Origin of the sequence: Mucilaginibacter panaciglaebae (genome assembly GCF_039539265.1) — a bacterium.
Taxonomy (GTDB): Bacteria; Bacteroidota; Bacteroidia; order Sphingobacteriales; family Sphingobacteriaceae; genus Mucilaginibacter; species Mucilaginibacter panaciglaebae.
Genome location: NZ_BAABCV010000001.1, coordinates 230687 through 288357, shown reverse-complemented (window position 1 = coordinate 288357; position 57671 = coordinate 230687). Strand labels below are relative to the sequence as shown.

The window sequence follows — 57671 nt, the reverse complement described above, 5'->3', positions numbered from 1 at the left end:
GTATGCCCTACAAGCTTTTTCTGAACAGGTGGGCGTGTTTTATCCGCTGCAGACCTTCAGCAAAACGCGGGAGATTAATTTCAGAAATGTGCCTTTGTGTATAGAAGGTGCTGATCAGGATATTGTTAAACAACTAACTGAACTTGCACAAACCATCAGTAATAATGTTTATCCTGTTGACAGCGACCAACGTAAAATATTACACCTGTCGGCCACGTTCGCCTGTAATTTTCCTAATTATCTTTATTACGTGGCGCAGCAGCTACTGGCGCAGCATGGGTTAGATTTTAACCTTATTCGCCCGCTTATTTTGGAGACGGCCGAGAAAGCGCAAACCTCATTGCCCGCCGCCGTACAAACCGGCCCGGTAGTGCGTGGAGATCAGCTAACTATGGACAATCACCGAAAGTTGTTGGAAAACCACCCTGATTTACAGCAGCTATATACTTTGTTAAGTCAGGGTATTATCAAAATGGACATTGACCTGCACGCAGACAAGTAATTTTGCTACTTTTGCCAAAATGAATATTTTTAAAGTAAAGATAAACTTTGAAGAGGCGGGCCACGAATCGGTCGAACTGCCGATTGCCGAAGGAGAGTCTGTGTTGGATGTTTGCCTTGACAATGGCATTGAACTGCAGCATAACTGCGGCGGTGTGTGCGGATGCAGTACCTGCCATATTTATGTAAACAAAGGTATGGACAACGTGCAGGAGATATCTGATAAAGAAGAAGACTTTATTGACCGCGCCGTTAATCCGCGCATCAATTCACGTCTGGGCTGCCAATGCGTAATGATCGACGGCGATATTGAAGTTACTCTTCCAGATCAATCACAGTTTTTAGGACATTAATATAACACAACGTACGACGTAAATTATAATGACAGACAATAAATTTGCCCTGCCTATCCACTGGAATGACTACGAGGACATTGCCATGTCGCTTTATGAGAAATTTGGCGACGACTTTAATGAGTCTAAAATATACCGCATCCGTTTTACTGATCTGTTAGAATGGGTATTAGCCTTGCCAAATTTTGCCGGCACCCGCGAAGAAGCAAACGAAGGCCATCTGGAGCAGATCCAGTCGGCCTGGGTTTATGAGTGGCGGGATAATCAATAATCCATCGGTGTAATCATCAACTAAACAGTGTAATCCCTCCAAATGGAATCATTTTTAACCAAGCTAAAAGATATCACCACCTTTATTTTTGATGTCGACGGCGTTTTGACCGACGGTTCAGTATTTGTTACCGAAACCGGTGAGCAAAGCAGAGCCTTTAATATCAAAGATGGTTATGCTTTGCAATTGGCTGTAAAATGCGGTTATAATGTTTGCGCTATATCCGGCAGTCGCTCAAAAACATCTATTCATCGCTTAAATAGTTTAGGCATTACAGATGTTTTTATCGGTGCGAGTGATAAGGTAAGCAAGTTTAAAAACTACCTCGAATCAAAACACATCTTACCTGCTAAAGTACTTTACATGGGCGATGATATCCCCGATCTCGGTGTAATGAAGCTGGCCGGTTTAGCCGTTTGTCCGGCAGATGCGGTAGAGGAGATAAAGGCTGTTAGCCAATACGTATCGCCATTAGGCGGCGGTAAAGGCTGCGCCCGCGACATCATTGAGAAAGTACTGAAAGTTCAGGACAAATGGATGAGCGAAGAGGCGTATAGCTGGTAACCTTTTTTCAATACTCAACATTCACTTTTATTGCCAGGTCAGTGCCAAACGGGGAGAACTCAGTGTAAGGTTTCCAGCGGTGCGCAAAATCAAGCGCCCAGATGTTTAGCATTTTGTCCGTATTGGGCGAAATACCTATTGAAGGTTTATAAAATCCGTGTTCTTTATACCGATGTGTTTTAAAATCGTAAATTGAAACACTCCCGCCGTTATAATAATCGCGTAGCCACTCAACTGCCACGAAGAATGTTTTATTAGGGATAATGATATTGTATTTGTTGAGACTTATATCTAACTCCTTTTGGTCGCTACTGCTTACTTCGATGATCTGATCGCAAAGGTCTTTGCCCGGTCCACCGGTTGTGGCATCGATATCGTAAATCCTTAATCTAAATTTGGTATGCTCTAACTCGATACGTGCCATTCGGTCCGGATCGGAGGAATAGTAATTAATGAAGAAGGCCAGCCGATGCATATTTACACGGGTCAATAAGCAGCCGGCTTTAGGCGCTTCGAATTTTTGAGCGAGCTGTAAAAAGTCATATGATGGGTCATCGGCATGTAATCCTACATAATAACTAACATCCAACCGGCTAAAATCATTCAGCAATGTGTCCTTCTTTAGTTTGATATTTGCCATCTTAGCTGCCGGTAAATCCCTTTTTAAACCAACCGAGCTCATAGTACTTAAATCCCGCAATCGAAGCCTGAGCGGTATATAATGCTGTGCAAAAAAGATAATAGTATCGCGCATTTTACTAAGATCGCCGGGGATTTTAAAAATACCGTCTTTTTCTGTCGTTATTGAAAGTTTCGCCCTGACAATGCTTACTGATACAGCAGGAATAGCTGATTTGGTCGAATCATCGACCAAATAAAAGGTGTTCATCTTTTGTTGAGCCCCGGCGCTCAGCGAAAGTAAACAGGTTATAGCTATAAGTAACTTTTTCATTGATATCAATAAACGATAGTTGCAGATAGTGCTACATCATGGTTAGGGTGTTTTCTACTAGGATGCGGACTCCTGAAATCGAACTTAAACCAGTGCCGGTTATCAACCGATTGCCAGCCAACTGCTCCGACAGCTGACTCGAACTTAACCAGGAAGGGTTGATAAAGAATACTGTATTTTGCTGTTTCTTCTATTTGGGAGCTGCCATCTTTTTTTATGCCGGCTGTTTTTCTGCCAACATTCAAATAAATCACCTCATTGATTCTTATGGGTAACCACTCAACAGCAATAAAAAATTTAGTAGTAGGGATAATAATTTGTTTATCTTTAAGATCGATTGTGATCTTTAGCGCACCGTTTGATATATAAACTTCTTTGGTAAATATAGTTTTACCTAATGCACCTGCCGAATCCGGCAATATTACGTGGATTAAAAAGCGCATATATTTACTGCTGGTGGCCAACGGATAGTCTTCGGGCGAAGTTGGGATATCCCGGTCGCGCCTGCCCAGATCAATAGTATTGAGCTTTACATTTACTTGCGGAGCCTCAAACTGTTTAGCGAATGTACCGTTTGTATATACGGGCGTGGTATAGTATCCGCCCCTTACCAGGCCGTCTTTTGTCATTAATTCGAAACGGATATCTTTTATATCTGAAACATTAAATTTGTATAAAGTCAGCGTTTTAATTTTATTACCGGCTATGTCAACCTGTTTAAGCCTATTATTTGCAGGAGTAAGCGGTATAAACATTTTAGGCTGATAATTTGCCGCCGGCAATAGGTAAGTATCGTAGCCAACAAAACTAAATTGCAAGGTGTCGTTAGTAACCGGCTTATTTACAACTAACTTATAATATCCCTGATCGTCGGTAGCTACGGCAAGCTTTGCCTTTAATAAAGCTACAGTAGCGTTTTTAAGCGGCGCTTCGGTAACTTTGTTTACTACCTGTCCCTCATATACACGTTGCGCAAATGATCTTATGGGCAGCCAGCACAATAAGCTAATTAATAAATATCTGTAGTTTGGGTTCATTATTTAATAAGCAATTATGGCACTCATAGCCAGGTCTGTACCAAAAGGCATAAAATAAGTAAACGGTTTCCACTCGCGGTTGAAATTCAGCGCCCAGATGTTTAATGCTTTACCTGTAATGGCAGATATACCCAGGGCCGGGCGGTAATTAATATCCCTGGTTATTTCTCCGTCCTGGTCGTAAGCTACACTGTAGCCGGCATTATAAAAATCACGTATCCACTCAATGGCTACAAAAAATGAGGTGTTAGGTATGATAATGTTGTATTTTTTTAAGTTAATTGATACCTGGCTGCCGACGCTTTTGCTTTCCTCAATCACCTTATTGCAAAGGTCGCGACCCGGGCCATGGGTTATGGGGTCAATATCATATATCCGTATTCTGAATTTGGTAACATCCAGATGAACCAGGTGTGTCCATGTGTATTCTGATACATCGAGTCCAAAAGCAAGGCGGTTTAGTTTGATGCTTTTTAAAATAGTTCCGGGTTTTGAGGTGTAAAATTGTTGAGCCAGTTGCAAATACTCAAATTTTGCGGTTCCGGTATTGACGCCGGCATAATGCACGATGTCCTGCTTGCGGTAGCTGTTAAGTAGTGTATCGTTATTATATTTGGCAGGCTTACTCTTAAAATCGATAGCAAATTTGGTTAAACGCAAAGTATCTCTGCCATTCAATTGACGTGTCAGCAGTTGGTTGGGCTTATAATTTTGGGCATATAAAATTATAGTATCACGCAAAGAAGCCAAATTTCCGGGGATCATAAAAATGCCGTCTTTTTCGGTATTGATAGATAACCTGGCCCTGACCAAAGTGACAGAAACTGAAGGAACAGCTTTACCGCTTAAACTGTCAACTACATGAAACTTGTTTAGCTTTCCCTGGGCGTCGGCCAGAAACGGAAATAAACAGAATAGTACTACAATTTTTTTCATGGCCGGCCGCTAATAATGTATGGTTGCAGATAACGCAAGTTCACTTTTTTGATGTCGAAATATTTGCCATTTGTCGTTATTCCTGGTATACAAAAGTGCCCGCTTTCTTGTATCATCCTCTGGGCTATATCCTACTAAAAAGGGTTGGTAATACACGTAATATTCAGATGCGTCTTTGATTACCTGGTAACCGCGTTTGGTTGTTTTTGCAACTTTTGGCGCATTGTTTACACCAATAATTTCATTATATGGGGTGATGATCCATTCTACCGCTACAAAAAAGTTTTTGGTGGGAATGATGCGTTTATCATTGGTCAGATCAATATCTACCCATAATGAGTTGTCATTAAGTGATACAGTTTTTGTAAATATTACTTTCCCCGGTGCGCCGGTGAGGGTGTCCGGCGTCATAATATGGATCAGGAAAGTGGTTAATTTATTGCGAACCGAATAGGTGGGACTTGTTAGTAGATCTTGACGACCTAATGATATCTTGGTTACAACGGCGTTGGCGTTGGGCGCTGTGAAAAATTTAGCCAGGGCAGTACGGGCCTTAATGATTTCGGTGCTATGCCCATAAGATACGCCATCTACGCTTTTCAGATCGTAATACGCAAATTTATCTAATACGATATTCTTCAGTTTCTTTTTATTGGCTATACGCACCTCGTTAAGCCGAGTATTGCTGGCTTCCAGTACAACGAACATTTGCGACTGATATGCCGATACCGGCAGTTTAAAGGTTTTATATCCTACCGAACTAAATTGTAAGGTGTCATTTGGTACAGGGTGCTCTGATGATAGCTCAAAATATCCCCGCTCATTGGTTTGTATGCCAATCTTTTCTTTGATAAGGGTAATGTTGACGTTGGAAATTGGGTCTTCTGTAGCTTTATCTATCACCTGGCCTTCGTATACTTTCTGTGCGAAACATAATGAAGGCAACAGGCAAAACATACTTATAAAGAAATAGCGACGACTTAGGCTTGGCATACACTAAGCTATTATTTAAATCTCGTTATTTTAATAACTTATAAGTCAGAATTTTGAATGCAATTATACTTTTCTGATTTATTTCAGGCTCTCCTAAAAAGACCTTATTTTTACCGGCACATGCCTTTAATATCTAAATGAAAAAATTCCCACCCATCATATTAGCCTCTAAATCGCCGCGCAGGCAGGAGTTATTAAAGTTAATGGATCTTGACTTTAAGATAGTGCTCAAGGAAGTTGATGAGTCATATCCTGACAGTTTAACGCCCGAAGAAATTGCGGTTTACATAGCCAAAAAAAAAGCGACAGCGTTTGATGAATCGGTAAGCGATAATGAACTGGTACTTACTGCCGATACAATTGTGAGCATTGATGGTCATATTTTGGGTAAACCTGAATCTGAGCAGCATGCAATTGAAATGCTGCAAATATTATCAGGCAAGGTGCACCAGGTGATAACGGGTGTGTGCTTGTTTTACAAACAGCAATACCATAGTTTTTATGATGTGTCGGATGTTACCTTCCGCGTACTGACTGATGAGGAGATCCGCAACTATGTCGGCAAATACAAACCCATGGACAAAGCAGGTTCATATGGTATACAGGAATGGGTGGGGGTGACGTCGATTGTGAAGATCAACGGTTCATACACCAACGTGGTTGGTTTGCCTACCGAGAAGTTGTATCAGGCGCTTTTGTCGTTGTGAGCGCAGCGCGGCAATTGCAAAGACAATTATTTAAGATCAGTGATCCAAATCCTTACTTATAAGTCATTTTTAGTGATCCAAAGTGATCCACCGATTCGGGCTGAAAATCGTAACTGTCTTATTATTAGTAGGTTGTAATTTTAAATTGATCCAACTGATCCAAAGTGATACACATTCGCAGGTGGATCACTGCTACCGTACATTACCTTAATCTACCTTCAAAGTATTATTCTTTCTGTTTAAATCAGGCAAAGCATTGTCCGGGTCTATAGTTACAGACTCGGCCGCACCGGTAGTGTTTATGGTAAAAGTAGTAACCTTATTTTGCAGCCAGGTTTCAACCGGCAGGTACATGCGTTGCCTGCCGCCATTCTTTAATTTTACTTCAACAGTAAACGGCATAGCCATTGGTTCTTTATTTACTACGGTTACTTCAATGCCATAAGCCGGGCTGTCTTTTACATACCTGGCTTTGGTCAAAGCCAGGTCTAAGCTATAGTTATTATAATACCAGCCGCGCCAAAACCATGACAGATCCTCACCGGCGCCATTTTCCATCGAGCGGAAAAAGTCGTCAGGGCGCGGGTGTTTATAGGCCCATTTACTAATGTAGTTTTTAAAAGCGTAATCAAATCTGTCTTTGCCCAAAATCTGCTCACGTAACAAGATCAAACCAAAAGCAGGCTTAAAATAAGTCATCGGGTGGCGATACTTTTCCGAAATTGCATCGGGGGCAGTCATAATAACAGGTGCCTCGGGATCGCTGATAATCGGCACAATCTCATCAGCCGGATTACCGCCGCCGGGTGCATATTCGCCGTCGCGCTTAGGAGCATACTCGCCCTTATTAAACACGTCCGACGCATAAACGTCTATAAACGTATTAAAACCCTCGTCCATCCAGGCAAAACGACGCTCGTTGCTGCCCACAATCATCGGAAACCAATTATGGCCTATCTCGTGGGCTGTCACCCAAAAAAGGTCTTTGGTTTTGTCGGTAATACCATCAAATAATATCCCCGGATATTCCATGCCTGCCGCTATACCAGCCTCATTTACTGCACAAGGGTAAGGGTACGTAAACCATTTAGCCGAAAAATGTTCGATGGCACCTTTCAAATATTCAGTCGATCTGCCCCAGGCATCGTTACCAGCGCTCTCCACCGGATAAACAGACATAGAGAGTGACTTTTTACCGCCCGGCAGATTAATTCTCGCGGCATCCCATATAAACGCTTTAGAAGCACCAAAAGCAACGTCTCGGGTGTTATACATCTTAAAATGCCAGGTCAGCGTGCCTTTATTTACGGGACGTGAAGATGCTTGCGTAACTTCCTCAGCCGAACGGATCATGATAGTTTTGTCGCTGTTTTTCGCCGCATTATAGCGTGCCACTTGTTTTGCGGTTAATACCTCGGTTGGATTAACCAGTTCGCCAGAGCCGGCAACGATCATATCCCAGGGTACAGTAACGCTATAATCGATATCGCCATATTCGCAATAAAACTCGCCACTACCCAGGAATGGCAAAGTATCCCAGCCCTGCGAGTCATCATAAACACACATTCTCGGAAACCACTGAGCTATTTCATAGATCTTGCCATTTTTGGTATCGGTGTAGTCGGTACGTGCACCAAAGGCGCCCGGAATGGTGTAATGGTATTTGATAAGCAGGCTGATCTTACCGCCCTTTGCGGTCAACGCCCGCGGCAACCGAATTTGCATACGGGTATCGGTGATCACATAGTTTGCAATTTCGGTTTTACCGCTTTGCATGATACTAACCGACTCTAACTGATAGCCCGTAGTATGATCTGCAGCCTTTGGCTCATTGCCGGTAACAAAGTTTGAGCGGGCATCTTTTTTATAAGTATTCTGATCAAGTTGCAGCCACAGGTACTGTAAATTATCAGGACTGTTGTTGGTATAAGTAATATTTTCGGTAGCCGACAATGTTTTAGTTGCGGTATCTATATTGGCCTTAAGCAAATAGTCGGCACGGTTTTGCCAGTACTTCGGGCCCGGCTCTCCGTTTACGGCATGAAACTCGTTGCCCTTTTCAGTATGAAAAGCGGGCGAAAATAAATTGGACGGAATATAGTTTGATACTTCTGCATCATTGGCTTTGCGGTCTTTTTTTTGTGCTTGCAATGTAAGGGCTAATAACAGGCTGGCGCCCGTTAAAAAGTATTTTGGTTTCATGCGTGTCAGTTAAGGACAGCAATATACAAAATTACGCTTGATGCGTATCCATCATCTCGGCCAGTACACCTTCTTTTAATGAGTAGGTTGACATACAAACTTGTGGAATTTTTAAACGCTCGATGATAAAGCGGGTGACTAACGATGCTACCACAATCATATCTACCCGGATAGGAATTATACCTTCTGTGTTTCTACGTTCTTCGTGCGATGAAGCGATCAGTTTTTCAGTTAGCGATAACAGATCGTCCAATTCAAAATCATAGTTTTTGATATTTAATTCAAACTGATTGTTTTTGCTGCGTTCGATCAATTCGGCAAAGGTTTCAAAAGCGCCGGAGGAGCCGATCAGAACATTTACCGGATATTTGGATGCTATAGAGATAAGGCTGGTCAAATTTTCTTCGAGATACAAATTGAGCGCGCAGATTGAATCCTGAGGTATTGGGTCGGTGCAATGGAATTTGTCCATCAATCGCGCAGCGCCAATTTCAAAGCTTTGTTTCCAGAGAATGCTGTTCTCATTACCTAAAATAAACTCAACGCTGCCGCCGCCAATATCCATGATTAGCGTTGTCTGATGCGTAATACCGCCCGCCAGTTTCACACCTTTGTAAATGTACTCGGCTTCCTGCTCGCCATTAATCAGTTCTATGTTAATGCCGGTTTTATCGGCTACCTCATTTATAAACTGCCCGCCATTTGATGCATTACGCAATGCCGAGGTAGCAATGGCCCGGACATTCTTGACATCATAATTGCGAATATCTTCACCAAACTTTTGCATAGATGCTATACCGCGTTCGTAAGAAGCTTGCTGGATAATCCCTTTATTGATGCCACCTTCGCCCAACTTTACTGAATCATGCTCGTGTACCAGTGCTTTATAATCAGATGCGTTGCCCTCGGCAATTAGCAAATGAAAGGTATTGGTGCCGAGGTCCATCACGGCTATGCGTTTGCTCATGCGTTTAAGATAAATAGTTGAATTGTGCTGCTAAAATACTATTCGAATAAACTGTATTGCTAACAAAATGTGTGAATTAAAGTAAATTATTAATTATTAAAAATTATATGTTTAGCAAACAATTATTCTGTTTATGAAAATCCGGCTAACTTTACTTTTAATTGTTATTTGCTTTGCAATGGATGCCTTTGCTCAAAAGCACTCTAAAGCTGTCAGCATTATCTTCGACAGTGATATAGGTCCTGATTATGATGATGTAGGTGCGATTACAGTGTTGCATGCCCTGGCAGATGCCCACGAAGCTAAAATATTGGCTACTATGGCCAGTAACCGTTATGAAGGTGTAGCCGCAGTGCTTAACGTATTCAATACTTATTTTAAACGTGCTGATCTGCCCATAGGTGTAGCCGGAGCAAACGCCGTGAATATCCGCGATAGCCAGCATTGGACCGATACGCTACTTGCCAATTATCCGCATAAAATAAAAACTAATGCCGATGCCTGGGATGCAGTTAAACTCTACCGTAAGATTTTGGCTACCCAACCCGATCATAGTGTTAGTATTGTAACCATAGGTTTTCTGACCAATATTTCTGATCTGCTTAATTCTTCAAGTGATGAATATTCCAAATTAAATGGTAAAGAGCTGGTAGCTAAAAAAGTTAAACAGCTGGTGAGTATGGCCGGAAAATTTCCGTCGGGCTATGAGTTTAATGTAATTAAAGATGCTGCGGCTGCAAACAACGTTTTTCAGAACATCGGCATACCAATTATTTATAGTGGTTTTGAAATAGGCGAGAAGATTAAGGTGGGTTTATCCTTGATAAATGATCCATCTATTCAAAACAGCCCGGTTAAAGATGCGTTCAGGATAGCGATGTCAAAATCAGCCGATGATGCAAATGGACGACTGAGCTGGGACGAAACCGCGGTTCTTGTAGCCATGAAAGGCTATACAACTTATTATGATTTGCATCCCGGCAAAATGAAACCATTAGCTGCCGACGGTAAAAATACCTGGGACGATAACAACGAAACGCAGGGGTATCTGGTTGAAAAAGTTAATCATCTACAGGTACAGGATTTGATCAATAAACTGATCATGCATCAACCAAAAAAATAAAAAGCTCAGCATCCTAAAATCCTGAGCTTTGTACTTTTCGCTTTCGATTTTTAGCACTTATTCAAAGTATTCCTTCATCCGTTCAAAGAAACTTTTCTCGTTTTTGCCCGGGTTGGGTTTGAAGTTAGGCGAATTTTGCAGTTTCTCTAGCAGTGCACGCTCTTCGTTGCTAAGCGCTTTTGGCGTCCAGATGTTCACGTGGATCAGTTGATCGCCGCGGTGGTACGAGTTAACTTCTGGTACGCCTTTGCCTTTTAGCCGCAATATTTTGCCTCCCTGTGTTCCCGGATCAATTTTGATCTTTGCTTTGCCGTCTATCGTTGGTACTTCAACACTGGTACCTAAGGCCGCATCAATAAAAGTGATATGCAGGTCGTAAATTATATTGTTGCCATCGCGTTTCAGAGTTTCATGCGGGATTTCCTCGATCAAAATAATCAGATCTCCGGGAACACCGCCACGGGGTGCAGCATTACCTTTGCCACTCATGCTTAGCTGCATGCCTTCGCTTACGCCGGCAGGTATATTTATGCTGATGGTCTCTTCGCCACGCACAACGCCGTCGCCATGGCAAACGCTACATTTTGAGGTAATTACAGAACCCTCGCCGTTACAGGTAGGGCAGGTGCTGGTTGTTTGCATCTGGCCCAAAATAGTATTGGTTACCCTCCTGACAGCACCCTGTCCCCCGCAGGTTTTACAGGTTTGGAAAGACGACTTATCCTTAGCACCGCTGCCATCGCAGGTTTTACAGATTACCTGTTTATTAACCTTGATTTTCTTTTCGGCACCGTTGGCTATTTCCTCTAATGTCAATCTTACTTTAATACGGAGGTTACTGCCACGGGCTACTCTGCGGCCACCACCTTGCCTGCCGCCACCGCCGCCGCCAAAGAAATCGCCGAACGGGCTACCGCCGCCAAAAATGTCGCCAAACTGACTGAATATATCTTCCATATTCATGCCACCGCTGCCATAGCCACCGCCATTAGCCGAGTGGGCGTTAGCCGCATGACCAAACTGGTTATAACGCTGGCGTTTTTCTGGATTACTTAAAACCTCGTAAGCCTCTGCAGCTTCCTTAAACTTCTCTTCGGCATCTTTATCACCCTGGTTTTTATCAGGATGGTACTTAATGGCCATTTTACGATAAGCTTTCTTAATCTCATCAGCGTCTGCACCTTTTGACACGCCCAGGACATCGTAATAATCTCGTTTAGACATTTTTAATTATTGATTTATTGAATTAAAGAATTATTGATTTTTTATTGAGCCGGATTGAAGTATTAATTCAATCCCTCAATAATTCAATAATTACAATTACGCTCCGACAATTACCTTGGCGAAGCGGATAACTTTATCATTAAGATAATAACCTTTTTCCATTTCATCAATAACCTTACCTTTCAGGTCATCAGAAGGGGCAGGTATATTGGTAATAGCTTCATGCAGATCGGCATCAAACGGCTGGCCAATCGCCTCCATAGGCTTCAGGCCTTTTTGGCTAAGTGTATTTTTTAACTTATTTTGAATCAGGATAACACCTTCTCTAACCGGTGCAACTTCAGTTGCATTTTCAGTAGCTTTCAGGGCGCGCTCAAAATCGTCAAGCACCGGTAACAGGTCGCTTATCACTTCGCGGCCTTCCATTTTGCGGGCGTCTTCGCGCTCTTTAATTGTACGTCGTCTGAAATTGTCAAACTCGGCATATAAGCGCAAGTATTTATCATTAGCTAATGACAATTCTTCTTTTAACAGATCCTCTGCCGATTTTTCGGCGGGAGTGGTGTTCTGGGTTGTTTCTGTAGATTCGTTGTCAATAGTGTCATTTATTTCCGTGGTGGTCTCCGGAGATTCAGTCTTTTTTTTCTTCAGCATATCGTTAAAATTCATAGCTTATAGTGCCAATCAAGTACCTTGCCATTACAGCAAAAGCGACAAGCTGACAGCGAAATAATTTTTTTCTTGAACTTATGGCATAAAACCCGCAGCTATGACACTGACAGTATTTATTACCATGTTGGGAGAGCGGCTTAGGCTATCTGTGCATCCTCCAAAACCTTCCCATTTTCGCATTTAATAATACGCGAAGGAAAGGTGCGGATGATATGATAATCATGCGTTGCAACTACTACTGCGGTACCTGATTGGCTGATCTGTTTCAGTAACATTACAATCTCTTCAGAAGTATCTGGGTCAAGGTTACCGGTAGGTTCGTCTGCCAGAATGATTTCAGGGTTGTTTAACAGCGCACGCGCAATAACTACTCGTTGCTGCTCGCCACCTGATATCTCATGCGGCATTTTTTTGAGTTTTGAACGTAAGCCGACCTTTTCAAGCACATCCAGGGTGCGCTCAGCAATTAGTTTGGGATCTTTCCAACCAGTGGCCCGCATTACAAACTGTAAGTTCTGTTCAATGCTGCGGTCGGTCAATAATTGAAAATCCTGGAAAACGATACCCAGCTTACGGCGCAGAAATGGAATATCTTTCTCAGCTAATCTATCAAGTTCGTAACCACAGGCATGGCCTGTTCCTGATTTAACAGCTAAATCGCCGTAAATAACTTTTAATAAACTGCTTTTGCCAGAGCCTGTCTGGCCAATAAGCCATACAAAATCACCCTTATCAATATGCAGGTTAACGCCCGACAATACCAGGTGTTTTTGTTGAAATATATCAACATTATTGAGTTTAATAATGGAGTTTCCTATCATGGTTTTATATATCTAATTTCAAGATCTGCCCAAAAGGCAGGTCTCTGATAACGTTCATTATATAATCGGCCTTATTGCTTAAACCAACCTTCTCCAGCGACTTTTCCGGACGGTCAACCCTAAAATAAGCCAGTAAGGTAAACTGATCGTCGCGAAGTTGTACATAATCAGGGATTTTGGCAACGCCTTTAACTTTTATAATATACATGTTTAAGCCGAAAGCAGGAAGCTTGAAACTTCGTGGGTCAAATTTATCTATTTTTGAATTTAAACGTTTACTATTTCCAAAATAAGCTTCCGACTTTAGCCTTTAAGCTTTCTGCCCTAACTCCACCAAGAATTCCATTGTATCTACACCGTCGGCATAATCCCACAGTTTGGGTTGCTGGCTTTGGCCAAATGAAACCACCTGATTTTGGACTTTTATAGACGCTTTAGTAACAACACATTGGATGTTTTCGTTTTGCGCAGCCAGTAACTGCTCAACATCTGTCAGGTTGTCGTAATAGTTATAAAATACAACCCCCAGTGGTGATGCCACAGCATCATTTTCCTTCAATAATAAAAAACCATTGTCCAGGTGCTGCTCACTGCCTACCAGGTAAATAGACTTGTTATAACCATAATTGTTGTGATATTTGTTGTGGTTTACAACCTCTTTGTGAGGTTCAATGGCCTCAAAAAAGGTGGCAATATTATAATCGCGCGGTATTAATAGTTTTGAAACATTCCGACATCCTAAACCAAAATAATCAAAAATATCATGACCCAATAGATATAGTTCATCCGCATTTTCGTCGCCGGTTAATACGGCGATACCATTACGATTCTTGCGAATGATATGTGGGACCTTACCAAAATAATAATCAAAATACCTTGAGGTATTATTACTGCCGGTGGCTATCACTGCATCAAAATCAGTCAGCCGTTCGACAAAGCTAAAGTAACCGGAAAAATTATGGTCTATAGCGATTAACTTATTTAATACTGTCTTGACTAATCGTGCGTCTTGCGACGATGCTTTGATTAGTGCAATATTACCGGTAACCAATACGCACAACACGTCATGAAACCCAACTAGTGGGATATTTCCGGCTAGTATTAGTCCGATTTTTTTAGGTAATGTGTTTTTAGTCAAGTCATATTGATTAAGCCAGGTGCTCAGATCCGCCTCATTAAGGCTTTGACCTATGGTTTTAATGGCCCGTTCTACATTTTCCGGAGTAAACCATGGGTTGTATCGGTGTTCGGTTTGAATAAGTTGATTAAGCTCTTCGTCAGGGTTTTGCAATTGCGAGCCTAACTTACTAAGCGTACTAATTAATTCTGTTATTTTGATTTTTGACATATATATGTTGAGTAGTCAAACTCTGAATTTCTTTTTTTGTTATATTTGCAACAATTTGTTGAGAAGGCAAAGGTAATTGAGAATATAAGAATTATTAAAAAAAAATATGGCGATTATAATCACCGACGAATGTATTAATTGTGGAGCCTGCGAACCAGAGTGCCCAAATAATGCTATTTACGATGCGGGTGCTGCCTGGCGTTTTTCTGACGGTACGGGCTTAAGAGGTGTGATAGATTTTGGCGATGGTGTTACTTTAAATGCTGACGAAACCCAGGCCGCTTTATCTGACGATATTTATTATATCGTACCTGATAAGTGTACCGAGTGTGTTGGTTTTCATGACGAACCGCAGTGTGCTGCTGTTTGCCCGGTTGACTGTTGCGTAGACGACGAAAATGTGCGCGAAACCCGCGAAGAGCTGTTAGCCAAAAAGGATTGGCTGCACATGAACGAATAAAATTTAATTAGCGATATTGGCTGATAAAAAGGGAATACATATATAATGTATTCCCTTTTTTATTTGTGAAACATTTAAATAATCTTTGCGTACAAGCAGGCTCATATAACCTTAACAATGGAATACGGAATTTGCAATTTAGCTGTTATACCCCTACGCGCCGAGCCTAATGAGCGCAGCGAACAAGTATCGCAAGTTTTATTTGGCGAAGCATTTGAGATTATAGAGTGGAAGGAAGGATGGGCCCAGATTATTACCGCAACTGATAAATATAAAGGTTGGATTAACCGTTTACAATTCATCATGCTGGGGCACTTAAATTATCAGCATTTACAAATAAATCCTCCGAAGTTAACTTATAAGGCCATTACACAGGCCTGGAAAATCAGAGATAACAGCGTTTTGTATTTGCCGGCTGGCAGTTCATTGTCGTTTTTAAACGGCACTACCTGTTATTTTGAGAAAGAAAAATTTGAAATTATAGGCCAGATAGGACAAAATGAGAGTATTGACCTGGTAGCCAAATCGTTTATTAATGTTCCGTACCTTTGGGGTGGGCGCACACATTTTGGTATTGACTGCTCGGGTTTTACACAAATGGTATTTAAACTAAAAGGCTATCATTTAAACCGCGACGCCAATATGCAGGCAGGGCAAGGCAGAGCAATAGAGGCATTATCATCAGCATTAATAGGCGACCTTGCCTTTTTTAAAAACGAAAACGACAAGATTACCCACGTAGGCATGCTGCTTAACCGCGAACATATCATCCACGCTTCAGGAAAAGTTAAGATTGATACTATTGACGAAAAAGGCATCTATTCAGAAGAACAAGGCCGTTACACCCACAAGCTGGCTTTTATAAAACGGATCTTTTAATACAGCAATACTGCTAAAAGGTAATATCCCAGATAATAATGCGCTTATCATCACTGGCAGAAATGAGTTGGCCATTGTGCCAGACAACTTTATTAACTGACAGGAAGTGAGTATCGTAGCCTTTTTCACGGCTGATAACTTTGTAAAGTTTAAAGTCGTCTGAGCCCCAGAGCTTGATGGATTTATCCATGCTGGCGGTGACAAAATATGGCTGATGGGGATGGAAAGCAATGTGATTTACCGCGAAAAGATGTGCAGGGATGTTTTGAATTAACTCAAGCGTGGCGGTATTCCAGATTTTTACCTGTGCATCGCGCGAGCCGGTAACCAGGTAATTACCGGCAGGCGAATATTGGGTAGAAAACACTGCCATAGTATGCCCGCTAAGCGTCCCTATATGTGCGTAATCTTCCAGGTCGTATAATTGGATATCATTATCGCGACAGCCAAAAGCAACCTGTCTTTCGTCTGGCGATATGCTGATGGTGCGGACTGTGTCGGTGGATACTTTTATAGTATGTACCAATTGCAGAGTGTCTATGCTCCAGATAGAAACCGTTCCGTCCTCCGATGCAACTAATAATTCCTTTTTACTGGCAACCGATTTGATTTCAAACACCGGTTTACGATGAACCCTTAGGCCCGGCAATAGCTGCTGTTTAATAAAGTCGAACACCAGCACCTCGCCGTTTCGTTGCCCGGTAAACATCAGCGGGTAACCTTCCGGGCAATGTATAGCATAGACTGATGATATCACCGGAAACATTACCTTGATGAATGAATTGGTCTTTAAACTCCATTCAACCAGCCCTTTATCATTACCGCCCGAAAACAAAATATCCGGTTTTTGCGATAACGCTAAAGCAAAGATTGGGTTGCTGTGTCCCGTAAGTTCGGTTACTTTTTGTACCGTGATCATTGAGGTAAATATAAAGGAAAAAGCCCTCCGGTTGTGCCGGAAGGCTTTTGTATAAGTTTGGTAATATTATTTTTTAAATTTAATATGTTGACCTAAAAAGCCGCCTTTGGCAGTGGTAAAGCCACTGTCAACATGAAAAACGTCTGATTTAGTCAGGATTCCGCCGTAAGCGTTTTTTGATTTGTAGGTGTGCGCCATCTCATATGCGCCCTGATACTGTTGTGGGTAAGATTGGCCATCAACTACAATAGTTGTATCTTTTAGTTTTTTAAGTTCGCTAAAGCTAACGCTTTCATAACTCTCCGGATCTTTCAGGCTGTCTTTTACGGCTTGGGTTATTAATTCATGTGCTTTTTCTTCATTGGTTGGGGGTGCAGACGAACAAGCAACTGCGAGCATGGCGATAATTGCAACTGGAAATAAGTATTTCATAAATGTTTATTTTTTGGTTAAGTGTAAATTACAAAAAAAATAGACACTAAAACTTATTTATGCCGCTGTTCCAGGTTTTTTGCAATTGTATCTAAGCTTAAACCTTTTTCGCGCAACAATACCAATAAATGAAAAACCAGGTCAGATGCCTCGTTGATCAGGTCCGTTTCTGTTTCGGCTAAGGCAGCTATAACAGTTTCGACGCCCTCTTCGCCAACCTTTTGAGCAATCTTATTCAGACCCTTACTACGTAGTTTATTTACATATGATCCTTCAACCGGGTTATTATACCGATCAGCTATGATGTTTTCCAGCTCCAGGACAAAGTTCTGATTGTAATTTGTATTGAAGCAGCTGCGCGAGCCGGTGTGGCAGGTAGGGCCGTCGGGCTTAACCTTAATCAACAAAGTGTCGTTGTCACAATCAATATCAATAGATTTAACATGCAGAAAGTTACTGCTGGTTTCACCTTTGGTCCATAAACGCTGTTTGGAGCGTGAATAAAATGTAACAATGTTTTCCTGAACGGTTTTATCGTAAGCTTCCTGATTCATGTAGCCGAGCATCAGCACCTCAAGAGTTTGTTCGTCCTGTATTACAACCGGTACCAGCCCATCTGTTTTGTTAAAGTCTATATTCATAGGTTTATGTGTTTTGTCATTGCGGGGAGGGACAACGAAGTAATCGCAAGGATGCAATGTTCGCGATTGCCACACTGCGCCCGCAATGACAGCTTCGTTTTAATTCAATCTAACCTCAATCCCTTTATTCTGCAATATACCTTTCAAATCGGGGATTAAAATTTCGCCATAGTGAAATACCGATGCTGCCAAGGCCGCATCAACATTGGTACGTTCAAACACATCAACGAAATGCTCAACCGCGCCTGCACCCCCCGAAGCTATTACCGGGATATTCACTGCATCATTAACAGTCTTTAACAAGCCATTATCAAATCCGGCTTTGGTTCCGTCATGATCCATTGAAGTAAGTAATATCTCGCCGGCTCCGCGGCTTTCGGCTTCTTTTATCCAGTTAAGTGTTTCTTTTTCTGTTGGGATACGCCCGCCATTTAAATGGACAATGTTTTTACCATCGTTAAAACGTGTATCAACAGCCACTATTACAAACTGTACACCAAAGGCTTTGGCCAATTCATCAATCAAGGCAGGATTGCGTACTGCGGCCGAATTGATAGATATTTTATCGGCACCCGCATTTAACAATGCATCTGCATCAGCTATTTCATTGATGCCACCGCCAATGGTAAAAGGAATGCTGATTTGCCTTGCCACCGATTTTACCAACTCAACCATCGTTTTACGACGCTCGTGCGTAGCCGTGATATCCAGGAAAACCAGTTCATCTGCGCCCTGGCGTGAGTAATTCCAGGCCAATTCGACCGGATCTCCGGCATCACGCAGGTCGACAAAGTTTACGCCTTTCACGGTACGTCCGTCTTTAACGTCTAAGCAGGGGATGATTCTTTTTGCTAACATAGTTGCTATTGTCATTGCAAGGAGGGACGACGACGCAATCGCAAGGATGCAATTTTCGCGATTGCCACGCTACGCTCGAAATGACAGTTGTTCATTGTTTTTTTATTAAAGTTCGCTTCGCCCGCGATTTAAATCGACATCAAACTTTCCAAATTCCAATTCTTAATTTCCTCGATAGTAACACGCCCTTCGTAGATAGCTTTACCTACTACCACTGATTCTACTTTCAGTTTAGCCAGTTGCTCAATATCAGCCATTGAACTAACACCGCCCGAAGCGATCAGCTTAATGAAAGGTGAATGGTCAAGCAGCTTAGCATATAGCTCCACGCCTGCGCCGCCCAATTTACCATCTTTATTGATGTCTGTACATAAAAAACGGAAAAAGCCCAGTGACAGACAGCGGTCTACATAATCCATCAGTTTAATTGGCGAGCTCTCCATCCAGCCCGAATACTTGATAACTTCGTCCAGCACGTCTATGGCAATTACAACGTTGTCAGAACATTTATCGCGGCCACAGATGGCTTTACTTAATTCATCTAAAAACATTGGGCTGGTGATGGCTTGAGTGCCCACAATCACCCTGGCTATACCAGCGCCAATCAGCTCTTTAACCTTTTCAATACTGCGGATGCCGCCACCATACTGCACTTGCATATCTGTTTTGCGAATGACGTCAAATAGATATTCCTGGTTCGAAAAGTCGTTTTTGGCACCGTTTAAATCAATGATATGAATAAGGTTTGTGCCATTTGACTGGTAACGCTCAATCATTTCTTCCAGCGTAACATCATAATTTGTTACTTGCTGATAATCTCCTTCACGAAGGCGGACAACTTTTTTGTCCAGGATATCAATAGCGGGGATTATATACATGTCTTTATATTTTTGAGAAATTCTTTAATAATATTTCGCCATAATTGCCAGACTTCTCGGGGTGAAATTGTACGCCGTAAAAATTGTCTTGCCAAATTGATGCCGAAAACTTAGTGCTGTAATCTGTCGCAGCTAAAGTATAAACATCGTCATACTCAATAAAGTATGAATGTACAAAGTAAAAATGTGAACCTTTCGGAATATCTTTAAAAAGCGGATTTTCTTTCTGTGGAAACACACGGTTCCAGCCGGTATGGGGTACTTTATGTTCCGGATCAGCAGTAAACTTTAAGGTTTTAATGGGGAAGATGCCCAGTAAATCTGAATTGCCCTCCTCTGAGTACGACGTGAGTAGCTGCATACCCACACAGATGCCCAAGGTGGGTTTGTTTTGCGTTTTAATAGCAGGCACCAATCCAGAAGCCATCAATTTGTCCATAGCCGTACCCGCATGGCCTACGCCGGGAATAATAAAGCGGTCATACTGGTCCATGTCAGCTTCTGCATATATCATCCCATAAGGTATGTCTAAGCGGTCTAAAGCCGCAGTAAGCGAGAATATATTGCCGGCGCCGTAGCGTATAATACCTATCATATTTTTGGATATTCTGTCATTGCGAGCGATAGCATGGCAATCGCAAGGAGAAAGTTCGAGATTGCTTCATCGTCCTCCTGGCAATGATAGTTTGTTTATAGTAAACCTTTAGTACTCGGTAATACCATTTTATTAACATCACGCTTAACGGCCATTTTTATTGCTTTTGCAAAAGCTTTAAATATAGCTTCAATTTTGTGATGTTCGTTTTGTCCTTCTGCTTTAACGTTCAGATTGGCTTTTGCAGCATCGCTAAATGATTTGAAAAAGTGATAAAACATTTCCGTAGGCACATCGCCCACTTTTTCGCGTTTAAAATCCGCGTCCCAAACCAGCCAGTTACGTCCGCCAAAATCGATAGCTACCTGTGCCAGGCAATCGTCCATTGGCAAGCAAAACCCATAACGCTCAATGCCTTTTTTATTACCTAAAGCAGCAGCAAATACCTCGCCCAAAGCAATGCCTGTATCCTCGATAGTGTGATGCTCGTCGATGTGCAGATCACCTTTAGTGGTTATTTCCAAATCAACACTGCCGTGACGCGCAATCTGGTCCAACATGTGGTCAAAGAAATGCAAACCGGTTGATATTTTGGCTTCGCCTGTGCCATCGAGGTTTATTTTTACGTAGATGTCAGTCTCTTTAGTGGTGCGCTTACCTTCAAAAACGCGCTCGCCCAGTTTTAGGAACTCGTAAATCTTTTTCCAGTCGGTTGTTTCTAAGGCGATGGTTTCGCTCAAATCTTCATTGCCGGTAAACTCAGCACCACCAAGGTTGCTGTGGTTATTTAACCAGATAGCTTTAGCCCCCAGATTTTTAGCGAGCACCACATCGTTGCGACGGTCGCCAATAACAAACGAGCCTTTGAGATCGTATTTTTCAGCATCGAAATATTCAGTCAGCAACGCCGTGCCGGGTTTGCGTGTAGGGGCATTGTCTTTAGCAAAGGTGCGGTCAATAACGATGTTGGAGAATTTTACGCCTTCGTTCTCAAAAGTCTTTAAGATGAAATTGTGTACGGGCCAAAAAGTATCTTCAGGATATGAAGCGGTACCCAGACCGTCCTGATTGGTCACCATAACCAGTTCATAAGCCAGTTCGGTAGCAATTTTTGACATGTATTCAATAGCACCGGGATAAAACTCCAGCTTTTCAAACGAGTCTATCTGCTCATCAAGGGGCTCCTTGATCAGGGTGCCGTCCCGGTCAACAAAAAGTATTTTCTGGCTATTGCTCATTTGAATTGCTTTAAGGTGTCAATCAATATTTCGTTTTCGGCTGGTGTGCCAACGGTAATGCGTAAACTACCCTCACAAAGATCAATTTTTGAACGGTCGCGTACAATGATTCCTTTTTTTACAAGGAAGTTATAAACGCCTTTTGGGTCGGTAGTTTTAACCAGGATAAAATTGGCATCGCTCGGATAAATATCCAGTACAAAATCCAGATCTTTCAGTTTCAAAACTAGCTTATCACGTTGGGCTAAGGTTTCTTTTATCCATTCATTCACCTGATCTACATTAGCCAAAGCTTTTATTGCTAATTGTTGCGATGCTTCGTTAATGTTGTAAGGTGGTTTTACCTTATTCATCACTTCGATAATCTCCTCGCTGGCAAAAGCCATACCGATACGTAAACCGGCCAGGCCCCAGGCTTTCGACAGGGTTTGCAACACTACCAGGTTTGAATACTCGGTCAACTCCTGTATAAATGTTTTTTGGCGACTAAAATTAATATAAGCTTCATCAACCACTACCAAACCGTCAAAATTGGCTAGCAGGGTTTCGATATCATCGCGGTTAATAGAATTGCCGGTTGGATTATTAGGCGAGCAGATAAAGATCATTTTGGTATGCTCGTCAATAGCTTCTGATATGCCTTCCAAATTCAGTTGATAGTCGGTTGTAAGCGATACCTTTTTGGCTTTCACGTCATTAATGTTGGCCGATACCTCATACATGCCATACGTTGGCGGCACCAGTATCACATTATCAACGCCCGGATTACAAAAGCTGCGGAACAGAATATCAATAGCTTCGTCGCTACCATTACCTAAAAAAATGTTGCGTGCCGGTACACCTTTGATCTCGCTTAAACGCATCTTGACGTTGTATTGTAAAGGATCAGGATAGCGGTTGTATTGATCTTCCAGCGGCGAGCCGAACGCATTTTCATTAGCGTCCAGGAACACGCTGGCCTCGCCCTGAAACTCATCGCGTGCCGAGGAGTAGGGGGTAAGGTTTTTTATATTTTCTCTGAGTATGTTATTGATGTTGAACATTTGTCTACTAATTAATTTCCACCCGTCTCGGCTTTGCCAATTCATAGTTTTAGAGATTGCTGCGCTATCGCTCGAAATGACGTGGTCAATACTTTTGTCATGCTGAGATACGAAGCATCTGTCAACTTCGCCAACCGGTATGCAGATCCTTCGCTATCTGCCCGGATGACAAAAAGGTTATCCCTTCAGCCTTAAACTAACCGCATTTTTATGCGCGTGCAAGCCTTCCAGGTCTGCCAGTATCTCTACATGCGGACCGATGTTTTTTATGCCCTCAGGAGTGATAAACTGAAACGTTACTTTCTTTACAAATGAATCTACCGATACCCCTGAATAAGCCCTTGCATATGAACTTGTTGGCAGCGTATGATTAGTTCCCGATGCGTAATCGCCGGCACTTTCAGGGGTTAAATTCCCCAAAAATACTGAGCCTGCGTTAATAATCTCAGGTGCTATATGCTCCCAATCTTTAACCGCTAATATCAAGTGTTCAGGCGCATAAGCGTTGCTAAACTCCATTGCTTCGTAAATTGATTTGGTAATAACTACATAAGAGTTAGCCAATGCCTGGCGTACAATCTCGGCGCGTGGTAATACTTCAGTTTGCTTTTCAACTTCGGCTAATGCAGCATCTGCAATATGTGCTGATGTTGTTACCAAAATTGCCTGGCTGTCAATACCATGCTCGGTCTGTGCTAATAAATCGGCAGCAATAAATTCAGGGCGCGAGGTTTCATCAGCAATAACCAATACTTCTGATGGGCCGGCAGGCATATCAATAGCTGTAGTTGTGGTCGACTGGATAATGGTTTTAGCCTTGGTTACAAACTGGTTGCCCGGGCCAAAGATCTTGTCAACCTTGCTAATAGTCGGTGTGCCATAAGCCATAGCTGCTATAGCTTGCGCACCGCCAACCATATAAATCTTATCAATCCCTAAAATCAAGGCTACATAAGCAATAAATGCATTTACCTTACCGTTTTTCTGCGGCGGCGAACATACCACAATTTCATGGCAGCCTGCAATTCGTGCGGGTATGCCCAACATTAGGAATGTGCTCGGTAAAACTGCCGTGCCACCCGGAATATATAAACCTACCTTTTCGATGGGTCGTAACTCGCGCCAGCAGGTTACGCCGGGCATGGTGTCTACCTTATCCTCGGCCTTTAATTGGGTTTGATGGAATTTATAGATGTTAGCGTAAGCCGTATCTAAAGCCTTTTTTTGCTCTGTTGTAATTACAGCGGCAATCTCTTCCAGCTCAGCTTTGCCCAGGTACAGCTTATCAAGCGTCACCTTGTCAAATTTATCGGCATAGTCAAACAAAGCGCGGTCGCCGTGCTGCTGTACATTGCTCAGCACTTCTTCAACTATGGTACGGATCTCATTAGCCGGGTCAACATTGCGTTGAACCAGTTTAGCTATTGAGTCTTTATTCAGATCGGAATAATTGTAAACTTTCATAAACCCCCCAACCCCCTGAAGGGGGAGTGTTTTAATGTTTTAAAATATAACCCGAACCTATTTATTCCCCCTTCAGGGGGTAGGGGGGTTAAAGTATTATTTTCTCAATTGGCATTACAACAATGCCTTGTGCGCCGGCTTGCTTAAGCTGGCTTATACGGTCCCAGAAATCGCGCTCCGGGATTACGGTATGTACCGCAACCCAACCTTCTTCGGCCAGTGGTAATACCGACGGACTTTTTACACCTGGTAATAGCGTCAATACATTTTGCAGGTTAGTTTTCTCGACATTTAGTACCACATATTTCGTTTCTTTAGCGCGCAGAACCGACTGTATACGCTGGATCAATTCCTGTACCAAATCGTTGTTCTCGCTGCCCTTTGAGCCAATTAAAATTGCTTCAGAAGCCATTACATCAGCAAAAGATTTTAAGCCGTTGCTTTTCAGTGTGCCGCCGGTTGATACCAGGTCGCATATTGCATCGCTCAGGCCCAGGCCAGGAGAGATCTCTACCGAACCTGAAATGGTGCGGATATCGGCGTGTATATTTTGTTTTTGCAGAAATTTACCAAGGATAACCGGATAGGTGGTAGCTATTGAACGACCTTCCAGATCGCCCAATTCTTTGATGTCGCTATTATTGGTAATGGCAATTTTTAACGAGCATTTACCAAAGCCTAAACGTTGCAGGTAGCTTACGGTAACTTCGGTTTCCTCGATCACGTTTTCGCCTACAATACCCAGATCGGCAATGCCGTCTTGAACGTATTCAGGAATATCATCATCGCGCAAAAAAAGTATTTCCAACGGAAAATTAGAAACAGGCGATATTAGTGAGCTTTTGTAATTTTCAAAATTAAGGCCGCAATTTTTTAATAATTCAACGGACTTTTCGTTGAGCCGACCCGATTTCTGGATCGCTATTTTAAGTGTTTTCACAAAAAGGTTTGTTTAAGAAACTATAATAAAAATTATAAACCGGGGTTGTTATTTCGCGTAGAAACATACATTATCTAATCATCACCAAGTGGTGATGGTGCAAATGAAGATGATGTAAGTTATTTAATCCCATTTTTATATAGTATAACTATAGATAAGCGATGCAAATATAGGCAGTTGTTTGGAAAATCAAAATAAATAGTCAAACGTTAAATAGTATACGCCTATTGATTTATTTTTTTGCCGGAATATTCATAAACAGCCCCATCCGGAAATTTACACAGCAAAGTAAGCTGCTCTTCTCTTTGAATATCATCAATATTCAGCAGTTCTTTACCATTATCAAAAACTTTGAACCATATATAATAATAGTGCTTCTCTTTAAAAAAATCCTCAATAGGTTTTTTAAAGAAATGATGCGGCACCAACTTTGCCGACATACCGGTAAAGAAATAAACTGCATCATTGGCATTACTATAAATAGGGACCCCCTCCTTAAATATATGTTTATGAACACGTAAATACTTTATAAAGTCAGATGTATTCCAACTGTCGTCAGAATAGCCTGGGATGCCGTAATCCAACTCAGAATCATAACGATCCAGATCTACCTGTAAGGTAAAGTATTCAAAAGCCAGCATTGCGACAATAGCTACCCCGGATAATACATATTTCGATTTTCCTTTCACCTTTTGCAAAACATCAGGTACCCAACTGGTACATGATATTAATAAAGGTATAAACATCGGCGACAGTAAACGGCTGTTCAATTGTTCAAAGCGCGAAAAAGTAGCTATCAAAATAATGAACAGCCCGTATACTATCGTATAAGCTATAATAATATTCTCGTAGCTGTTGATCTTGCCTTTAATAGCCTTGCATATCAGAATCCCAGTTAACGATAGCAGAACTATAGCTGTTATGGCTATAGCATAATGATAGGCAAAATTACCGAGCGCACCCCAGTCGCTCAATACGGTGCCGGCATAGTACATATTCTCGCCTAATGGCGTAATAGATGGTTCGCGGGTGCCGGTGCTTAAGCCGGCGTCTAATCTGTTAAATACCAGGTTAACCAACAGAAGCGATATTGACAGAAGACCAAACAAACAGATATGCCTGATCTTTTTGGGTGTAGTTAGTTTATTATCCAGCAATAACATTAAGCCGCCGGTGCCTATAAGGGTAATACCGGCGTAGCGGGTAACGCAGGCTAAAGCTGCAACCAAAGCAATAATGAGTAACCTGCCGGTGGTTTGTTTTTGCAGATAGTGATGATAGTTAAGAATAAACAGCATCACCAGCAAAATAAACAACGTCTCTGACCATAAAAAGCTGTAGATCTGCAATAGAGCAGGGCTTAATATGATGGCAACCAGAATCAACCATTTATATATTCTTGACCGGGTGATGAACTTGGCGAGCATCCAACCGGTGATCAATATTACTAAGGCAAACAGACACGCGTTAATTATACCACCGGCTGTAAACGGATCAACCCGGCAAATAAATTGTATGAGCGCCAGGAATGCCGGATAAAACACCGGAAAGAAAACCAGCGGTGTCCCATTAAACGTCATAAGCGACCAGTGGGCTTGTATATTGGTGGCCGTACTGGCATACATGATCGAGTCGGGAGAGATGCCTACCCCACTATAGCTGGTAAACAGCCGAATAGCGTAAAAGCCAATGGCGGCGGCAATTACTGTATCCAGATGTTTCAGGTAGCGGCTTGCTTGCATGTTTTATATTTTTTGTCATTGCGAGGAACGAAGCAATCGCGAACTGTGCATCGGTTGCTTTTCTCTTTGCAATGACAATTGTGGTTGTACTACTCAATCAAATCCAGCACGCTACTAATCGGCTGGTCACTATCAATCAAAATCCCCTTAACGCCTGCGGCAGTACCAGCCTCCACATCCCGCTCGCGGTCGCCGATGAAGTATGATTTCGCCGGGTCAAGATTGTATTTTTCAATACCTTGTAACAATAGACCCGGTTTTGGTTTACGGCAATCACAGTCGCCGGTAAAATTGGGATGATGCGGGCAATAAAAAAAGTCTGTTATCTCTACACCATGTTCGTGGTAAGTATCCTTAAGCATTTTGTGCATTTTGCTCAATTCATCTTCAGTATACCAACCCTTAGCCAGGCCGCCCTGATTGGTTGCCACCAACAGTAAGTAACCCTTGTCCTGTAAAGTTTTTAAGGCCTCAAAATTATCAAGGATAAAAAAGTCTTCCACACGGCACACATAGTCGCCCATTTCACGATTTAAAACGCCATCGCGATCTAAAAAAACAGCTTTATTTTTTGCAGACATCAATTGTAAATTTGCGGCTAAATTACAAAATGAAATTTTAACGGTTTCGCGCGCGTTTCCCGGGGGATGCAAAGCAAACGGTTAGAGATTATATTTTAGTAACCATCTGTTAATATTAAGGATGATAAGGCAACAAACTTTGCTTCGTTAGGACAGTAATCTACAGATGTTATGATTGATTAATTTGACTATAGTTGAAATTAAATTGCGTTAAAAACATCGTGTGCCTAATTACATTTTGTTATAAAACATCAACTAAAATGGTATTTCATATGTCGTAACATCGAACTTATAATCATAAATGTATATGATATAGGTCATTCATTTTATGATATTTTAACATAAAATGCTATATTTTTATTAAATATAAAATAATTGCGCCTATTATCTATCACTTTTTACTATAATCCCAAAAATTAATAATTATATCGCAAAAAAAGTTTAGATTTTGTAATTTCGTGGTTACAACATTTTTATAACGCGTTTGTATAGCGATGGATCAGAACGAAAGCACACGACAGGGTCTTTACAGGCCGGAATTTGAACACGACTCTTGCGGAACAGGTTTTATAACCAATATTGATGGTCATAAAACCTACCAGATAATTGATGATGCCTTGACCATGTTAGAGAACATGGAGCACCGCGGCGCCTGTGGGTGCGACCCGGATTCGGGTGATGGTGCGGGTATATTGATTCAGATACCACATGAGTTTTTTATGGAGGAATGCTCTAACCTGGAGATCAGCCTGCCTGAACCCGGAGAGTATGGTGTGGGTATGATTTTCCTACCCAAAGAGTCTCCGCTTAAAAAAGCTTGCCGTATGGCAATTGATAATGCCATCGAAAAATTGGGGCTGCAGAAGCTGGGTTATCGTAAACTGGTGGTTAATAACACTGTCATTGGTGAAACTGCACGCAGCGCTGAACCAGATGTTGAGCAATTATTTATCGCCCGTCCGTATAATATCACTAACGACGAAGATTTTGAACGTAAGTTATACGTATTAAGGCGGTATATTAATAAAACTGTTACCGAAACCATTCCTGGTGCACGCAAGGACTTTTATTTCCCGTCATTATCTTGCAAAACCATTATTTATAAAGGCCAGTTAACTACTTACCAATTACGCCAATACTATACCGATCTGAATGACCCACGTATGGCTTCTGGATTGGCGGTGGTTCACTCACGTTTCTCTACCAATACTTTCCCTTCCTGGAAACTGGCCCAGCCGTTCCGCATGATTGCGCATAACGGTGAGATCAACACACTTACCGGTAATTTGAACTGGTTTTACTCAGGCTTGAAATCGTACGCATCGGCTTACTTCACTGCCGAGGAGATGGAGATGTTACTGCCGGTTGTTGATAACAACCAGTCAGACTCTGCATGTTTGGACAATATTATTGAAGTATTACAACATACCGGCCGTTCATTACCGCACGTAATGATGATGCTGATTCCTGAAGCATGGGACGGCAACGAGCAAATGGACCCAATTAAAAAAGCGTTCTATGAGTTCCACGCTACTTTAATGGAGCCGTGGGATGGTCCGGCTGCTATCAGCTTTACCGATGGTAAATTGGTAGGGGCGGTATTAGACAGAAATGGTTTGCGACCACTGCGTTACACTGTTACTAATGATGGCCGCGTTATAGCAGCTTCTGAAACCGGTGTACTGAAAATAGACGAAAAAACCGTTGTTAGTAAAGGCCGTTTACAGCCGGGTAAAATGTTGTTGATCGATACCGAGCATGGTGTGATCATAACCGACGAAGAAATTAAACAACAAATAGCTTCGCGCCAGCCTTACGACCGCTGGTTAGAGAACTACAAAATAAAACTGGAAGACCTGGCGGAGCCTCGTCTGGCTTTTGCTAACCTGAGTGCCGATTCAGTTTTTCGTTATCAGCAGGTATTTGGCTATAGCCGGGAGGATATCGATACCATTATAAAGCCAATGGCTTTAGATGGTAAAGAGCCTATCGGTTCAATGGGTACTGACGTGCCTTTGGCTATCCTGTCAGATAAACCGCAACATTTATCAAGTTACTTTAAGCAATTCTTTGCTCAGGTTACCAACCCGCCAATCGACCCAATTCGTGAGCGTTTGGTGATGAGCCTTGCCACCTTTATTGGTAACAACGGGAATTTGCTGGACGAAGATAAAATGCATTGCCATTGCGTGACGCTTAAACATCCTATCCTTAAAAATCATCAGTTAGAAAAACTGCGCAGTATTGATACAGGCATGTTCCATGCTAAAACGCTGCAAACTTATTTTAATGCAGACGGTAACCCTGGCTCATTACAAAAAGGTATCGAGCGTGTTTGCCGCTATGCGGAAGATGCTGTTGCAGATGGATTTGAGGTATTGATCCTGTCTGACCGTGCGGTTGACTCGGAGCATGCGCCTATCCCATCGCTGTTGGCGGTGTCTGCCGTACATCATCACCTGATAAAAAAAGGATTACGTGGCGCAGTGGGTATCGTAGTTGAAACCGGCGATGTTTGGGAAGTACACCATTTTGCTTGTTTATTGGCATTTGGTGCGACTGCTGTTAACCCATACCTGGCTCAGGCTACTATAGAGAACCTAAAAGACAGTGGCGCATTAGACACAACGCTGGATAAAAAGCAACTGTTAAAGAACTATGTAAAATCTGTTAATGATGGTTTGTTGAAGATATTCTCAAAAATGGGTATCTCAACCTTGCAGTCATACCACGGGTCGCAGGTGTTTGAGATCCTTGGCTTGAACAAGGACGTAGTAAACAAATATTTCTGCGGTGCGGTAACCCGCATAGGCGGTTTAGGTTTGGATGAAATTGCACGCGAATCGCTTTGTAAACACAGAATAGGTTTTGGTGTAAAGAACGAAAGTCGCCTATTACCTGAGGGCGGTATCTACCAATGGAAACGCCGTGGCGAAGAGCATTTATTTAACCCAACCACCGTACACCTATTACAACACGCTACCCGTAGCAACGATTATAACGTTTATAAGAACTACGCTAAAGCTATCAACGAGCAAAGCGAGAAACATTTTACCATTCGTGGCTTGTTAGATTTTGCCCATCACCGCGAGTCGATATCTATCGATGAGGTTGAACCCGCAGAAAGCATTATGAAACGTTTTGCTACCGGTGCAATGTCATTCGGCTCTATCTCGCACGAGGCTCACAGCACTTTGGCTATTGCCATGAACCGCATTGGCGGCCGCAGCAATACCGGCGAGGGTGGTGAGGACGAAATGCGCTACGAACCGCTGCCAAATGGCGACTCAATGCGTTCGTCAATCAAGCAAGTGGCATCAGGCCGTTTCGGGGTGACTTCAAACTACCTGACCAATGCCGACGAGCTGCAAATTAAGATGGCGCAAGGTGCAAAACCGGGTGAGGGTGGACAGCTTCCGGGCCATAAAGTTGACGACTGGATTGCTAAAACCCGCCACTCAACTCCGGGTGTAGGTTTGATTTCTCCGCCGCCGCACCACGATATTTATTCAATCGAAGATTTGGCTCAGCTGATATTCGACCTTAAAAACGCTAACCGCCAGGCGCGTATAAACGTTAAGCTGGTATCAAAAGCCGGTGTAGGTACAATTGCTGCAGGTGTAGCTAAAGCCCACGCCGATGTGATACTGATTGCCGGATATGATGGTGGTACAGGTGCATCGCCGATAAGCTCAATTAAACATGCAGGCTTACCGTGGGAACTTGGCTTAGCCGAAGCACACCAGACATTGGTACGCAACAAACTGCGCAGCCGTGTGGTACTGCAAACAGATGGTCAGCTAAAAACCGGCCGCGATCTGGCTATTGCTGCCCTAATGGGTGCCGAGGAATGGGGTGTAGCTACTGCAGCCCTGGTTGCAGGTGGTTGTATCATGATGCGTAAATGTCATTTAAATACCTGCCCGGTAGGGGTGGCTACGCAAGATCCTGAATTAAGAAAACTGTTCTCAGGTAAACCAGAGCACATTGTTAATCTATTCAAATTCCTGGCCGAAGAGCTTCGTGAGATCATGGCCGAATTAGGTTTCCGTACTGTTAATGAGATGGTGGGCCGCGTCCAATTCCTGAAAGTAAAAGACGGTTTGAAAAGCTGGAAGGCTAAAAAAGTTGATCTTTCAGGTATCCTTCACCCGGTAAACAACCCAAAAGACATGACGCTGTACAATAGCGAGCAGCAAGATCATGGCATGGCTGATATCATCGACTGGAAGTTATGGGAAGACGCAAAACCTGCATTGGCTGATAAAACCCCGGTATTTGGTACTTACGATGTGAAAAACACCGACCGTACTATTGGTGCGCTGTTGTCAAACGAAATATCAAAAATTTATGGCTCTGCCGGATTGCCGGACAATACCATCAACTACAAATTCAAAGGCTCTGCCGGACAAAGTTTTGGTGCATTTGCAACCAAAGGTGTTTCTTTCGAATTGGAGGGTGAGGCTAATGACTACGTAGGTAAAGGCTTATCGGGCGCGCAGCTGGCTATCTATCCGTCAGCCGACGCTACCTTTGTGCCTGAAGATAATATCATCATCGGTAACGTTGCGCTGTATGGCGCTACAGCCGGCGAGTTATTCATCAACGGTATGGCCGGCGAGCGCTTCGCGGTACGTAACTCGGGTGCTACTACGGTTGTTGAAGGTATTGGCGACCACGGTTGCGAGTACATGACCGGAGGCTGCGCACTGATCCTGGGAAAAACCGGACGTAACTTTGCGGCAGGTATGAGTGGCGGCATTGCCTGGATATATGATGTGGATGGTACTTTTGCCGAAAACTGCAACAAAGAGATGGTTGACCTTGATCCGCTTACAGATAAGGACGAAGAGCACATTCTTACCTTGTTACGTAAACATGTAAGCTTAACCGGCAGTAAACTGGCTCAAAACATCGTTAAGGAATGGAGTGTGGCATCAGCCAAATTCATCAAGGTATTCCCGAGAGAGTATAAAAAAGTATTAGAAAAATTAGAATATCAAACTATCAGCAAATAATATCGATGGGAAAAGTAACAGGATTTCAGGAGTATGACAGGAAAATGCCTGAAAAATTATCGCCTGCAGAACGTGTAAAAAACTATAACGAATTTGAGAGTTTATATTCAGACGAAGAGTTAAATAAACAATCGGCACGCTGCATGAATTGCGGCATACCATTCTGTCACTCGGGCTGCCCGCTGGGTAACGTAATCCCGGAGTTTAATGACGCGGTATACAATAAGAAGTGGGAAGATGCTTACCAGATATTGGCATCAACTAATAATTTCCCTGAATTTACCGGTCGTATCTGCCCGGCACCGTGCGAATCGGCCTGCGTATTAGGTATCAACAAGCCTGCGGTAGCCATTGAGGAAATTGAAAAACACATCATTGAGATAGCTTATCAGAAAAACCTGGTTAAACCAACAGCACCACTAGTAAAAACCGGTAAGCAGGTTGCTGTAGTTGGTTCAGGTCCTGCAGGTTTGGCTGCAGCTGCACAACTGGCTAAAGCCGGCCATGATGTAACTGTTTTTGAACGCGATGATAAAATTGGCGGCCTGCTTCGCTACGGCATTCCTGACTTTAAGTTAGAGAAATGGGTGATCGACCGCCGTTTAGAAGTTATGGCGAAAGATGGCGTGGTATTTAAAACCAACACCGAGGTAGGTAAAGATATTGCTGCTGATGAATTGGTACGTAACCACGATGCGGTAGTATTGACCGGAGGCTCTACCATTCCGCGCGATTTGCAGATACCGGGCCGTGAGCTAAAAGGTATCTATTTTGCCATGGACTTCCTAAAACAACAAAACAAACGGGTAGGTAATTCGCCTGTTGCTGCTGAAGATATTTTAGCTACGGGTAAGGATGTAGTGGTTATTGGGGGTGGCGACACCGGCTCTGACTGCGTAGGTACATCAAACCGTCAGGGTGCTAAATCCATCAAACAGTTTGAGGTAATGTTTCAACCACCCGAACAGCGTACACAGCACATGCCCTGGCCAACTTACCCGATGCTGTTAAAAACTACCACCTCGCATGAGGAAGGTGTTGAGCGTTTCTGGGGTATTAATACCAAAGAATTTATTGGTGATGAGAATGGCGAATTAAAAGCGCTGCGTATTTCTGAGGTTAGCTGGGAAACCGATTTCTTAGGCCGCCCGGTTAAGTTTGCTGAGGTTGAAGGGTCTGAACGCGAAATCCCTTGTCAAAGAGTATTCCTGGCAATGGGCTTCCTTTACCCCCAATATGCCGGCATGCTTGAAAGCCTTGGCGTTGAGCTTGACGGACGCAAAAATGTTAACGCCAAAGAAGGTGTTTTCCGCACCAATGTAAGCAAAGTATTTACAGCCGGCGATATGCGTCGCGGACAGTCACTGGTGGTTTGGGCCATTTCTGAAGGCCGCGAATGTGCCCGCAAAGTTGATGAATTCCTAATGGGTCACTCAGATTTGGAAAGTAAAGATTCCATCAATCAATTTGATCAGGTATTTACTGCGTAAGCCCCTAAAGAGGGAATAAGAATAAAAAATCCCTTCTTGTGATAAACATGAAGGGATTTTTTTATTACGGAATTTATTAAAGCCATCAATTGCTTTGTTCCTCACAATGCCGTAATTTTTATAGTCTTCACTTCTCTGTTGGGTTTTTCTTGCCCGCATTCAACTTCTCCACCATCTTCACCAATCTTTCCCGCTGTGTCTTTTCTTGTTTGGCAGATAATATCCAAAGTACATATTCCTTTTTGTTGCTGTAGGATAGGCTTTGATAAAAGTCCATGGCAGCAGTTTCTTTTTCGAGTGTGTCAGATACAACAGGAGGAAGTTTTACCTGTTTTTTGTCGACGTCTATAAATTCGCTGTATTCATTGTTACGGATGCTGTCATTACGTCCCTCAGAATGCTTAACTAGTGTTTCAGGGCGAAAGCGCAGGCCGGTCCACAAGTTATTAATAGCTGCCGAGGCCACGGGCCTTAGGCCGTAAGGTTTAACAACATCCCAACTGCTCATCATTTCCAGATCGGTAAAAACTCCTTTATTCTTTTTGGGGTAGATAACCCACAGTATAGCATCGTGCTTAATAGAAGGCATTACAACTTTCAGGCATTCAGTTAGCTCAGCGCTATCTTTTACAAATAACTGCGCACCGTCAAAAATGCCTTCGGGTTTAAATACTAGTTCTATGCCACCAGGTAGTGGCTCCAATTGGCTCAAATAAGTATCAGGACTATTAAATAGCAGCCAGCGGGTGCCGGGTTTCATCTGTAGCTTTTTTGCGAGTGGGCTCATTGTAGTTCATGTTTAATGGTTCATAGATCATAGTATGATCGGTTATGGCTATGTACCATGAACTATTACCTATGAACTAATAGCCAATTTAGCAAAGAAATCCCACAACACAATACCTGCCGATACCACAATATTAAATGAGTGCTTGGTGCCAAACTGCGGTATCTCAATACAGGTATCAATGATCTGCATTGCTTCGTCGCTCACGCCGTTAACTTCGTTGCCGAAGATCAGCGCGTATTTAGCGTTTTTTTCAGGCGTAAATTCGTTGAGCATCACGCTGTTTTCAGCCTGCTCAATGGCGATGATCTGATAACCGTCGGCCCGTAGTTTTTTGATTGCCTCAACCACATCTTCGTGATAACTCCAATTAATAGATGCCGTAGCGCCCAACGCAGTCTTCTCAATCTCGCGGTGTGGGGGCTGTGCGGTTATCCCACACAAAATTAGCTGTTCAACCGCAAAACCGTCCGACGTACGAAATATTGAACCAATGTTGTGCATGCTGCGTACACTGTCCAATACCACAGCAACAGGCAGTTTATCCTGTGCCTTAAATTCTGATACCGTGGCGCGGTTAAGCTCGTTTAATTTTAATTTACGCAATGGTGGTGATTAGTTGACAGGTGAGTGATTGATTGGGTTATAGATTTACGAAGTTTCAAAGCTTGTAAGTCTGATACGCTATTGATTATGCTTCACTGCTCACCAATAAAGTGCCCACGCCGTCGCCAATCAATGATTGGTAAACAGACGGAGCATAGCCAATTTTATCGGTATAATAAGCCTCTAATTCTTTGCTGAAAGTACCAAATGCATCCTGATGTACCAGCGCGATAGCACAGCCACCGAACCCTGCGCCGGTCATGCGGGCTCCCGCTACCTGCGGATTCGTTTTAGCATATTCAACTACAGCGTCCAATTCTTTGCCGCTTACCTCATACAGTGCGCGTAGCGAGTCGTGCGAGGCGTACATCAGCTTGCCGAATTCGGAAAGGTTGTTAGCTGCTAAAGCATCGGCAGCAAGCCTAACACGATCGTTTTCTTCAACCACGTGTTGTGCGCGTTTGCGTACAACTTCGTCGGTTATCAGGTTTTTATGTTTGTCGAAAGTAGCGGCATTTATAGCACATAAATACTCCAGGCCTAACTCTTTATTTAAATCTTTAAGTGCAGTCTGGCATTCTTCAACACGTTCGTTATATTTTGATTCAACCAGTTTGCGCGATTTGTTGGTGTTGATAATGGCTAATACATATTTACCCAGGTTACTCGGTACGATATCATATTCTAAAGTATCGCAGTTTAATACAATAGCTTTGTCTTTCTCGCCAAAGGCTACGGCAAACTGGTCCATAATACCACAGTTTAAGCCCATAAAGTTATTTTCTACCGATTTAGCAATCTTTACCAATTCCAATTTATCATAACCCGCGTTGAATAATTCATTAAGGGCATAGGCAGTCACCACTTCTATTGAAGCAGACGAGGATAAACCTGCACCGATTGGAATATCGCCAAAGAACAGCATATCAAGACCAGTGATTTTATGGCCGTCTTTCGTGAAATGTTCAATTACACCCAGCGGGAAGTTAAACCAGCCATCGTTGTCTTTCTTATAGCTGTCCTGCACGTTTACTTCCGGATTTTCATCAAAATTTAAGCTCTTGAAACGAAACACGTTATCCTGGTTAGGGCTGATGAGCAGATAAGTGCCGAATGTGATAGCGCAAGGCATTACCAGGCCGCCATTGTAGTCGATATGTTCACCAATAAGATTTACCCTGCCCGGAGAAAAGTAGGCGTGTTGGGCTTCTTTATGATATATTTCGTTAAATTTTTGTTGAAGTTGATGTTTCATTGCAGGCTTTTTATTGATTGGCAAATATTGTAAATATTACACTATTAGTCTTAATATTGGTGGCAATAATTGTCAAAATATTAAACACATTTAACATCAGCTTGTTCAATTTAAATTACCCACAACTTAAATTCAAAAAACTAATGAACCAATATTTAATTACCGCATACGATCATACCGACGAAGGTACGTTTGATCGCCGCATGGGTGTACGGCCTCATCACCTTGACGGTGTCCGCGAACTGAAGGCAAAAGGCAACTACGTTGTCGGCGGCGCTATGCTGAATGAAGAAGGAAAAATGATTGGCTCGACCATGATACTACAGTTTGAAAACGAAGAGGAATTGGAAGCCTGGAAACAAGGCGAACCTTATATCACGCAGAAAATTTGGGAGTCGGTAGATATTAAGCCGTTTAAAGTTGCCCAGGTTTAACGTCAAAAGCCCCGTATTACAGGGCTTTTAGTTTTGTGTCCCGGTGGCTAGAATTGTAACTAAGATCGCCCGCAGTGCGAAACAGTATTTATACCTACGCCCCTATAGTCGTTGCGTCTCTTTAAATTTATCTATTAAATATCATAACCACCGCAAAAGGCAAATAATATTTGTTGACATTTGTTTAATAAAAAGGGATAACATTTGCTATCCCTTTTTATTAATCGTACCTATTTAAGCCGGCGAGATACCATCCAGTTCCTTAATGTCATCTTCACTTAGCTGAATATCTGTAGTTTTCATATTTTCTTCCAGGTGTTCAACGCTTGAGGTGCCGGGTATCAGCAAGATGTTGTCTGCATGGTTTAGTAACCAGTTTAAGGCTACCTGGTGTATTGTTGCCCCATGTTTTGCGGCTATTGTTCTTAATTTTTCCTGTGCCGAAATATTGCCTGCATTCAGCGGGAACCATGGAATAAAGGCTATGTCCTGCTCTTTGCAGTATTCCAACACCGGCTCCCATTTACGGTTGTCAACACTGTACATGTTTTGTACCGATACCACCTCAAAATATTGCTGCGCATCCTTAATATCATCGACACTTACTTCAGATAAGCCAATGTGTTTTACCTTGCCGGTTTGCTGCGCTTCCTGCAAAAATTCGAAGGTTAGTTCGGCCGGCACCTTCGGGTCAATACGGTGTAATTGATAAAGGTCAATCTGCTCCAGTTTTAATCTTTTTAAACTGCCATCCAGCACTTTTCTTAGATGGTCTGGATGACCGTTTACCGGCCATTGGTCGGGGCCGGTGCGTTCCAGTCCGCCTTTTGTGGCAATAACCAATCCGGTGGGGTAGGGATGCAACGCTTCGGCAATCAATTCTTCAGACACATGCGGACCGTAACTGTCGGCAGTATCAATAAAGTTCACACCCAATTCAACGGCGCGCTTTAATACGCGTATAGATTCGTCGTGATCTTTAGGAGGCCCCCAAATGCCCTGACCCGTGATACGCATAGCGCCATAACCCAGTCTGCTAACGGGTAAATCACCGCCTATCGTGAATGTTCTGCTGTAAGAATTTAGTGTAGTAGCCATAGTTTTTCTTTGAGTAATTAAAGTAAAAACTACGATATGACACTAAAGGTTTTGGGCGATAGTGGATTGAAAGTCATTTTATATTGGCAAAACAGAAATGATAAAAAGAGGTGTGGAAGTTATCACTTCACCGTATACTTATAAACTGTACGCCCTATATTTCCTTTGTCATCAATGCCTTCAATAATTGCCCGGTAAGTTCCGGTACCATCAGCGTTAAAAAAGTCAAATTTGGCTGTACCCGTTGCTTTGTCAGTAGTTACTTTAGGATTCCAGTAAATGGTTGTGCGTAGGTCGCCACCCAGTGCGCCTGTTTTGGTTGCATCATACTTAGGCGAATAAAACTCGCGCGTCATGTAATAACCTTTGGGCTTAAATTTTACAGCGCTATATTGCGGTGTCAGCAGCTCATTAAGCAATTCTTTATCCAGCGGTTTTCTTTTTTCTTTTTTACTACTGATGACAACTACCCCCTCGGTATTGTCCATTCTGTTAAGCCCGCTTAAGCCGTCGTTAAAGTAAACTTCAACCTGGTCGATAGAAGTTGGATCGACGCTCTGGAGGTTTATAAAATCGGTAGGCATGCCGTCAAAGTAAATACTGGCAGGCACACGTTTGCCCGCGTTATAATTACGGCTGATGTATAATTTATCATTATCATAAGTCATACCCGGAATGGTATTTTTTAAGCAATCATACAAGGTAGGGCAGCCGGTAAATCGCGATGGATCCATCACATGGTCGGGAAGATTACCCAAGCCGGATAGCATTGTATAATCGGCATGACTTTGTTTTTTAGGTGCACGGGTATCTTTAATAACAACTTCTTTAAGGTTACGCGAATTGGCTTGTATCTTTTTATCGTTTTGAAGATAAGCATTTAGTGCGGTGTCGATATTAGCAACCTCATCCGGGGCAGTTATACTTGGCACAGGTGGCTGGGGCGTAACATTGTTAACAATAATCAGCATATTGTTGCCATTGGTATTACCACGTGCATTAACTACCGCATTAACCGAGTCTGGGAAATATAATTTGGGAATAAAAAACTCGCCATCCTTATTGGTATTAACTGTTGATGATACACGCATGTTTTTAACATAAAAGTTTACCACACCGTTTGGTACCGGCATGCCCGAAGCCGTGCGTAACGTACCCGAAACCATTATTCCATCCTCAGGGAAATATTTAATGGTAGGCACTTTATTGGTGAATATGTCTTTATAAGAAACCCGGCGATATCCCTGTGTGAGCATTAATACGTCAAGGTCTGAACTGGTTTTATCGTTGATGTTGGTAAAATAATAGTTCGGTTTTTCTATATATCCCTTCAACTCTGAGGTTAATAGCAGGTTGGTTAATATAGTGGTCTCTGCTACTTCATTGTAAGGCACTTTGCTATTGTCAATCACCGTTACCGATAGGTTGGCTAAAGCAGGCTGGCCAGCAGCGGTTTTAGCAGTAACGGTAAAAGGTACATTGTCTCTCGTTCCATAAGTGTTTTTAGGCGTGCTCAAGCCAATCTTCAGCTGATCATCACGTCGTATAAAAGCTATACGTTCTGATAACTCATCTCCGCCTAAAAAAACAGTGAATTTAGCTATGCCCGATGGGAATTTTGTTTTAGGTATATTAATGTCGTAAGTTTTACTGGCTAACGCAGTCTGCCCGGCGTAACATATTACCTGGCCTGATTGACCAAGCAAGGTCAACCGCTTGTTTTTATTTAAAGCAAAAAAGGCATCGCTTGATTTTATGCTAACCGTAATTTGTTGCGGGTCGGTATTATTGACTGCGATGGCCATGCCGTCGTCTTTAGCAACAGGCAGATCGTACGTGGTTTGCTGCCCCCCGGGGAAGACGATATTGGCCTGGTAAGTTTTGCCCGCGGTTGGTGTTAATTCAAATATACCCATACCCAGGTGCTGGGTGCTTGGAGTGGCTACGGTCGCGCCGCTATTATCGGTTATGGTGGCTGTAACATTTAATCCCAGACCGTCAGGCTTAACTACCTTAAATGCTACTTTTGATTTAATGCCGTTAATGAGGTTGCCACCCTCCGGAAAGAACTGCACATCAATTGGCGACGCGGTGTTTTTAAGCGTAAAAGAGCGGTTAATGTTGTTGTTGCCCAGATCAAGATCTGTGATGAGCGTAGCGGTTTTAAGGTCGGCTATTTTGTCGGTCGAGAAGCTGATATTCATGTTGCCCTTAGCATCTGTGGTGCCGCGGCCTTTGGCGATATTTTCAAAGGCCATGCTTTGTGCATGCCAGCTAAATTTCCGGCCTGCATAATCGCGATTGTCCACTGTGGTATAATGGATTACGGCATCAATCTTTGCAGTACCGTTTTTTTGTTGACTCGAAAGCTGTATTGTACTGAATACGTTCTTATCCGCAAGGCTACCTACGGGTATGGTTTTATTAAAGAAATAGGCCGCATCAAAATTGCGCATCCAATTGGTATATGCCTGAACATGATAATTACCTTCTCGAAAATGTTCGGGTAATAGTTTGATATCGCCGTAAGCAAAACCGTCTGTCGCAGGCAACTTCAGGCGCTGCACTACCGAGTCGCGCGCATTTAAAATATCTACATAAACAACTTTACTTAGCGCAGTTGGCAGGTGCTTGTTTTTGGTCATATCATCATTAATGGTGACGTCCATGGTAATGTAAGCCTTAAACCAGATAGTGTCGCCAACGGCATAGTAAGGTTTATCAAAATGCAGATAAACTTTCTCGAAAGGGTATTCGGCGTTATACTTTATGCTTTTGTTGACAATGGTTTGCGCGGTTATAGTATCCGATTGTGAAAAAGCTGAAAAGCTTATTACGATTAATGAAAATAGTAGCGCAGTAAATTTTCCAAAATTCATTAGTAGTCTCAAGGTATTTAAAAGATGGATAAATATATCTATTTATGCATTAGGTATGGCAAAGCATGTTATACTTTAACACATTTTTACATTTGGTAGTATAGTACCTCCCCATTTATCTGCTAACAAACGTATTAAATGGCTGTTATGGCTACATAATAATACAACATATGGCAATTGAAATTGAACGTAAATTTTTAGTTGATTATAATAAATGGCAAGCTGCGGATAAGCCAGTCGGCAGCAAGCTGAAGCAAGGCTATATTGTTGACGATGAAAACCGTACTGTTCGTCTGCGCATAGCCGGCACCGCAGCACACCTGACCTTTAAAACTGGCACGACCGGCATTACCCGTAACGAATATGAATATGAGATACCGGCAGATGATGCCGCCGAACTGTTTACGCAATTTGTTAAAACCAGCCTTGAAAAAACACGCTACTGCCTAACTCATGACAATAAGTTATGGGAGGTGGATGTTTTTGAGGGCGACAATGAAGGACTTATAGTTGCGGAAATTGAACTGGACAGTGAAGATGAGCCTTTTATGCTGCCACCCTGGGTAGGGCAGGAGGTGAGCGGCGACACAAGATATTATAATTCGAGCCTGTCAGTAAAACCTTTTAAAAGCTGGTAAAATAAATAAGGCAGAGCCGGTGATCCGGGCCTGCCTTATTTATTTACTATGGCCGTAGCCATTTGTTTGCTTACCAGCCACTGCCTTTTTTAGCAGCGCCGCTTGCGATATGACCTTCAGCCGTAGCTTTGTTCAAGATTGCAGCCATTTTGTTGCCTGCAGCATCGGTACCGGTAGCAATGTATCTACCTGATTTTACATCGATAACAGGGTTTACCATCGGTACGTTTTTAGTTTTAGTTTTTACTGAATAAGCGGTAATGCCGCCACTTGTAGGTGTTGCCATGATAAGTTTTTAATTGTTTAAAAAAAAGTTAACCTTATTAGGTGTGAATTGTTTTCACAAACATAGTCTACTTTTATTAAGTAGTATATAAATGTTAAAATTTTTTATTGCCTGAAATGTGGATAACTGGCCATTTTTAGGCTTTTTTGTCTTTTTGTGGAAAACTTATTTGCCCTGCTGGTCTTGACAGAGCGCTCTGTGGCGTTAAACGTGACTAAAAGTTAATACCTAATTAATTACCTTAGTATCTACACAAAAGAACAACTACAACTTACAGCTATATGGGTAAAAGAGATTCAGGCATAGTATACCTTCTGTTAGGCATATATGCATTAATGATTAACTGGTACTATAACCACTCTATCATATTACTGATATTATGCTATATATTCTGGCCTATATATTTAATATATGAGCTGTTAACCGGTGGCCTGTCGCATGGGATGTGGAAGCACATACCATGGAGTTACTTCAATTAATTTTTCTCGACGGTAACTGCGGTGCCGTAGGCCAGTACTTCGGTAATGCCTTGCATAATTTCATTGGCATCATAGCGCATGCTGATAATAGCATTGGCGCCTATTGCCTGTGCGTGTTGAATTAGTAACTGATAAGCCTCCTCCCGCGCGCTTTCGCAAAGCTCGACATAAACAGATAGCCGCCCGCCAAAAAGCGATTGAAGGCCCCCTGCAATATTGCCGCCCAGACTACGGCTACGCACAGTAATGCCCCGTACCATGCCTAAGTGTTTAACAATGCGATAACCCTCAAGGTTGTTGGCTGTTGTAACTAATGAATGATCCATACTTCGATATTTAAGTTTATACCAAAATACGGAATGCCAAACGAATATTACTGATATTTACAAAGATATGAGCTCTGGCCTGTCGTCTTTACTTTAAAAGAAGCATCGGCCGCAACTTTAAACGATTGCCCGTTGGTATAGCTTTTCCATTCGGTCTCTCCCGGTAAAAGTGCAATCAGCTCGCCCTCAATAACAGTCATGGTTTCGGGTGTTGAAGTGCCGAATTCGTATTCGCCGGTTTCAATTACACCAATAGTCGATTTGCCGTCGGCCGCTGTATAGGCAAGCGATTTAACTGCCCCGCCAAAATATTCATTTACATTTATCATCGTCTCTTACTTTTTGTGGCCGAAGATGCTGAAAATAAAAATATCGGCCAGCCGAAATCTGAAAAAACACGGTGCCGATATTATGATGCGCGGGCATTTAACTATTTTATGGCACCAAACGCCGCAAAATATGAGTTCTTGTGTAGTATTTCCACACTTTTAAAGCCTGCCCTTTTTAACAGGTCCATTTGAAAATTTAGGGAGCGTGGGGTATCTTCGCGAGCCACATAGTTCAATACTTTCCGGCGATATTCCGGTCCGCCCAACATATCCAGATAATCGCTGTAACGTTTTGCAAAAAGCTGTTCCAGCGGTGCCGTATCGTGGGTAATCAAGTCTGATATCCAGATGCTGCCACCCGGGCGCAATGCCTTATACAATTTGCTGAACACATGCTCCCAGTCGGCATCATCGCGCAGATGATGAAATGTTGCAGCAGCCAGAACTATATCGAAGCTGTTATCTGCTAAATCTAAATTACGCATGTCGTCCTGGATGATACTTACTTTACCGGTAGTTTGCGGGGCCACACGTTGCCGCGCGCGTTCCAGCATTGGTAAACTCAAATCATTAAGGGTGCAGTTCAAATTGCTGATTTTGCTTAGCATTTTCAAGGTATAGTTGCCCGCACCGCAGCCTATATCTAAAAGATCTGCGGCATTAGGGGTTACATATCTGGCGGCATCGGTGCATAGCTCCATAGTAAGCGGGGCGTCAATAGTCGTGGCCTGGCCGGTTTCTAAATTTGAGAATCGCTCTACATCATTATCAAAACGTGCTCTGATCTCGTCATTGGTTGATTTTGTTGAATAATCAATTTTCATAAGTTGTTGTTATTATTGATTTGTCAAAACTATCCGTTTTTATAATATTTGAAAAATATCAATTTTATCAATTATTGATATCTGTAAAGTATCGTAGTTATGGAAATTAGACACTTGCAATACTTCAAGGCGGTAGCCGAGCACCTGCATTTCAGAAACGCTGCTGCCAGCCTGTTTATTTCGCAGCCGCCCTTAAGCCGGCAGATAAAGGAACTGGAAGATGAACTTGGCGTACAGCTGTTTGTGCGTAACAATAAGCGCGTAGCGCTTACTGAGGCAGGTAAGTATTTCTTAACTTCAGTTGACGCGATCTTTGCGCAACTGGAAGAGAGCAAAAATATCGCCCGGCAAATACATCGTGCGGCCGATAGCGGGGAGTTGAAGATTGGTTATATCAGCTCGGTTTACCAACCATACCTGGCCGAGGTATTGAAATCATTAAGGGCCGAATTCCCTTACATTAAAACCAATTTGTATGAACGGCCTACTATTAAACAAATCGAAGCATTGGAGCAGGGGCAGCTGGATGTAGGAATTTTGAGGGCGCCTGTACAGTCAGAACAATTAACAGTGCATACCCTGTTTTTCGATCCCTTTATGGTAGTGGTGCCGGCTACTATAAAAAAAATATACGACAGGCAAGAGTTAGCCGACTTTATAAAAGATAAACCTTTTATTTTTTTCAATAAAGAATATGCGCCACAATACCATAGTAAATTGATTGAGATATGCTATCGGATGGGTTTCAAGCCCGATATCACCCATGAAGTCAATAATGTCCATTCTATAGTACAATTGGTCGAAGCTGGTCTGGGGGTATCCATATTACCGCTATCTTTAAAACAGCAATATGCTAATTTGCAACTTACGTTTGTTGATTTAAAAGATATACCCGTTACTACCGAAGTGGTTCTGGCTTATAAAAAATCAAATATAAGTGTCGCGCTCAGTTGGTTTATCCAGAATTATAGCCCGAAATGATTTTCAGGTATTTGCTTTGTTAAATTATGGAGAAAAATCAGCAATATATTGCTAAACAACAATGGGGATTTAAGTTAACGTCTTATGGTGCGTAAAAACATCATAACGGCAATAAATATAATGGCAAGATAAAATATCTTCATAAAGTACGCTATGCCGTGTGTTGGGGCTAAAGTAAAAACGCCCGGCAGCTACCAGGCGTTTTTATTTATTTTTTTAATCATTTCTGCAATAATACGGTAGCCTTCAAATCGGCTTTTAAAGTGCCTGACAGGTATACGGTATAAACATGGCCAGCTTCTACGCTAGTTGGGATATCCAGCATAGAAGTATTAGTTCCTGCAATATAAACCGAGAACGAAGATCCGGGAGCAACACTGTAGTATTTCGAATCTAAAGCAGGGCTTAATCCGGTGGTCAATGGAGCTCCTGCTCCGGTTATCCCAAAATCCAGGTTATCCACCAGGTCAAGGTTCAAATTGATAAAGCGCACACGTGCTTTACCTGCTGCAATAGAAACATCGTCAATATAAGAAACCGTATTGCTGCCAAAGCGAAAAATGCTGTAATATACATTGGGCAGCGGAGTAATTTGAAACCCTGCAAGGGTATTGCCGGTTGAAGATGTCTTAAATGCAGCAGATTGCTGTTTTCCGGCATCAACAGAGAAATAATTGGTGCTTTGGGTATAAGGCAGCGGAAGCGTGTTCTTTTTGGTGCTGCCCACATAAAAATCCATTGGCGAATCGGCCTGCGAAGCATTGGTTACTTGTATGTAAGCTGTGCCGCTAAGTTGACTATTGTTTTTTTTATTACAGGCTGTTATAGCTAACAGCGTTAGTGCTAAAATGGGGAATATTTTTTTAGTTGTCTTTAAAGTAAAAGTATTCATGTTTTTATAATAATAAGTAATGATACAAAGATATAGATGTTTTAAACTTATATTTTTATAAATAACGAGTTTGTTTTAACTAAATAAAAATGCCCGTTATAATTTGCTTATAACGGGCATTTGTCAGCAATATTGCTTTTTAGTTTTGTACCAAAACATGGTAATGGATAGAAGCTTGTGTAGCACCCGAAATATAAATGGTGTAAATATGACCGGCCTCAATCGTTACCGGAATATCTAAAGCTACAGTGCTTGAACCTGCCAGATAAAGCGAAAATTTAGTAGCGGCGTCTACTTCATTGTAAGCCGAAGCGGTTTTGTAAGCCAAACTGGTGACTACCTTGTTGCCGCCGGTTACGCCAAAATCAATCGCCGAATTTAAAGCGGAACTCAGGTTGATAAACCTCACTCTTGCTTTGCCTGATTTGGGGGCAGTACGATCATCAGTAGTAGTAACGGTCGATTTGTCGTCGGTGTAAAATACACTGTAATATTTACCGGCCTGGGTGTTTAAGGTTGTTGAGCTGTTGACGGTTGCCGATGCATTGCTTTTAAATTGCATGGTATGATTACCGGCTTTTACGTCGACATAGGCGGTTGATTGCGTATAGGCTAAAGCCGAAGAGTTGACCTTTTTGTTGTCAGAATAAAAATCCTGAGCATCAGAAGCTTCAGCAGTATTAGTAGCCATAACATAAGCTGATGCATTTGCACCTATGCTGTCATTATTTTTACTGCAGGCACTTAAACACGCGACAATTGACAAAGCCGCAACGGCAATTAAAGTTTTAGGAGTCGGGAAAATACTTTTTGTTTTCATTGTTGTTTTGTATTAGATAGATTTTACTGTTTTTAGTATTAAATATTTGTTTTGTTTAAATAATAGATATTGAATACTGTAATTTGAGATAATCCAAACATAAATAATGCCAAAAGTATTATTGAGGTATAATGGCCACTGTTAAAAAAACCATATATATAGCGCTCTTGGCTAATCTTTTAATAGCCGTAACCAAGTTTATTGCCGGTAACATTAGTAACAGTGCTGCTATGATTGCAGAAGGAGTACACTCGGTGGTTGACACTATTAACCAACTGTTATTATTACTCGGTATTAGCCTGAGCAAGAAAAAGCCCGATAAATATCATCCGCTTGGTTATGGTAAAGAGCTTTATTTCTGGTCGTTTGTAGTATCTATACTGATATTTGGCTTAGGTGGCGGCTTGTCGGTCTATCAGGGCATTACCCATATTTTGCATCCGGCTGTATTGGGCGATGCCAAGTGGAGTTACATTGTACTGGCAGCATCAGTGGTATTTGAGGGTACATCGTTGGTGGTAGCCGCAATTGAGTTTAATAAACTGCGCGAAGGCCAAAGCTGGTGGGACGCTATTGTTAACAGTAAAGACCCTTCAACCTTCCTGGTTTTGTTTGAGGATAGTGCGGCTGTCGCGGGGCTATCTATTGCGGCCTTGTTTTTATACCTGAGCCATCGCCTCAATAAGCCTTACCTGGATGGCATCGCCTCATTGCTGATTGGTATAATATTGATACTCGTATCGCTCATATTAGCGCGCGAGAGCCGAAGTTTACTTATGGGCGAGGGTGTTAAAACCAACACTAAACACCGTATCCGCCAAATTATTGAAAGCGATAAGGCCGTGCTCAATTTAATGCACCTGATGTCAACCTATCAATCGCCCAAAGAAATTCTGGTCATGCTGATCATCGCCTTTAAACCCAACCTTACTACAGAGGGTATAAACGACGCCATTGATCGTATCCGTACAGAAATAAAAAAAGAATTCCCGAACATTCGCTTCGTCATTATTCAGCCTGATGTTTTTGAAGACAATGTTGACCCTAATGTGCAAACGTATATATAAATTTAAGCACAAAAACACCTTAAACATGATTTTGGAAGTAGCCGTCCTGAACGTCATCTCCGGATGGGAAACACAATTTGAAAAAGACTTTGCTATTGCCGGACAGTATATCTGTGCGATAAAAGGATACATCCGGCATTCGTTGAGCAAATGCATTGAGCAGCCTAATAAATATATCTTGCTGGTAGAATGGCAAACGCTCGAAGACCATACCGTCGGCTTCCGCCAATCTGCAGATTACCTGGAGTGGAAGAGGCTACTGCACCATTATTATGATCCGTTTCCGGTGGTAGAGCATTTTGAGCGGGTGGTATAATAACTTGTCAAGCAATCTCTCCGCGATAGTTGCATCTTACCCGATTGATAAACATGTGTAGAGATTGCTTGTTCCTCACGATGACGTAATGGGAGGTAACTATATACCTATTAGACCAACAGCTATCAATCCATCAACTCAATCCAAACCGGCGCATGATCGCTCGATTTTTCCCAACCACGCACATGCTTATCAACCCCTGCCGACTTCAACCTAACATCAACCTCCGGGCTTAGCAAAAAATGATCTATTCTTAAACCGGCATTGCGGCCGTAAGCGTTCCTGAAATAATCCCAGAAAGTATAAATAGTTTCATCAGGATATAGCTTGCGCAAAGCATCCGTCCACCCTTGCGCTATCAGTCGGTGAAAGGCTTCACGTGTTTCAGGGCGGAAAAGTGCATCATCCAGCCAGCGCTCGGGTTTATAAACGTCTTTTTCGGTTGGCATAACATTATAGTCGCCGGTTAATACTACGGGTATACCGCGCGCTAAAAGCCCTTCGGCATGTGTAATAAACCGCTCGAACCATTGCAGTTTGTAGTCGAATTTCGGTCCGGGCGCCGGGTTGCCGTTAGGCAGGTACAGACAGCCTATCACAATATTGTTTACCAGGGCCTCAATATAGCGGCTATGCAGATCTTCCGGGTCGCCCGGCAGGCCGCGTTTCAGCTCCTTAATTTCGCCTTTGGCTAATATAGCCACGCCATTCCAGCTTTTCTGCCCGTGCCAGATGGCATTGTAGCCGGCATCGCGTATTGCCTGTTCAGGAAATTTTTCTTGCGGAGCTTTCAGTTCCTGCAAACAAGCCACATCAGGCTGAGTTTCCTGTAGCCAGCGCATTAGCACAGGCAGCCGGCCATTTACGCCGTTAACATTGTAGGTAGCTATTTTCATGATTTAAACTTATAAAAAAAAATCAAATTTGCTGTTTCACATAGGGTGTTTCACTACTATATCGCCAATGAGTGTAAAAATAACTTAACTGTGTTAATTCCAGCTGTTTAAGTGGCTTTAGCTAAAGTATTGGTACTGTTTCAAAGTGTTTCACTCCGTTTTGTTAACTATCTTTATTTCAGTGATTTATCTTAAATAAGTGTTTCAAGTGTTTCATTTTTATAAGTGAAACACTTATGTGTCATCAGCAAAAAACCGGTATCCACATCCTGATGAATTTTCAACAATCCCGCCAGTGTCCGGGCAATAGCTTAACTTTACGAGTCAATTAAAAAGGAAAGAACCGCTTGTCAAAGAACGCTACGAAAGAAACCCCCTTAATGCAGCAGTATAACACTATTAAGGCCAAATATCCAGGCGCCTTACTGCTGTTTCGCGTTGGCGATTTTTACGAAACCTTTGGCGAGGATGCCGTTAAAGCTGCGGGCATTTTAGGTATAGTGCTCACTAAAAGAGCCAACGGGTCGGCGTCGCATATTGAGCTGGCAGGCTTTCCGCACCATTCGCTGGACACATACTTACCCAAGCTGGTGCGGGCGGGCCAGCGGGTGGCTATCTGCGACCAATTGGAAGACCCGAAAGCTACCAAGACCATTGTGCGCCGTGGCGTTACCGAGCTGGTTACCCCTGGTGTCGCCACCAATGATAACATCCTTAACCAAAAGAGCAATAATTACCTGGCGTCGTTATATTATGAAAAAAGCAGCATAGGTATAGCACTGATAGATATTTCGACAGGGGAGTTTCTAACGGCCCAGGGTAACAGCGATTATATAGACAAACTGCTTCAGGGTTTCAGTCCCAGCGAAGTAATCTTTCCTAAAAGCCGCCAATCTGAATTTAAAGATTACTACGGCGACCGCTACTACACCTACATGCTCGACGAGTGGCCTTACAGCGGCGATTACGCCTATGAAACCTTGCTTAAGCATTTTGGGGTGAAGTCGCTAAAGGGATTTGGCATTGATAAACTGAATCTGGGTATTGTGGCTGCCGGGGTGGCGCTGCATTACCTTAATGAAACCGAGCACCGCAACCTGCAGCATATCTCGGCCATCAGTCGGATAGAGGAAGACCGCTATTTGTGGCTGGATCGCTTCAGTGTACGCAACCTGGAGCTGATCGGCTCGGCCAACGAAAATGCACATACATTGGTTGACGTGCTTGACCAGACCTGCTCTCCAATGGGTGCGCGTCTGCTACGCCGCTGGATAGTGATGCCCCTCAAAGAACTTAAGCCTATCAATGACCGGCTGGGAGTAGTTGAATATCTGATAAGCGAAGCTGAACTGCGCGAAGAACTACAACAACACATCCGCCAGATCGGGGACCTGGAGCGCCTGATCTCCAAGATTGGTTTGCAAAAAGCTAACCCGCGCGAGGTTTGCCAGTTGAAAAAAGCCTTGATGGCTATAGAAAGTATCAAAAAATTATGTGAGGGCTCAGGCAGTCAGCCCTTGAAAGCTATAAGCGAGCAGCTAAATCCGTGCACTACCATTTGTGAGAAGATAGGCCGCGAACTACATCCTGAACCGCCGGTCATGTTAGTTAAAGGCTCGGTAATGAACAATGGGATAGATGCCGAGCTGGACAGATTACGTAAGATAGCGTTTGGTGGTAAAGACTATCTGATCGAAATACAAAAACGCGAAGCTGAAAGCACCGGTATACCGTCGCTGAAAGTGTCGTTCAACAATGTGTTTGGTTATTACCTCGAAGTTACCCATAGCCACCGCGATAAAGTACCTGGCGATTGGATACGTAAACAAACACTGGTTAATGCAGAGCGTTATATCACCCCTGAACTCAAAGAATATGAGGAGCAAATATTAGGTGCCGAAGAAAAGATACTCGCCCTGGAAACCAAACTGTATAATGACCTGCTCTATGCGCTTACTGAATACATCAAACCAATACAGCTAAATGCTCAGCTTGTAGCCCGTTTGGATGTGTTATTGAACTTTGCTACCATCTCCATTAAAAATTACTATGTTAAGCCAGAGATCAACGAAAGCAAGGTCATTGATATTAAAGGCGGTCGTCACCCCGTAATTGAGAAAACTTTGCCACAAGGCGAAGACTATATTACCAACGATGTGTTCCTTGACTCTGAAAGTCAGCAGATCATTATTATTACCGGGCCCAATATGGCGGGTAAATCAGCATTGCTAAGACAGACCGGACTGATTGTGCTTATGGGGCAAATGGGCTGCTTTGTGCCCGCTAAATCAGCAGCGATAGGCTTGGTAGACAAGATATTTACTAGGGTAGGAGCATCTGATAATTTATCGTCAGGCGAGTCGACCTTTATGGTGGAAATGAACGAGACAGCCAGCATCTTGAATAACCTGTCAGATCGCAGTTTGATCCTGCTGGATGAAATAGGCCGAGGTACCTCAACTTATGATGGTATCTCCATTGCCTGGTCGATAGCTGAGTATTTGCATAATCATCCAACGGCAAAAGCTAAAACCCTATTTGCCACGCATTATCATGAATTGAACGAGCTGAGCAATAGCTTTAATCGCGTCAAAAATTTTAATGTCACGGTTAAAGAGATTGGTCATCAGATCATCTTTCTGCGTAAACTGGTGCCGGGGGGCAGCGAACACAGTTTTGGTATACACGTCGCCAAATTGGCCGGTATGCCGCCCAAAGTATTGAGCAGAGCTAATGAGATACTTAAAAAGTTAGAAAACGAACGCACCGGTGGCGAACACATCAAAGAGAGCATTCGCAAGGTTCAGAAACAAGCTGTGCAGATGCAGATGTTTAGTATCGATGACCCGGTGCTGGTAAAGATACGCGACACCCTGAATAACCTCGACGTAAATACTTTGACCCCTGTTGAAGCGTTGATGAAGCTGGACGAAATACAGCGTCTGATTAAAAGTTGATTCAATTTAAATTTCGTGGTCGCAAATGTGGATATGTTCAAAACATCTGTAGCGAGCGTTGCTTTGTGCTATTTATTTTTATAGGATGAATGTAAACAGCTACCTTAAACATTGTTTTATTCTGCTGGTAGGCGCTTTAGTACTGTCGTCATGTCATACCAAAAAAGCGGCATTAAAAGGCGAACCAGGGGAGATTGTTACTCCACAAGCCGGCATAGCCGACAAATATGCTCAAATGATGGGCGTAAAAAGCGAGGATATTACTAATGGCCGGCTTTATAACTTTATTGAAATGTGGACCGGTGTCCCCTATAAATTTGGTGGATTGGATAAGGATGGGGTAGACTGTTCTGGTCTTGCATTGCTGCTCGAGAAAGAAGTTTATGGTATTACGTTACCACGTATCACCTGGCAGCAGGTAGCTGTGATTAAGCGTAAATATGAAGATGAGTTAAAAGAAGGCGATCTTGTTTTCTTTGACTTTGACGGAAAACAGTTTAGCCATGTAGGCGTTTACCTGCAAAACGGTTATATAGTTCACGCCAGCTCAACCAAAGGGGTGATAGTAGTACCATTACATGGAGCTATGTATAAATACTTCTCTCGCGCCGGGTCAATTAATGTTGATTCAGTTGGCGTGGTAGCTGCTCAAAAAGAAGATTAATCTTCCTCCTCTGTTTTATCTTTCTTAAGAGTGTTTTGGGTAACCGGCCCCCTGAACCGGCTGTTTTTGGCATAATTGTACAAACGCGAAATAACCGGGCCGCTATCACTTTCCGGGTAGTAACGTGTTCGTAATTTGCCTGTAATAATGCCAAATACAATAACAACCAAAAGTGGCGTATAAAAAGGTAAAGGGAAACAATTTAAAATAAATAATACCATTAAAAACACAGGTGCCAGAAACAGCTTTATTTTTGTCACCATCCATTCAAGCCTGTTTTCCAGATTATTGGTATCGATACAAAGCTGTTCGCGGTTGCGCAATAAGTACCAGGTGAGTATAGATTGCACAAAGACTGTCAGCATAGCTACAGTCATATATATCTGCAGGCCCCACGCGTTTTGGATAGAAAGAGATTTTAAGTCTTTACCCATTTCGCTTGGAAGTTCATGAAGCAATGCTGATACGGCGAAAGGAAATAAGGTTACGGAAAAGAGAAAAGCCAGATTAAGAACTAATAAATTGCGATCGTAATCTTTCAGATATCGGAAAAGTTTGAGATGTGACATCCAAAATTTCCCAACTAAAACAAAAGTGCCCAGGTAAGCAATAATATGCAAGGCCAGCAGTTTTGCAGCATGTTTCAGGGCGTCTTGATCTGAGTTTTTTATTCCCTCGGGTAACTTGATATCCAGCACCATAATGGTAAGGATAATAGCAAAAACGGCGTCAGTAAATAAAATAATGCGTTCTAACTGAAACTCCTTCTTTATTTCTTCTTCTTCATTCATGTCTTAAGCTAATATAAATTAATAATTTTGTTGCGATATGGCGAAACAAGATTATTCATTCTGGACTAAATATAAAAGGTTTGCCAGCACCGAGATATTACTTTACATAATTATGGTGCTCGGTATTATAATAGGAATATGGATATTTAGTTAGTGGTTCTTACCATCGAAACACTATAGTTGTCGGCATCGGCAACTTTTTGCAAAAATTCTACAAGCTCATCATAAATATCTTTTGCGTAACTGCCATCATTTAACCTTAAGGTTCTTTTATAAATGAGGTGGTTGTTGTCAAATATTAAGGTGGCATCATAGCTGCCGAATGGTTTATTGAGATGCACATTTAGCGGTATCCTTTCAAGCTTATATCCTGCAGGGATGTTAAACGTAATCTCGTCTTCATTTACATAACCCTCATTGATAAAAACCGGCGTTAAACGGCTGCGTATTGCATGAGGTACGTTTTTGAACCTGTTAACAGGGTTTATTAAAAAGTTGAGACTATTATTGGTCGCTTTCGCATAATCTGGTGCTGTAAGCTTAAGGTTTTCGACTATAGCAGGTAAAGCAGCCCTATCGTGTTTAAAACTCAAACTCGCTATTTCCATATCATTGATAGGGTAGATGTTTTTGATCATTTTTGACTGCTCAGTGGCCGAACTGGTTAACAAGTGACCTCTGTTATCATATTGCAAGCCTCTAAAAATAGTCTCCATGTTTCCTGAAAGTACACCCTGCGGATTAATGTTAAAGGTAGCCCTGCGGATTTGTTGATTAGCATCTGCCGTATATTTAGGTGTATGTAAAAGCTTACCACCTTCGGCGGTGCAAGCCAGTACTAATCTATCATCAGTAAAATCGCTCAAAAAGCCAAATGGTATTTGTTGGCTTGTGCACTCTAACCAGGTAGTATCGTTTTTAAACGGAATGCATAAAATAGCGTGATTACCCTGGTTCATGCTTGCAATATCAGGCTGCATACTAACTTTAGGTGTTCCGGCTTGTACTACACAATACCATGAGTCAATATTTGCAATTTTTAAAAGGGCATGTGTGTAATTTACTAAGGCCTTACAATCTCCATAATTCAACCGGTCAACGTCGCTTGCTAACATAGGCTGATAACCGCCTATGCCAATCTGTATACTGATATAACGGGTTTTGCCCTGCATGTACTCATATATTTTACGCGCTTTTTCTTTTGGATCGGTTATGTTTGCCGTTAAAGTTTTGATCCGTGATATGGTCGCATCCGGTAAGCCACCCCGACCTGTCAGCAACCGGTCATAGGTCCACTTACCTAAACTTATCCAATCGGTAAAACTACCTGTGAACCCGTCATAGTAAAAATTCTGCGGTACAATTTCTACGCTGCTCAAATAAGTTTTATCATCCGGGCTATAGGGCTCTTCCCTGATAGCTTTAAGATCGGTAACTTCCCAGTTATAACTTTTTGTGCCTCCGTCGCCCGTAGTTATAACGGCTTTTTGAGGCATGTTTATTTCTTTATAGCTGAGGTTAAAATCGGGTTTGCATAAAAGCTTAAATGAGCTTTTCTCTACAGCCAGGCCCGTATTTGGATTTGGTGACCATTCGGGCAAGGTTAACGTCTGTTTGGATCGCAGCTCGTATTCGTAAGAAATGGTGTATGGATAATCAGTAACAGCCGGCGAATAATATTTTACACGCGAATCTTCAAACAATGAAAAGTCATGACTGGCGTCCAGATCTTCGAAATTGCTTTCATTGAATTTCCGGATTTGTTTGCCGAATGAGTCGTAAATAACCCCCTTAACATCGTGTAGTAATGTGGTTTTGTTGTGCCAGATCATTACACGAGCCAAATGGTCGCCATTTATATTTAATACAGTAATGGCTGTCTTGAAGTGGGTAAGTACGTTATCGGCAGATTTAATTTCGACTACTGTTTCCTGATTACGAACAACGGCACTTGCATACGGTAATATATTTTTGTGGATCAGGTCTATACTATAATTTGTTTGCGCGTGTACAACAAAACTCACAGCCGGCAGCAAAAACAGCAACAGTGTTCGTTTCATATTTTTTTCTTGAATATCATTTCTGTTTTTTCTGACGAGATCATTCTGGCATATAACTCTTTTAAGTAAGGATATTCGTCAGAGAAATATACAGACTTTTTAAACTGGGTAACATGTGATAGTGAAAATGAATTACCGTTTTCTGCATAATTTACTATGAACGTTCCACCATTGTCAGGCAGCGCAAACCCTTCATTTTTCGGAGGGCTTTCAATTGTATAGCCTTCTGGTAGCTGTAGGTTCAGCATAAATTTCGATTCGGATGGCATACCCCAATCAACTGAATAGCTTCTTTCCTTAAGTTTAAACGGATTAGTAACAATCCTGTTGATCAAGAACGGATTAAATGCAAGTTTCTGATTATTCATGTTGTTATAGGCATCCATTTCAACATCATAAACTTCACTTATCGCTTTGTCAAGACTATCTACATTAAGCACTTCGGCTTTTTTTATTTTGATCCGGTTCCACCTGTTGCCCAGATCCTCTACATATTCATCTATCGAGTTGAATTTTTTTATTGCCTTTCGTTTTAAAAAAGCTTCATAACCCCTTGAATAATTAGTGATTGTTCCGGTTAATTTGCCGTTAGTGCCCAATGTAAGGTTTAAAATTACCGTTGAACTTTGAATGTTAGGCTCTTTTATATCTATCCAATAAGATGGTTTATCTAAAGGCATCACCCGTCCCTGATCATTCAAACAATGCATGGGTAGCATTCCAAAAGACAATAAGGGGTCTGTGGCGTCAAGTAAATAGGTTTTGCCACCTAAATCGGCTTTTACTATAACATAGTTAAATTCGGTAATCACCGGGTATAGTTTGTTTATTACCCCATGGCCCCTGGTTGATATTAATACCGGTTCGGCATCAATACCGGCAGCCCATAATGCTGATAACAATGATAAGTTAATATCGCCGGCGTCGCCCGTGTGCTTATCGAGGGCTTGTTTTATTCCCGAAGTGCCAAAATTATTGTCGCCGTTCCATTTGATGTTTTTCTGGATAAAGGCATAGATCTTTTTAGCTTTTGCCAAACTATCTGTTTCATTGCCAATCAACGGCGTAACTGCATCTTTTAATAGCCCTTTTCTTCTTAAAGGCAATCCAAAATAATCGTTGTGTTTTAATATCTGGTCAACATCCTTCCAGTCTTTAGCTATTTTAGTACGCGCACCGGTGAAAGGGTCAGAAAATTCATAAAGTTCAAAACGTATAGCTGCAATAAAATTGCGTGGCGCGGTCATGTAATCTTCAATTACAAATGCGGGTATATTATTCATCCCATAAGTAAAATGCGAGCAATCTGCTTTAGCGGTATTGATCATCATACAATCTTTTTCTACAACAGATTCATTTCTATCTAACTTAAGTGCACCGATTTTTACAGCATTGAACGACCAAAACGCCGGTATGTGCACTTCATACACAGATTTAAGTTTTGGCATATCGCTTTGAAATGTCCATTCGTGAAAGTTTTCAAAATATGGTGTAGTTACTGTGTACTTGTATTCAATAACACACCCTTTGCGTAACCCGGGCATAGCCAGTTTAACAATTGTATAATTCGCATTTTGTGCCACCCTGAAAATTTGTGACGGAGTAAACTCTTCGGATTTAGGCCTTCCGCTTTCATCGCGGTACACAGTGACACCATTGATGTCACTTATTTCTTCCCCCTTATCATTATTTGAATATAAAGGTATCTGCACAGTTCCCTTTGCGAAACCATCGTTGTCTAATATTTTTATTTTTACATGGTAATTGTAGACGAGTCTTACGCCAATAGTATTCCTGAAAGTAAGTGACGCATCGCCATGCTCATTTAACACCACCGCGTGGGCCGACGAATCCCGGTCATAAACCGTCATTTTCAACTCATCGGGTGTAATGTTATTATAAGCAAAATCTTGCGCTATAGCCGAATTGAACAATAACACAGATGAAATAGAAAGAAATACCAGTCGTTTAATAATTGTAATCATTATAAGTGTTTAAGTAACCGAAAGATAATTTTTTTCTGGAAGAAATAATAACAGATAAATAATTTATTCTGCCGATTTTTTTTAGACTTTTGCAACCTGAATCATACGGATTAAAATCATGAAATTAAACTTAAAGCGCCCATTAGCTTTCTTTGATATAGAGGCTACCGGTATAAATATCGGTATTGACCGCATTGTCGAGATATCGGTTATCAAACTGCATCCTGATGGGAGCGAAGAGGTTAAGACATGGCGTGTTAATCCTGAAATGCCTATTCCTGTCGAGTCGTCATTGATACACGGTATCTACGATGAGCATATTGCTGGTGAACCGCCGTTTGGCGCATTGGCACCCTTGATAGCCGAGTTTTTAGAAAACAGCGACTTAGCTGGTTACAACTCCAACAAATTTGACATACCAATGCTGATGGAAGAATTTATGCGGGTAGGTG

General features: G+C 42.2%; 56 protein-coding genes (2 of these 56 running past the window's edge). 18 read left to right on the top strand and 38 right to left on the bottom strand.

The features are described from left to right. The 4 genes in view from ABD772_RS01300 to ABD772_RS01285 are tightly spaced (at most 42 nt apart) and all read left to right on the top strand, a layout consistent with a single transcriptional unit that may run on beyond the window. A protein-coding gene (locus tag ABD772_RS01300; protein ID WP_345100551.1) for a Rossmann-like and DUF2520 domain-containing protein crosses the window boundary here: on the top strand, positions 1-502 show its 3' portion. 281 nt of this gene lie to the left of the window's left edge; the window shows 502 of its 783 coding nt (coding positions 282-783); the start codon falls outside the window, past its left edge; the stop codon is at positions 500-502. Between the two features lie 19 nt (positions 503-521). Beyond that, on the top strand, positions 522-854 hold the full coding sequence (locus ABD772_RS01295) for a 2Fe-2S iron-sulfur cluster-binding protein (protein ID WP_345100549.1): 333 nt from the start codon (positions 522-524) through the stop codon (positions 852-854). A 28-nt stretch (positions 855-882) separates the two neighbouring features. Continuing rightward, on the top strand, positions 883-1125 hold the full coding sequence (iscX, locus tag ABD772_RS01290; RefSeq protein WP_345100547.1) for a Fe-S cluster assembly protein IscX: 243 nt from the start codon (positions 883-885) through the stop codon (positions 1123-1125). Positions 1126-1167: 42 nt separating this feature from the next. Beyond that, the gene (locus tag ABD772_RS01285; protein WP_345100545.1) at positions 1168-1689 is read left to right on the top strand and encodes a KdsC family phosphatase; all 522 of its coding nucleotides are present in this window, start codon (positions 1168-1170) and stop codon (positions 1687-1689) included. Positions 1690-1696: 7 nt separating this feature from the next. Here the strand turns inward: ABD772_RS01285 and ABD772_RS01280 are convergent, their stop codons facing one another. Genes ABD772_RS01280 through ABD772_RS01265 form a run of 4 tightly spaced genes read right to left on the bottom strand, consistent with a single transcriptional unit; the run spans position 1697 to position 5607 of the window. After that, positions 1697-2641, bottom strand: coding sequence for a hypothetical protein (locus tag ABD772_RS01280; protein ID WP_345100544.1), 945 nt, complete (start codon positions 2639-2641; stop codon positions 1697-1699). A 5-nt stretch (positions 2642-2646) separates the two neighbouring features. Next, complete coding sequence (locus tag ABD772_RS01275; RefSeq protein ID WP_345100543.1) at positions 2647-3678, bottom strand: carboxypeptidase-like regulatory domain-containing protein; 1032 nt, start codon at positions 3676-3678, stop codon at positions 2647-2649. Between the two features lie 3 nt (positions 3679-3681). Beyond that, complete coding sequence (locus tag ABD772_RS01270) at positions 3682-4614, bottom strand: hypothetical protein (protein WP_345100542.1); 933 nt, start codon at positions 4612-4614, stop codon at positions 3682-3684. A gap of 9 nt (positions 4615-4623) precedes the next feature. Beyond that, on the bottom strand, positions 4624-5607 hold the full coding sequence (locus ABD772_RS01265; protein WP_345100540.1) for a carboxypeptidase-like regulatory domain-containing protein: 984 nt from the start codon (positions 5605-5607) through the stop codon (positions 4624-4626). A 137-nt stretch (positions 5608-5744) separates the two neighbouring features. Between ABD772_RS01265 and ABD772_RS01260 the strand changes: the two genes are divergently transcribed. Then, on the top strand, positions 5745-6314 hold the full coding sequence (locus tag ABD772_RS01260; RefSeq protein WP_345100538.1) for a Maf family nucleotide pyrophosphatase: 570 nt from the start codon (positions 5745-5747) through the stop codon (positions 6312-6314). A 207-nt stretch (positions 6315-6521) separates the two neighbouring features. Here ABD772_RS01260 and ABD772_RS01255 read toward each other — a convergent pair whose 3' ends face one another. Then, positions 6522-8516: a M1 family metallopeptidase gene (locus tag ABD772_RS01255; RefSeq protein ID WP_345100537.1), complete on the bottom strand. Its 1995-nt coding sequence runs from the start codon at positions 8514-8516 to the stop codon at positions 6522-6524. 31 nt (positions 8517-8547) lie between these two features. Continuing rightward, positions 8548-9483, bottom strand: coding sequence for a Ppx/GppA phosphatase family protein (locus ABD772_RS01250; protein WP_345100535.1), 936 nt, complete (start codon positions 9481-9483; stop codon positions 8548-8550). A gap of 133 nt (positions 9484-9616) precedes the next feature. Between ABD772_RS01250 and ABD772_RS01245 the strand changes: the two genes are divergently transcribed. Then, entirely contained in the window at positions 9617-10606 is a 990-nt protein-coding gene (locus ABD772_RS01245) for a nucleoside hydrolase (RefSeq protein ID WP_345100532.1), read from the top strand. 57 nt (positions 10607-10663) lie between these two features. On the opposite strand, the gene dnaJ is transcribed toward ABD772_RS01245, so the two are convergent. The 5 genes from dnaJ to ABD772_RS01220 form a co-directional block, all read right to left on the bottom strand. Continuing rightward, complete coding sequence (dnaJ, locus tag ABD772_RS01240) at positions 10664-11830, bottom strand: molecular chaperone DnaJ (RefSeq protein ID WP_345100530.1); 1167 nt, start codon at positions 11828-11830, stop codon at positions 10664-10666. 96 nt (positions 11831-11926) lie between these two features. Continuing rightward, positions 11927-12484, bottom strand: coding sequence for a nucleotide exchange factor GrpE (gene grpE, locus ABD772_RS01235; protein WP_345100528.1), 558 nt, complete (start codon positions 12482-12484; stop codon positions 11927-11929). Positions 12485-12639: 155 nt separating this feature from the next. Beyond that, on the bottom strand, positions 12640-13323 hold the full coding sequence (locus tag ABD772_RS01230) for a cell division ATP-binding protein FtsE (protein WP_345100527.1): 684 nt from the start codon (positions 13321-13323) through the stop codon (positions 12640-12642). Positions 13324-13327: 4 nt separating this feature from the next. Continuing rightward, positions 13328-13531, bottom strand: a complete 204-nt coding sequence (locus tag ABD772_RS01225; RefSeq protein ID WP_345100526.1) for a fructose-6-phosphate aldolase — start codon at positions 13529-13531, stop codon at positions 13328-13330. A gap of 102 nt (positions 13532-13633) precedes the next feature. Further along, positions 13634-14671, bottom strand: coding sequence for an acyl-CoA reductase (locus tag ABD772_RS01220; RefSeq protein WP_345100525.1), 1038 nt, complete (start codon positions 14669-14671; stop codon positions 13634-13636). A 106-nt stretch (positions 14672-14777) separates the two neighbouring features. Between ABD772_RS01220 and ABD772_RS01215 the strand changes: the two genes are divergently transcribed. Together ABD772_RS01215 and ABD772_RS01210 are read left to right on the top strand one after the other, a co-directional pair. Then, positions 14778-15131, top strand: a complete 354-nt coding sequence (locus ABD772_RS01215) for a 4Fe-4S dicluster domain-containing protein (RefSeq protein WP_345100523.1) — start codon at positions 14778-14780, stop codon at positions 15129-15131. A 117-nt stretch (positions 15132-15248) separates the two neighbouring features. Continuing rightward, complete coding sequence (locus tag ABD772_RS01210; protein ID WP_345100521.1) at positions 15249-16010, top strand: C40 family peptidase; 762 nt, start codon at positions 15249-15251, stop codon at positions 16008-16010. A 13-nt stretch (positions 16011-16023) separates the two neighbouring features. Here ABD772_RS01210 and ABD772_RS01205 read toward each other — a convergent pair whose 3' ends face one another. From ABD772_RS01205 to ABD772_RS01150, 12 genes are all read right to left on the bottom strand, one after another. Then, a complete protein-coding gene (locus ABD772_RS01205; protein WP_345100520.1) occupies positions 16024-16929 on the bottom strand; it encodes a WD40 repeat domain-containing protein in 906 nt (301 codons plus the stop codon). Positions 16930-16995: 66 nt separating this feature from the next. Further along, a complete protein-coding gene (locus tag ABD772_RS01200) occupies positions 16996-17361 on the bottom strand; it encodes a hypothetical protein (protein ID WP_345100518.1) in 366 nt (121 codons plus the stop codon). Positions 17362-17414: 53 nt separating this feature from the next. Then, positions 17415-18002 (bottom strand): bifunctional phosphoribosyl-AMP cyclohydrolase/phosphoribosyl-ATP diphosphatase HisIE, encoded by a 588-nt coding sequence (hisIE, locus tag ABD772_RS01195; RefSeq protein ID WP_345100516.1) that lies wholly within the window; start codon positions 18000-18002, stop codon positions 17415-17417. A gap of 99 nt (positions 18003-18101) precedes the next feature. After that, positions 18102-18860: an imidazole glycerol phosphate synthase subunit HisF gene (gene hisF, locus ABD772_RS01190; protein WP_345100514.1), complete on the bottom strand. Its 759-nt coding sequence runs from the start codon at positions 18858-18860 to the stop codon at positions 18102-18104. A gap of 128 nt (positions 18861-18988) precedes the next feature. Next, entirely contained in the window at positions 18989-19738 is a 750-nt protein-coding gene (locus tag ABD772_RS01185; RefSeq protein WP_345100512.1) for a 1-(5-phosphoribosyl)-5-[(5-phosphoribosylamino)methylideneamino]imidazole-4-carboxamide isomerase, read from the bottom strand. 4 nt (positions 19739-19742) lie between these two features. After that, the gene (hisH, locus tag ABD772_RS01180) at positions 19743-20333 is read right to left on the bottom strand and encodes an imidazole glycerol phosphate synthase subunit HisH (RefSeq protein WP_345100509.1); all 591 of its coding nucleotides are present in this window, start codon (positions 20331-20333) and stop codon (positions 19743-19745) included. Between the two features lie 95 nt (positions 20334-20428). Beyond that, entirely contained in the window at positions 20429-21571 is a 1143-nt protein-coding gene (gene hisB / locus ABD772_RS01175) for a bifunctional histidinol-phosphatase/imidazoleglycerol-phosphate dehydratase HisB (protein ID WP_345100508.1), read from the bottom strand. After that, a complete protein-coding gene (hisC, locus tag ABD772_RS01170) occupies positions 21568-22614 on the bottom strand; it encodes a histidinol-phosphate transaminase (RefSeq protein WP_345100506.1) in 1047 nt (348 codons plus the stop codon). The genes hisB and hisC overlap by 4 nt, the downstream gene beginning before the upstream one ends. Positions 22615-22791: 177 nt before the next feature. Continuing rightward, a complete protein-coding gene (hisD, locus tag ABD772_RS01165; RefSeq protein ID WP_345100505.1) occupies positions 22792-24078 on the bottom strand; it encodes a histidinol dehydrogenase in 1287 nt (428 codons plus the stop codon). Positions 24079-24166: 88 nt separating this feature from the next. Next, positions 24167-25018 carry an ATP phosphoribosyltransferase gene (gene hisG, locus ABD772_RS01160; protein WP_345100504.1) on the bottom strand — a complete coding sequence of 284 codons (852 nt, stop codon included), beginning with the start codon at positions 25016-25018 and terminating at the stop codon, positions 24167-24169. 224 nt (positions 25019-25242) lie between these two features. Then, positions 25243-26760, bottom strand: a complete 1518-nt coding sequence (locus ABD772_RS01155) for a hypothetical protein (RefSeq protein ID WP_345100502.1) — start codon at positions 26758-26760, stop codon at positions 25243-25245. Between the two features lie 89 nt (positions 26761-26849). Further along, positions 26850-27341: a D-glycero-alpha-D-manno-heptose-1,7-bisphosphate 7-phosphatase gene (locus tag ABD772_RS01150; RefSeq protein WP_345100500.1), complete on the bottom strand. Its 492-nt coding sequence runs from the start codon at positions 27339-27341 to the stop codon at positions 26850-26852. 494 nt (positions 27342-27835) lie between these two features. Here ABD772_RS01150 and gltB point away from each other — a divergent pair, with 494 nt between their 5' ends. Beyond that, positions 27836-32359 (top strand): glutamate synthase large subunit, encoded by a 4524-nt coding sequence (gene gltB / locus ABD772_RS01145; protein WP_345100498.1) that lies wholly within the window; start codon positions 27836-27838, stop codon positions 32357-32359. Between the two features lie 5 nt (positions 32360-32364). Continuing rightward, positions 32365-33849 (top strand): glutamate synthase subunit beta, encoded by a 1485-nt coding sequence (locus ABD772_RS01140; protein ID WP_345100496.1) that lies wholly within the window; start codon positions 32365-32367, stop codon positions 33847-33849. A gap of 127 nt (positions 33850-33976) precedes the next feature. Here ABD772_RS01140 and ABD772_RS01135 read toward each other — a convergent pair whose 3' ends face one another. The 3 genes from ABD772_RS01135 to ABD772_RS01125 all read right to left on the bottom strand — a co-directional run bounded on the left by ABD772_RS01135 (position 33977) and on the right by ABD772_RS01125 (position 36497). Then, positions 33977-34636, bottom strand: coding sequence for a YdeI/OmpD-associated family protein (locus tag ABD772_RS01135; protein WP_345100494.1), 660 nt, complete (start codon positions 34634-34636; stop codon positions 33977-33979). 69 nt (positions 34637-34705) lie between these two features. Next, positions 34706-35242: an RNA methyltransferase gene (locus ABD772_RS01130; protein WP_345100492.1), complete on the bottom strand. Its 537-nt coding sequence runs from the start codon at positions 35240-35242 to the stop codon at positions 34706-34708. Between the two features lie 85 nt (positions 35243-35327). Beyond that, entirely contained in the window at positions 35328-36497 is a 1170-nt protein-coding gene (locus tag ABD772_RS01125; RefSeq protein WP_345100490.1) for a galactokinase, read from the bottom strand. A 143-nt stretch (positions 36498-36640) separates the two neighbouring features. Here ABD772_RS01125 and ABD772_RS01120 point away from each other — a divergent pair, with 143 nt between their 5' ends. Next, the gene (locus ABD772_RS01120) at positions 36641-36931 is read left to right on the top strand and encodes a YciI family protein (protein WP_345100488.1); all 291 of its coding nucleotides are present in this window, start codon (positions 36641-36643) and stop codon (positions 36929-36931) included. 234 nt (positions 36932-37165) lie between these two features. On the opposite strand, the gene ABD772_RS01115 is transcribed toward ABD772_RS01120, so the two are convergent. Continuing rightward, positions 37166-38029, bottom strand: a complete 864-nt coding sequence (locus ABD772_RS01115) for an aldo/keto reductase (protein ID WP_345100486.1) — start codon at positions 38027-38029, stop codon at positions 37166-37168. A gap of 122 nt (positions 38030-38151) precedes the next feature. After that, complete coding sequence (locus ABD772_RS01110; RefSeq protein ID WP_345100483.1) at positions 38152-40908, bottom strand: carboxypeptidase regulatory-like domain-containing protein; 2757 nt, start codon at positions 40906-40908, stop codon at positions 38152-38154. A 170-nt stretch (positions 40909-41078) separates the two neighbouring features. On the opposite strand from ABD772_RS01110, the gene ABD772_RS01105 reads away from it, so the two are divergent. Beyond that, positions 41079-41546 (top strand): CYTH domain-containing protein, encoded by a 468-nt coding sequence (locus ABD772_RS01105; RefSeq protein WP_345100480.1) that lies wholly within the window; start codon positions 41079-41081, stop codon positions 41544-41546. 70 nt (positions 41547-41616) lie between these two features. On the opposite strand, the gene ABD772_RS01100 is transcribed toward ABD772_RS01105, so the two are convergent. The 4 genes from ABD772_RS01100 to ABD772_RS01085 all read right to left on the bottom strand — a co-directional run bounded on the left by ABD772_RS01100 (position 41617) and on the right by ABD772_RS01085 (position 43790). Further along, positions 41617-41832 (bottom strand): hypothetical protein, encoded by a 216-nt coding sequence (locus ABD772_RS01100; protein WP_345100478.1) that lies wholly within the window; start codon positions 41830-41832, stop codon positions 41617-41619. Positions 41833-42307: 475 nt separating this feature from the next. Then, positions 42308-42637 carry a YbjQ family protein gene (locus tag ABD772_RS01095; protein WP_345100476.1) on the bottom strand — a complete coding sequence of 110 codons (330 nt, stop codon included), beginning with the start codon at positions 42635-42637 and terminating at the stop codon, positions 42308-42310. Positions 42638-42684: 47 nt separating this feature from the next. Next, positions 42685-42966 carry a pyrimidine/purine nucleoside phosphorylase gene (ppnP, locus tag ABD772_RS01090; protein WP_345100474.1) on the bottom strand — a complete coding sequence of 94 codons (282 nt, stop codon included), beginning with the start codon at positions 42964-42966 and terminating at the stop codon, positions 42685-42687. A 101-nt stretch (positions 42967-43067) separates the two neighbouring features. Then, positions 43068-43790, bottom strand: coding sequence for a class I SAM-dependent methyltransferase (locus ABD772_RS01085; RefSeq protein WP_345100472.1), 723 nt, complete (start codon positions 43788-43790; stop codon positions 43068-43070). Between the two features lie 99 nt (positions 43791-43889). Between ABD772_RS01085 and ABD772_RS01080 the strand changes: the two genes are divergently transcribed. Beyond that, positions 43890-44771: a LysR family transcriptional regulator gene (locus ABD772_RS01080; RefSeq protein WP_345100470.1), complete on the top strand. Its 882-nt coding sequence runs from the start codon at positions 43890-43892 to the stop codon at positions 44769-44771. Positions 44772-44991: 220 nt separating this feature from the next. On the opposite strand, the gene ABD772_RS01075 is transcribed toward ABD772_RS01080, so the two are convergent. Together ABD772_RS01075 and ABD772_RS01070 are read right to left on the bottom strand one after the other, a co-directional pair. After that, complete coding sequence (locus ABD772_RS01075; RefSeq protein ID WP_345100468.1) at positions 44992-45663, bottom strand: DUF4397 domain-containing protein; 672 nt, start codon at positions 45661-45663, stop codon at positions 44992-44994. A 139-nt stretch (positions 45664-45802) separates the two neighbouring features. Continuing rightward, positions 45803-46483 carry a DUF4397 domain-containing protein gene (locus ABD772_RS01070; RefSeq protein ID WP_345100466.1) on the bottom strand — a complete coding sequence of 227 codons (681 nt, stop codon included), beginning with the start codon at positions 46481-46483 and terminating at the stop codon, positions 45803-45805. 131 nt (positions 46484-46614) lie between these two features. Between ABD772_RS01070 and ABD772_RS01065 the strand changes: the two genes are divergently transcribed. Together ABD772_RS01065 and ABD772_RS01060 are read left to right on the top strand one after the other, a co-directional pair. Next, positions 46615-47550: a cation diffusion facilitator family transporter gene (locus ABD772_RS01065; protein WP_345100464.1), complete on the top strand. Its 936-nt coding sequence runs from the start codon at positions 46615-46617 to the stop codon at positions 47548-47550. A gap of 25 nt (positions 47551-47575) precedes the next feature. Further along, complete coding sequence (locus tag ABD772_RS01060; RefSeq protein WP_345100462.1) at positions 47576-47866, top strand: antibiotic biosynthesis monooxygenase family protein; 291 nt, start codon at positions 47576-47578, stop codon at positions 47864-47866. A 125-nt stretch (positions 47867-47991) separates the two neighbouring features. Here the strand turns inward: ABD772_RS01060 and xth are convergent, their stop codons facing one another. Further along, positions 47992-48762 carry an exodeoxyribonuclease III gene (gene xth / locus ABD772_RS01055; protein ID WP_345100460.1) on the bottom strand — a complete coding sequence of 257 codons (771 nt, stop codon included), beginning with the start codon at positions 48760-48762 and terminating at the stop codon, positions 47992-47994. Positions 48763-49142: 380 nt separating this feature from the next. Here xth and mutS point away from each other — a divergent pair, with 380 nt between their 5' ends. Both mutS and ABD772_RS01045 read left to right on the top strand, forming a co-directional pair. Further along, positions 49143-51719 carry a DNA mismatch repair protein MutS gene (mutS, locus tag ABD772_RS01050; RefSeq protein WP_425562808.1) on the top strand — a complete coding sequence of 859 codons (2577 nt, stop codon included), beginning with the start codon at positions 49143-49145 and terminating at the stop codon, positions 51717-51719. An 85-nt stretch (positions 51720-51804) separates the two neighbouring features. Beyond that, a complete protein-coding gene (locus ABD772_RS01045) occupies positions 51805-52383 on the top strand; it encodes a C40 family peptidase (RefSeq protein ID WP_345100456.1) in 579 nt (192 codons plus the stop codon). Here the strand turns inward: ABD772_RS01045 and ABD772_RS01040 are convergent. The 3 genes from ABD772_RS01040 to ABD772_RS01030 all read right to left on the bottom strand — a co-directional run bounded on the left by ABD772_RS01040 (position 52380) and on the right by ABD772_RS01030 (position 57219). After that, positions 52380-53174 (bottom strand): TMEM175 family protein, encoded by a 795-nt coding sequence (locus ABD772_RS01040; RefSeq protein ID WP_345100454.1) that lies wholly within the window; start codon positions 53172-53174, stop codon positions 52380-52382. The genes ABD772_RS01045 and ABD772_RS01040 overlap by 4 nt on opposite strands. Positions 53175-53320: 146 nt before the next feature. Beyond that, positions 53321-55234 (bottom strand): DUF3857 domain-containing protein, encoded by a 1914-nt coding sequence (locus ABD772_RS01035; RefSeq protein WP_345100452.1) that lies wholly within the window; start codon positions 55232-55234, stop codon positions 53321-53323. Next, entirely contained in the window at positions 55231-57219 is a 1989-nt protein-coding gene (locus tag ABD772_RS01030; RefSeq protein WP_345100449.1) for a DUF3857 domain-containing protein, read from the bottom strand. Before ABD772_RS01030 ends, ABD772_RS01035 begins: the two co-directional genes overlap by 4 nt. Positions 57220-57337: 118 nt before the next feature. Between ABD772_RS01030 and ABD772_RS01025 the strand changes: the two genes are divergently transcribed. Further along, positions 57338-57671, top strand: the beginning of a protein-coding gene (locus tag ABD772_RS01025; protein WP_345100447.1) for an exonuclease domain-containing protein. The gene runs 668 nt beyond the window's last position; the window shows 334 of its 1002 coding nt (coding positions 1-334); its start codon is at positions 57338-57340; the stop codon falls past the right edge of the window.

Excerpts from the sequence above, each read along its gene's own strand:
- ABD772_RS01205 (WP_345100520.1), bottom strand. The coding sequence starts at position 16,929 with ATGATCACGGTACAAAAAGTAACCGAACTTACGGGACACAGCAACCCA.
- ABD772_RS01185 (WP_345100512.1), bottom strand. The coding sequence starts at position 19,738 with ATGTATATAATCCCCGCTATTGATATCCTGGACAAAAAAGTTGTCCGC.
- dnaJ (WP_345100530.1), bottom strand. The coding sequence starts at position 11,830 with ATGTCTAAACGAGATTATTACGATGTCCTGGGCGTGTCAAAAGGTGCA.
- ABD772_RS01265 (WP_345100540.1), bottom strand. The coding sequence starts at position 5,607 with ATGCCAAGCCTAAGTCGTCGCTATTTCTTTATAAGTATGTTTTGCCTG.
- ABD772_RS01030 (WP_345100449.1), bottom strand. The coding sequence starts at position 57,219 with ATGATTACAATTATTAAACGACTGGTATTTCTTTCTATTTCATCTGTG.
- ABD772_RS01080 (WP_345100470.1), top strand. The coding sequence starts at position 43,890 with ATGGAAATTAGACACTTGCAATACTTCAAGGCGGTAGCCGAGCACCTG.
- mutS (WP_425562808.1), top strand. The coding sequence starts at position 49,143 with ATGCAGCAGTATAACACTATTAAGGCCAAATATCCAGGCGCCTTACTG.
- ABD772_RS01135 (WP_345100494.1), bottom strand. The coding sequence starts at position 34,636 with ATGAGCCCACTCGCAAAAAAGCTACAGATGAAACCCGGCACCCGCTGG.
- ABD772_RS01035 (WP_345100452.1), bottom strand. The coding sequence starts at position 55,234 with ATGAAACGAACACTGTTGCTGTTTTTGCTGCCGGCTGTGAGTTTTGTT.
- iscX (WP_345100547.1), top strand. The coding sequence starts at position 883 with ATGACAGACAATAAATTTGCCCTGCCTATCCACTGGAATGACTACGAG.
- hisC (WP_345100506.1), bottom strand. The coding sequence starts at position 22,614 with ATGTTCAACATCAATAACATACTCAGAGAAAATATAAAAAACCTTACC.
- ABD772_RS01045 (WP_345100456.1), top strand. The coding sequence starts at position 51,805 with ATGAATGTAAACAGCTACCTTAAACATTGTTTTATTCTGCTGGTAGGC.
- ABD772_RS01040 (WP_345100454.1), bottom strand. The coding sequence starts at position 53,174 with ATGAATGAAGAAGAAGAAATAAAGAAGGAGTTTCAGTTAGAACGCATT.
- grpE (WP_345100528.1), bottom strand. The coding sequence starts at position 12,484 with ATGCTGAAGAAAAAAAAGACTGAATCTCCGGAGACCACCACGGAAATA.
- ABD772_RS01255 (WP_345100537.1), bottom strand. The coding sequence starts at position 8,516 with ATGAAACCAAAATACTTTTTAACGGGCGCCAGCCTGTTATTAGCCCTT.
- ABD772_RS01280 (WP_345100544.1), bottom strand. The coding sequence starts at position 2,641 with ATGAAAAAGTTACTTATAGCTATAACCTGTTTACTTTCGCTGAGCGCC.
- hisIE (WP_345100516.1), bottom strand. The coding sequence starts at position 18,002 with ATGAATATAGACTTTAACAAAACAGATGGGCTGGTACCGGTTGTAATA.
- ABD772_RS01215 (WP_345100523.1), top strand. The coding sequence starts at position 14,778 with ATGGCGATTATAATCACCGACGAATGTATTAATTGTGGAGCCTGCGAA.
- ABD772_RS01225 (WP_345100526.1), bottom strand. The coding sequence starts at position 13,531 with ATGTATATTATAAAAGTTAAAGGCGTTGCCAAAATCCCTGATTATGTA.
- gltB (WP_345100498.1), top strand. The coding sequence starts at position 27,836 with ATGGATCAGAACGAAAGCACACGACAGGGTCTTTACAGGCCGGAATTT.
- ABD772_RS01285 (WP_345100545.1), top strand. The coding sequence starts at position 1,168 with ATGGAATCATTTTTAACCAAGCTAAAAGATATCACCACCTTTATTTTT.
- ABD772_RS01110 (WP_345100483.1), bottom strand. The coding sequence starts at position 40,908 with ATGAATTTTGGAAAATTTACTGCGCTACTATTTTCATTAATCGTAATA.
- ABD772_RS01230 (WP_345100527.1), bottom strand. The coding sequence starts at position 13,323 with ATGATAGGAAACTCCATTATTAAACTCAATAATGTTGATATATTTCAA.
- ABD772_RS01075 (WP_345100468.1), bottom strand. The coding sequence starts at position 45,663 with ATGAATACTTTTACTTTAAAGACAACTAAAAAAATATTCCCCATTTTA.
- xth (WP_345100460.1), bottom strand. The coding sequence starts at position 48,762 with ATGAAAATAGCTACCTACAATGTTAACGGCGTAAATGGCCGGCTGCCT.
- ABD772_RS01070 (WP_345100466.1), bottom strand. The coding sequence starts at position 46,483 with ATGAAAACAAAAAGTATTTTCCCGACTCCTAAAACTTTAATTGCCGTT.
- hisH (WP_345100509.1), bottom strand. The coding sequence starts at position 20,333 with ATGATAGGTATTATACGCTACGGCGCCGGCAATATATTCTCGCTTACT.
- ABD772_RS01105 (WP_345100480.1), top strand. The coding sequence starts at position 41,079 with ATGGCAATTGAAATTGAACGTAAATTTTTAGTTGATTATAATAAATGG.
- ABD772_RS01270 (WP_345100542.1), bottom strand. The coding sequence starts at position 4,614 with ATGAAAAAAATTGTAGTACTATTCTGTTTATTTCCGTTTCTGGCCGAC.
- ABD772_RS01260 (WP_345100538.1), top strand. The coding sequence starts at position 5,745 with ATGAAAAAATTCCCACCCATCATATTAGCCTCTAAATCGCCGCGCAGG.
- ABD772_RS01155 (WP_345100502.1), bottom strand. The coding sequence starts at position 26,760 with ATGCAAGCAAGCCGCTACCTGAAACATCTGGATACAGTAATTGCCGCC.
- ppnP (WP_345100474.1), bottom strand. The coding sequence starts at position 42,966 with ATGATAAATGTAAATGAATATTTTGGCGGGGCAGTTAAATCGCTTGCC.
- ABD772_RS01125 (WP_345100490.1), bottom strand. The coding sequence starts at position 36,497 with ATGAAACATCAACTTCAACAAAAATTTAACGAAATATATCATAAAGAA.
- hisF (WP_345100514.1), bottom strand. The coding sequence starts at position 18,860 with ATGTTAGCAAAAAGAATCATCCCCTGCTTAGACGTTAAAGACGGACGT.
- hisD (WP_345100505.1), bottom strand. The coding sequence starts at position 24,078 with ATGAAAGTTTACAATTATTCCGATCTGAATAAAGACTCAATAGCTAAA.
- ABD772_RS01200 (WP_345100518.1), bottom strand. The coding sequence starts at position 17,361 with ATGAAATACTTATTTCCAGTTGCAATTATCGCCATGCTCGCAGTTGCT.
- ABD772_RS01115 (WP_345100486.1), bottom strand. The coding sequence starts at position 38,029 with ATGGCTACTACACTAAATTCTTACAGCAGAACATTCACGATAGGCGGT.
- ABD772_RS01245 (WP_345100532.1), top strand. The coding sequence starts at position 9,617 with ATGAAAATCCGGCTAACTTTACTTTTAATTGTTATTTGCTTTGCAATG.
- hisB (WP_345100508.1), bottom strand. The coding sequence starts at position 21,571 with ATGAGCAATAGCCAGAAAATACTTTTTGTTGACCGGGACGGCACCCTG.
- ABD772_RS01140 (WP_345100496.1), top strand. The coding sequence starts at position 32,365 with ATGGGAAAAGTAACAGGATTTCAGGAGTATGACAGGAAAATGCCTGAA.
- ABD772_RS01220 (WP_345100525.1), bottom strand. The coding sequence starts at position 14,671 with ATGTCAAAAATCAAAATAACAGAATTAATTAGTACGCTTAGTAAGTTA.
- ABD772_RS01275 (WP_345100543.1), bottom strand. The coding sequence starts at position 3,678 with ATGAACCCAAACTACAGATATTTATTAATTAGCTTATTGTGCTGGCTG.
- ABD772_RS01100 (WP_345100478.1), bottom strand. The coding sequence starts at position 41,832 with ATGGCAACACCTACAAGTGGCGGCATTACCGCTTATTCAGTAAAAACT.
- ABD772_RS01120 (WP_345100488.1), top strand. The coding sequence starts at position 36,641 with ATGAACCAATATTTAATTACCGCATACGATCATACCGACGAAGGTACG.
- ABD772_RS01065 (WP_345100464.1), top strand. The coding sequence starts at position 46,615 with ATGGCCACTGTTAAAAAAACCATATATATAGCGCTCTTGGCTAATCTT.
- ABD772_RS01295 (WP_345100549.1), top strand. The coding sequence starts at position 522 with ATGAATATTTTTAAAGTAAAGATAAACTTTGAAGAGGCGGGCCACGAA.
- ABD772_RS01060 (WP_345100462.1), top strand. The coding sequence starts at position 47,576 with ATGATTTTGGAAGTAGCCGTCCTGAACGTCATCTCCGGATGGGAAACA.
- ABD772_RS01095 (WP_345100476.1), bottom strand. The coding sequence starts at position 42,637 with ATGGATCATTCATTAGTTACAACAGCCAACAACCTTGAGGGTTATCGC.
- ABD772_RS01250 (WP_345100535.1), bottom strand. The coding sequence starts at position 9,483 with ATGAGCAAACGCATAGCCGTGATGGACCTCGGCACCAATACCTTTCAT.
- ABD772_RS01210 (WP_345100521.1), top strand. The coding sequence starts at position 15,249 with ATGGAATACGGAATTTGCAATTTAGCTGTTATACCCCTACGCGCCGAG.
- ABD772_RS01085 (WP_345100472.1), bottom strand. The coding sequence starts at position 43,790 with ATGAAAATTGATTATTCAACAAAATCAACCAATGACGAGATCAGAGCA.
- ABD772_RS01150 (WP_345100500.1), bottom strand. The coding sequence starts at position 27,341 with ATGTCTGCAAAAAATAAAGCTGTTTTTTTAGATCGCGATGGCGTTTTA.